A 56,620-nucleotide genomic window follows, 5' to 3' on the forward strand; every position below is an offset into this window, starting at 1 on the left:
CGCACCACAGTGACCTGCGCACCACAGCGGTAACGACGAGCCATCGTCATTGATGTTCGTGCGCCTGCGTTCCGCGTCGCGGGCTTGACGGCACTGGTGGTGGGGGTGCTGGTACTCCTCACCACCAGTGTCGCCCCGGTGCGGCCGACCTCGGCCGGTGGGCCTGGGCAGCTGATCGGCGGGCCGTATGCCGCACTTCTGGCCCACGCGGTCGATCTGGGGCCGTCGCATGACCGCTCCGCCCAACTCGTCGTCGAGCTGCGCGATGCCGTCGCCCCGGTCGGCCTGAACCGCTGGGCCGGCAGCCACGCGCTGTCCGTCCAGTGGCAGCCGGGCCAGCGCTGGGCTGTCGTCGAAGGCGGTGCCCAAGCCATGGGCCGCGCGTTCCGTGTGGACGTCCACGACTACCGCGAACAGCACGGCACGGTCTTCTACGCCTCGCGCCGTCAACCCGCCGTTCCCGACGCGGTGACCGGTGAGGTCGATTCCGTGGGCCGGCTCCTCGGCTACACGCCTTTCCGGGACAACCAACCGCGGCAGCTGCCGCTCGACGTGCCCGAGTTCGGGCTCACGCCAACGGCGTTGCGTTCCACCTACGAAGCCGACCGGCTCGTCGCCGACGGGTACACGGGCAAGGGTCAGACGGTCGCCATCTTCGCCTTCGGCGGCTTCCGTCAGTCCGACCTCGACGAGTTCACCACGCGCAACGGATTACCGGCGTTCACGCCGACCGTCATCGGCGGGACATTCGACGAACCGAGCGCCGAGACCACGATGGACCTGTCCGTCGTGCACGCGATCGCCCCCGATGCCCGCAAGGTCGTGATCAATGCGCGGCCCACCGTGGAGGGCGACGGCGCCTACGTGAAGATCGGGCAGATGATGGCCGACGTCGATCGGCAGTTCCCGGGCGCGGTGTGGAGCTTCTCTATCAGCTGGGGGGTGCGACAAGCTGCTCACCGCAACCGATCTCGCGCCCGCCCAGTCCGCGCTGCTCGCCGCGACCGGCCGCGGCACCACCGCATTCATGGCCAACGGCGATCTCGCCGGCCTGGAATGCAAGAGCGGCGACGACTGGTCGTCGGCGCCCGCGCAGGACAGCATCGGACTCAATTCTGTTGCGTCCCTTCCCGAAATGGTCAACGTCGGAGGCACCACGCTGTCCACCACGGCCAACGGTGCCTGGCTCGACGAGCAGTCCTGGTACGACGTACCGCTGGGGCTGGGCACCAGCGGTGGCGTCTCGGAATTGTTCGACCTGCCGGCGTGGCAGCGCGGTGCCGAAGGGGCCGTCCCCACGGACCGCGCCACCGGCAAGCGGCTGACTCCCGACGTGTCCGCGGTCGCCGATCCCTTCACCGGGGTGAGCTTCATCCTCGATGGGCAGCCGACGATCGGCGGCGGCACGTCGCAGGCGGCGCCCATCTGGGCGGGTCTGGCCGCGGTGATGAACGACTATCTGATCTCCACCGGCGGACGCCCGCTCGGGGACCTCAACCCGCTGCTCTACCGGATCGCCGCCGGGGCGCGGCTGCCGGCATTCCGCGATGTGACGTTGGGCGGCAACGCCGTCGACGACGCCGCGCCCGGCTACGACCTCGTCACCGGTCTGGGCACCCCGCGGGTGGGCAACCTCGTGCGCGACGTCGCCGATGTGCAACAGGAGAACTCATGAGCGACGACAGCCCCTTCCCGACCACCGAGTGCCGCATCTGCCGGGTGGACGTACCCGACGGCGAATTCTGCGGACTGTGCGGTTGCCATCTGACCGCCCGCAAGTGGGAGGGCCCGGACTGGTTGCGCATCAGGAACTTCGGTGCCGCACCGGGTGAGAGCGTGCTGTCCCCGTCGTTGCTGAGTTCGCTGTTCCCCCATCTGGCGCACCGCGGCGCGTTCCGGGGTGGCGTTGGGGGCCATGCTGGTCGCCCTGGTGGCTTTCGCGCTGCTCCGGATGCCCGCGGCTCTGATCGCGGTCGGCGTGCTGGGGCTGCCCGCACTGTTCATCGTCTACCTGCGCGAGGCCGACGGGCTGCGGGATCTGCCGACGCGCATCCTCGCCCTGACGGTCGGCCTCGGAGTGGTGCTCGGCGTCGGGTTCGTCCTCGTGGCCGGCGCGGCCTTCGACCGGACCTCCGGTGCTGCCGTGGGGGTGGGCATGAGCGGTTCGCAGATGGTCCAGCAGGGCGCCGCGCTGCCGCTCGCCGGCGCGATCCTGATGCTGGTGCCCGTCATCGTGATCCGGTTGATGGGGCCGCCGTCCCGGGAGTCGTTGGAAGGCTTCATGATCGGGGCGCTCGGCGCGCTGAGCTTCACCGCCGCGGCGATGATGACCCGGCTGGTTCCGCAGCTCGAGACCGGCCTGGTCAGTGATGCCCCGCTGACGTTCTACCTGGTCGAGGCGGGCATCCGGGGCGTCGCGGCGCCGCTGATCGCCGCGGCCACCGGCGGGCTGGTGGGCGTGGCGCTGTGGTTCACCCGCCCCGAGAGCAAGAAGGATCAGCGGCCGGGTGTGGTCCGCTTCGTGATGGTGGCCTTCGCTGTCGCCGTGCTCGCGCTGTCCATCGCGCTGGGGATGGTCGACATCTCCCGCTCACGGCAGTGGTTGATGCTGGCCCTGTACGCAGTGGTCGCGGCGGCGGCACTGTTCCTGCTGCGACTCAGTCTCCACTTGGCGCTGCTGCACGAGGCTCACGACGAGACGGTCGCGGACGAACCGGTGGTGTGCCAGCACTGTGGCCATGTGGTGCCCGACATGGCGTTCTGCCCGGTGTGTGGGGTCGCTGCCCGGGCATCGTCGAGGTCGTCGCGCGCCCAGCGCCGGTCCGAGCGTCCTCGGCGCGCCGACACCGACGGTGACCGGTCTTGACCACCACCACGTTCTTCCCCGGCTACACCGCCGGTGAGAGCCACGCCTCGTCGGTTCGCCGACCGTCTCACCGAATGGTGTTGCTGCTGTGGCTCATTCCGGTGGTCCTGGTGGCCGGGGTGCTCGCCGTGATCTCCTCCCGGGTGACGTCTGCGCCGGTGCGATTCGTCTGCCCGCCCGACTGTGGGCGGCCACCCACCGGCACACCGGTGGCGATCAACCCGCGGTTCACCGCGCCCAATGGCTCCTTCTCGGTGTCCTACCCGGCGGCCGGTTCGTCGTACCGGATCACCACCGGAGACGACGGTGTCGTCGCCGATTTCACCGGCGGAGAAGGCGGTACGTTGCGGCTGTTCAGTGAGCCCGCGACGGGCCGGCCGGCCCGTCAGATCGTCGCCGACTTGAAGGCGCAGCACGTCCCCGACGGACGCGTTGCCTACGAGATCCCGAATGCGATGGTCGGGTACCAACCCGGCTTCGGTGAAGCGATCGACTACTACCCCCAGGGCTCGACGAGCAGTTTCACCCGCATGCGGGTACTCGTGATGGCCGCGGTGAAGAACGACCTCGCGCTCATCGCCTCCGTCGTCGGTCCGTACCACCAATTCGGGCCGGACTTCGGGCCGGGCAAACCCTCGGGGGCCAATGTGCAGCTAGCCCTCGATATGGGCAAATACGTCAACAGTTTTGCGTGGCGTGGCGACCCACCACGTTGACGTCAATATCTGGTCAAGAGCGGTACCAGCGGTTACGTTCGTGGGGTGAACGCCCCGATCGAAGCGATGTGCGGCAAGTGCGGTCACGCGGCTCCGGTCATCTCGTCTCAGCCGACCTGGTCGGCCGGCTCCGATCGGGTCACCCGTTGGTTCCTCGACGTGGACTGCACCGACTGCGGGCGTCAGTACGGCTGGCTCTCCGACAAATGAGCCCCCGCGCGGCGCGGCGAGCAGCATAGGATGTGCTCGACGACAGGGGGTGGACGGTGAACCGATCGCGCGTGGTTCTGAGTGTGGCCGGCACGGTGGCAGCGCTGATGACACTTGCGGCACCCGCCACGGCGGATACCACCGGGTACCTCGAGGGTCTCGAGCCGATGTACACGTCGTTGACCCGCGAGCAGCTGCTCACCGCGGGCTCGATCGCGTGCAGCATTCTCGGCAGTGGGCAGCCGGCACCGGTCGCGGTGGACGCGCTCTACAAGCACATGGGTATCTCGCTGTCGGCCGGGAACGGCATCGTCACCGCGGCTGTCATCGACCTCGGTTGCTGACGGTCACCAGCCCATCGAGCCGGGCACACCTTTGAAGGGGCCGGCGATCCAGCTGTTGATCCAGCCGCCGTAGAACCCACCGGGCTGCGGGACGACCTCTTCACCGTTGACGATGCAGCGATCGACGGCCGCGGCCATCACGGCGACGGCGCCGGCGATCGCGGTGAACCCCGGGGTGGGCCGACGGTACGTCCACGCCGCGCGAGGCGCCACCGCCGTCGCGGTCACCAGGTCGAAATAGCTTGCCGGGCCCTTCCATTCGCACCACGACGCGCCGTCGGCCTCCCGCAGTACGCCGTCGGCGAAGCTGCTCGCCGGTAGGTAGTAGGTCGGGGGATGGCTGGTCTCGAGCACCCGCCACGCCCGCTCGGTGGAGGCGATCACCTGCCCGCCCAGTTCCACGATGATCGATCCGGAGAAGTCTTCGAGCCGGGGCGGGCGAGGGTAGTCCCACACTGATTCCTGGCCTGGCCGCGGGGTATCAGGTACCGGCATGCAGCCGAGTGTAAGGGTGGTCCCATGACAATCCGAGAAGACAAGGGTCCGCGCACGTTCTTCGGGCATCCGATCGGGCTGACCAACCTGTTCGGCGTCGAGCTGTGGGAACGATTCTCCTACTACGGGATGCTCACCATCCTGGCCTACTACCTGTACTACTCCGTCACCGACGGCGGGCTCGAGCTGCCCAAGAGCACGGCAACCGGGATCGTCGGCGCCTACGGCGGTCTGGTGTACCTGTCCACGGTGCTGGGTGGCTGGGTGGCCGACCGGCTGCTCGGCATGGAACGCACCGTGTTCTACGGGGGCGTGGTGGTGATGATCGGCCACATCGCGCTCGCGATCCTTCCGGGGCTGACCGGCGTGGGCGTGGGCCTGGTGTGCGTCGCCCTGGGGTCGGGTGCGCTGAAGGCCAACGCCTCGTCGCTGCTGGGCACGCTCTACGACAAGGGTGACGCCCGCGCCGACGGCGGCTTCACACTGTTCTATCTCGGCATCAATCTGGGCGCGTTCATCGGCCCGCTGATCACCGGGCTGCTGCAGACCCACGTCGGCTTCCACTACGGCTTCGGGGCGGCGGCGATCGGCATGGCACTGGGACTCGCGCAGTACGTCGCGTTTCGCCGCAACCTCGGCGAGCACGGGCGCGAGGTGCCGAACCCGTTGCCGCGCAGCGCTGTTGCCGAGACCGCTGTGGTGATCGTCGCCGGAATCGTGGTCGTCGGGGTGGCCATCGCGCTGCGCCTCGTCACGCTGGCCAACCTCTCGCAGGTGACCACCGGCGTCATCGTCGTCGCGTCGGTGGCGTACTTCGCGATCATGCTGCGCAGCCCCGCTGTGGATGCGCAGGAACGGGTCCGGGTGCGGGCGTTCATCCCGCTGTTCGTCGCGAACGCGGTGTTCTGGTCGCTGTTCCAGCAGATCTTCACCGTGCTCGCCGTATATTCCGACGAGCGGATGAACTGGTCGATCTTCGGGTGGACGGCACCGTCGAGCTGGATCGGTTCGATCGAGCCGGTGTGGATCATCTTGCTCTCGCCGCTGTTCGCGGTGCTCTGGACGCGGTTGGGCAACCGGGCGCCCACCACCCCGCGAAAGTTCGCCTACGGCGTGGTCGGGATGGGCCTGGCCTTCCTGTGCTTCGTCCCGCTGGCCGGAGGCACAGGTCGCAGCACCCCGGCGCTGCTGGTGATGGCGATCATGGCCGTGTTCGCCGTCTCTGAGCTGCTGCTGTCGCCGATCGGTCTCTCGGTCACCACCAAGCTGGCCCCGGAGGCGTTCCGGGCGCAGATGATGGCGCTGTACTTCTTCTCGGTCGGCCTGGGCACGGCGATGTCCGGTGTGCTCGCCGGCTACTACGACACGTCGAACGAGGCCGCGTACTTCGGCATCCTCGGTGCGGTGGCCGTGGTGGCGGGTGTCGTGGTGTTCGTGATCTCGCCGTGGATCAGCCGCCAGATGGAAGGGGTGCACTGAGTGCACTGAGCACGATGGTCGCGGCCTCGGCCAGGGTGCCGTCGTCGCGGGGCTGCTCGAACACCACGTCGGCCCCGCGGCCGACGGCGATCAGGGAGGCGATCGTGTTGCCGAACAGCGGCCCGCTGAGGTTGCGCCACGACACCGGCAGCTCCGGTGACCCGGCCCGGCGCGCCCAGCGGCGGGTCAGCCGGGCCGCGGGCGCCGACCAGCCCAGCTTGAACGCGGGTTTGACGTAGGCGGGCACGTAGTTGTGCACCGGCGAACAGACCAGTTGATGCACCCGCGCGCCGTCGGGCTCCCCGACGTCGGCGCGCGCGGCGTAGCTGTGGTGGACGTCGCCGGAGAGCACCGAGATCGTCGCTGGACTGTCGGCATTCGCGCGCGCCGCCAGGGCGATCAACTCGGACAGTCGCACGAACGACGCGAAGAACGCCGGCCAGTGCTCGAGATCGGCGCCCTGCCTGATCTTTTCACCCAGTTTCCCGCGCAGCCCCGAACGTCCGGCGGCGATCTCGTTGACGATCTGCAGATCGCCGAGAGCCGGCGGCAGCAACCACGGCAGTGACGATCCGATGATCAGGTGATCGACGCCGGACAGATCGCTGACCTGTTCCTCGAGCCAAGCGAATTCGCGGTCGCCCAACATCTTTCGCTCTCCGCCGTCGAGAATGCGGGCGTTGCGGGAGTCGACCATCACCAGCCGGCTGCGGCCCAGATCCCAGCGGAAGCTGAACCGCAGGCCCTTGTCTCCGTCGACCTCGCTGTCGGCACGGTCGGCGAGTTCGGCCAGCAGTGGCCAGGAGTCGCCGTCGGCGGCGAGCACCTTCTGGTAGTCGTCGTCGCTGTCCAGCTCGGTCGGGCTGAGGTTGCCCAGGTGCTGATACACCCAGTACGACGCCAGGCCGGCGCGGATGCGATCCCGCCACCACGGTTGGGCGTTGATCTCGGCGCGCCACGTCGCCGACGTGTTCCAGTCGTCCCGGATGTCGTGGTCGTCGAAGATCATCGCCGTCGGCAACGTCGAGAGAATCCAGCGGATCTCCGGATCGCCCCAGGTGTGCCGGTACAGGCCCTCGTACTCCGAGAACGACACCACCTCGTCGGGCGGCCGGCGGTTGGCCGACCGCCGACCCGACGAGCGGCGGCCGGACAGGTGTTGGCGCGCCTGGGGGGTCAGCTCGTCCGCGTAGACCTGATCGCCGAGCAGCAGCAGCGCGTCCGGCCATTCGGAGACGGGCAGGTCGGTGAGCCGGGTGGCGTAGCAGTCCAGGGCGTCGAGTCCGAGCTTGCGATCGAGCTTCTCCTCGCCGGTCTTGGGGTAGCGGCACGAACCGAAGATGACCCGCAGCCGGTCGGCGGTCTCCGGCCCGCGCGTCCTGATGACGCTGGGTGGGAACTCGGAGTCCGGCTCCGGCCAGCATTTTTCGCCGTCGATGCGCACCTCGTAGGCGGTGACGGTGTCGGGCGTCAGCCCGTTGACCTGAACGAGGGCGTAGTGGCAACCGTGCACCTCGAACGTGCGGGCCCGGCATCCGAGCACCTCCACGTCCGCCGACGCCTCGGTCTGCACCCACACCGTCGCGGTCGTCTCACCGACGTGGCGCAACACCGGGCCGAGCAGAAGACTCACCTTGTCAGCCTATAGGCGCATCCGGTTGTCGTCAGCGACGTCAGATTTGGCTGCGTCGCTGTCTGTCGGTGGTAAGTTCCGCCACGAACACCGTCGCCGAGGGGGTCACTGTGGACAGTAGTTGTCGACCGCCTACGGGGGTGTGGGCCGGTGTGGCGGTCCTCGGGGTCGGTGTCGGTCTGATGATGGCGCCGGGCGTCGCATCGGCCGCGCCCTCGGACACGTCGACCCAATCGTCAGCCTCGCAATCGTCGGCCTCGGAATCGTCGGGCCGCCCGTCGCCGCGGGAGCGGCGCGCGGCACGGATCGAGTCGCGCAGAGAAGCCATCCAGCAGCGCCGGTACACCTTCCGCAACCAACGGCCGACCGCGAAGCCGGACACGGCGGAGCCGGCCGCGGACGGCTCCGTGCGGGGGAGCCTCAACGCCGTGGACCGCGATGACGCCGCGCTCACCTACAGCGTCAGCTCGGGTGCGGCCTGGGGTTCGGTGACCATCGATGCCGACGGTGGCTTCGTCTACACGCCGTCCGCTGGAAAGGCCGGCCGCGCAGACAGTTTCACCGTTGCGGTCGACGACAGGCCGGGTAACCCGTTCCATCTCCACGGCCTGCTCGGTGGACGCAAGCCCACCGAGGTCACCATCGCAGTGCCGGCCGATACAGCCGCCGCCGTCGACGACGCGGTGCGCACCATCGACGGCAGGTTCGACGACCGCCTGGTGACCGGCGCCGCCGATGCGGCTGCGGTGATGAACGGTGTCGCGCAGAGGCTGGGCATCGACGAGGGATTCGCCGATCCGGGCGCGATCACGGTGTCGACCGCCGGCACCGGGGACGACGCCGAAACCTACTACCGCTTCGCCGAAACCGTCGCGGGTGTGCCCGTGCTGGGCAGCGACATCGTCCTGGTGACCGATGCGGCCGGCGCGGTAACCGGGCTCTTCAACCACTACCGCGGACTCTCTGAGACTTTCGATGTCACACCCGACGCCGCGACACCACGCCTGCGGCGCATGGCCGAACAGCAGCTGGTGGTCTATGCGCCCGACAACGGGTCGGTGCCGATCCTGGCGTGGCAGGTCGTCGGCGCCGTGCCGGGGATCCGGCTGTCCCGGCCGGGCACAGCTGTCCTGATCGGTGCCGACGGTGCAGCGGTCGGCACCGTCGTCGCATCACGTGCGACAGCGGAACCCGTGTCGGCCACCGACACCGCCAGGGACTGGCTCGGCCAGCGACGGACCTTCATCATCGACGTCCGCACCACACGGTGGTCCACTGTGTCCCGGTTGATCGACACCAGCCGCGACATCACGACGTACAAGACCTCCTTCCCCTATCTCGGCATGCTGGGTGGATTCCTGCCGGGCACGGTGGTCAAGCGGGGGTGGTTCGGGTGGAACAGCGGCGCCGTCTCCGCGCACGCCAACACCGCGGAGGTCTACGACTACTACCGAGACGTGCTGGGCAGGACGTCGTTCGACGGCAGCGGCGCGCCGGTTATAGTGAGCATTCTCTACAATCCGGGTAAGCCCAACGGCGGTTACCAGAATGCGTTCTGGGACCCCAGCATCGACCAGTTCGCCTTCGGCGACGGCGGCCACCTCGAGGCCGCGGTCGACGTCATCGGCCACGAATTCACCCACGCCGTTGTCACCTATGTCGTCGGCGGGCCGGCGGGTGGCTCCCTGGTGCTGGACTCCGGTGAATCGGGTGCGCTCAACGAGGCGTTGGCCGACATCATGGGTGTGCTCATCGAGAACGATCGCGGTTCCGATCGCTGGCTCGTCGGGGAGGATTCCGAGTTGGGCGCCATCCGCGACCTCGCTGATCCGACGTCGATCAGCACGTCGCTCGGACCCCACCGCGCCACCTACGCGACCCGCTATCAGGGGACCCTCGACGATGGGGGCGAGCACGTCAACAGCACGATCTTCAGCCACGCCGCGTACCTGATGATGACCGATCCGGCCACCGTCGGAGTCACGAACGACACCTGGGCGGAGGTGTTCTACCGGGCGATGTTCCGGTTGAGCGCCGGGTCGGTCTTCAGCGACGGGCGGGCCGCGGTGCAGAGTGCCGCGCAGTCGGTCGGCCTGACCGCCGCGCAGCAAGCCGCGATCAGCAAGGCGTTCGATGCTGTCGGAATCGTCAGTGCGGCAACGCTAACGGTGGTCTGACTGATCCACCAGCACCGCACCGTCGGGCCGGTCGCCGAGGGTCTGCAGTGCGATGGCGCCCTCGCTCATGGTCATCCGGATGATCCGCGCGAGCTCGGCCGGTGCGTCGCATTGCACGTAGTGGTCGGCGCCGGGCACCACCCAGAAACGGTTGCGGCCCGGCTTGGACCGTAGGTAGGTCTGCCACACGTGGGTGGCCACGCGCAGGGGTGCGACGCTGTCGTGCAGACCCCAGATCAGCGTGGTGTCGACGTCTATGCCCGAGAGCCGCTCGAGCCAGCTCTGTTCGTCAGCGGCGCGCTCGTGCAGATAGCGGATGGTGTCGGGAAGGACCGCGATACCGTCGTCGTGCGCGAAACACTGTGCCAGTGCGTGGATTTCAGGGTCCTGCAGATCTCGACGCGGCATGAACGTGGTGGCGCCGAGTCCCGCGGCGAGCATCTCCGGCGTGGTCGCTGCGGCGGTGGCACGGCCGGTCGTGTCGTCGAGGAGCGCTACCTGGAACGCGGTCAGATTGGCCAGCGGCAGGAAGATGTTGGCGTTGGTCAGGAACACCTCTCGCGGCATCGGGGCGGAGCTGTCGGCGAGCATCGCCAGCGCGATCATGCCGACGCTGCTGCCGCGGTCGTGGGTGATCATCTGGTAATCGGTGAGCCCCCACATCTCGGTGATCGCGTGCACCAGCAGTCGCGCGTCGTCGTAGAGGGAGTAGACGTAGGGCGCCGCCGGCTTGCTCGAAAGTCCGTAGCCGGGGAAGTCGAGGGTGAAGATCTCGACGTCTCCGACCAGATCGTCGGCGAGGGCAGAGAAGTCGATGCTCGCCGTCGGGAAGCCGTGCACGCAGACCAGCGCCGGCGCACCGGGTGTGCCGGACCGGCGTGCGAAGACCTCGACGTGTCTGCCGTCGTTGGCGGCCGTGGTCGACGCCCAGGTGAAAGCCGTTCCGCCCCGTCGCCATTCATCGAAGACATCCACGCGTGACAAGCTAGCGTCTTCGGGGCGGATCGGAGGAGGTGTTCGGCGATGCGGCGGGTGCTGGCACTGGTCGCGCCACTCGGTCTGGCGTTCATCCCGCTGGGCATGGCGCTGGGCTTCCTGGTGGTGCACGCCGGGCTCGCCTGGTGGTGGGCGCCGGTGTTCGCCGGGGTGATCTACGCGGGGTCGCTGGAGTTCCTGATGGTCGCGCTCGTGGCAGGCGGCGCTCCGGTCGCGACCGTCGCGCTCACCACGCTGGTGGTCAATTCCCGGCACATCTTCTACGCGCTGTCGTTCCCGTTGCATCGGGTGCGCGGTATCGGGGCGAAGCTGTACAGCACCTACACACTCTCCGACGAGGCGTACGCGGTCGCGGTCAGTCCGCAGGCGCAGGGATGGGCCACACGTCCGATCCTGTTCATGCAGTTGATGTTCCACGTGCTGTGGGTGACAGGGGCGGCGCTGGGCGGTCTGTTGGGGGAAGTGCTGCCGATCGATCGGCTGGTCGGGTTGGACTTCGCGCTGACCGCGCTGTTCATCGTGCTGGGCATCGAGGCGTACCGGCAGCGGCCCGATCCGGTCACGGCGGCGCTGGCGATGCTGTGCGCTGCCGGGGCGTGGTTGGTGGTGCCCGGACAGATGCTGGTGTGCGCGTTCGCGGCGTTCACCGTGATGTTGCTGCTGCGGCGGCGGACTCGGCATGCCTGACACCGGGTACATGGCGCTGCTCGTGGGCGTGAGCGCGGCGGTGACGTGGGCACTGCGTGCACTGCCGTTCGCGGTGTTGGCACCGATGCGCCACAGCGCCGTGGTGCGCTACCTCAGCGTGCACATGCCGGTGGGTGTGATGGCGATGCTGGCTCTGTATTCGGTGAAGACGGTCGTGGGGGAGACCGCGGTGCAGCTGCTGTGGCTTGCGGTGGCGGTCGCGGTGACGGCGGGGCTGCAGCTGTGGCGCGGGCGCGCGCTGCTGAGCATCCTCGTCGGGACCGTCTGCTACGTGACGCTGATGACGTGGGGCGGCTGATGTGGGCGGCCAGGCTTGTCGGCCTGTTGCCTCACGTCAAGATGCGCGCGTAGGCCGATTCGTTGCCTCACGTGAGCGTGCGCGCTTGGTGATCGGGGGTGTGGCGCCTGGTGTGATTTTGCTGGTGGCCAGTGTGAACAGCTCGGCGGTGAGGGCATGGAGCTGGCGTTGGGTAGCGGCGGGGTTGATCAAGGAGTAGGTGCGGGTCAGTGCCACGATGCGCTCCACGGTGAGGCCGGGGTGATCGACTGCCCGATGGAATGGGGTCGTGGCTTGGTCGTGCTTTTTGGAGATCTTGGCTCCGTGACGGGTCTTGGAGATCAGTTTCTGTTGGGGGTAGAAGTAGTTGGTTAGTCGGGATTGCAGCGTCCAGATCTCGTTGAGCAGCAACAGTTCTGCAGCAGAGTCGTAGCGGTGGTAGCCAACGGTGGTGCGGACCACTGACCAGTTTTTCTGCTCGACGTGGCAGCCGTCATTCTTGTTGCCCGGGCGTGCCCGTGTGAAGGTGATCTGGCGGCCTTGGCACCATCCCAACAGGTGCTCGTTGATGAACTCGGATCCGTTGTCGCTGTCGACCCCAAGGATGGGAAACGGCATCGTGCGCACGATCTCGTTGAGTGCTGCCAACACGCATTTGGCGGCTCTGTCGGGCACCGAACGGTTCTCGGTCCAGCCGGTCGCGATATCGGTCACCGTCAATGTGAACGCGTGCCCTGCGCCCCGAATGCCGCCGTCATGCCAGACCAGGTCGATCTCGACGAATCCAGGTGTGGCGTCGTCCCACTCAGCCCAGGTTCGCACCGGAATCTGGCTTTTGAGCAGTGATCCTGGTTTGGTCCCGATGCGTCCCCGAGGCTGATACTTGGCCCGTTCTGGTGCCAGGCGCCGATCGATGGTGGCCGCTGACATCGATACCAGCAGGTCGGCGGTGTCGGCGTCGATGGTGAGTTCCCGGAAGTGCCGCAGCACCGCTACCAGCTCACCCAGCATCGGCGCCAACCGTTTGCCGGCCGGCATCCCCAGCACCTGCCAGCACTGAATCAACGCCTCGATGACCTCGGGCCCGTAGGTCACGGGCCGCGGTCTGGGTGGGCCGACGATCTTCGGTGTCAGTGCCCCCGTCAGCGCCTTGCGGGCATGGTTGCGATGCCAGCCGGTGTTGGCGCACAACTCATCAAGGATCCGTGTCTTCTCACCCTTTCGGGCCAGCAGATAGCGGGCCGCGGCCGCCTCGGTGATTGCTCTGCGCTGCGCCAACGTCAACCCCATCCACTGGACGTACGCGCGCATTTCCAACGAGGCAACGACCCACCCCCTCGCGCGCAATTCTGATGAGTCAACGCGGTCGGACCCCGCGGGTAATATCGCACACATGTTCGAATCGGCGGAGGCCATAGATTGCGTCCTCGCAATGGGGTGCTCCACCCGCGCGGAGTCGCGCGCCATCGCCGAGCGTCTCGCCGCGGTGGCCCGACTCTATGCGCTCAGGGGTCGTGAACACCCGGGGGCCGAGCACTGGGTTGTCGACGTCACCGAGGCGGTGGCCGCGGAAGTGTCTGCGGCGCAGAACATTAGTCGCTGGCGCGCAGCAAGCCAGGTCCGCATGGCGGTGTCGCTGCACTCGCGCCTCCCCGACATCGCGGCCGTCTTCTCGCGTGGGGAGATCGATCTACGCATGGTGCGGATCGTGCTCAATCGCACCGACAACGTCGAAAGCGACGTCATCGCCGCACTCGACGCCGCCCTCGCGCCGAAGCTTGTCGGCTGGATGCGCTTGTCGGAGGACAAGCTGAAAGACCGCGTGGATCAGTGGGTCGCAGCATTCGACCCGGCCGGGGTTCGAGTCCCGCCGGACGTCCGCGACAACCTGTATTTCACTGTGGAATCACACCAACCCGGCACGGCCTTCGCGGGTGGGTTGCTCGACGCGCTCGATGCCGCGGCGCTCGATGAGCGCCTCGACGCGCTGGCCGCCACGGTGTGCGAGGCCGATCCTCGTACCCCGATGCAACGGCGGGCAGCCGCGTGCGGCGCTCTCGGCCGTGGTGAATCCACGTTGGCGTGCCGCTGTGCGTCGGCGGACTGCCCGGCAGCGGCGCTCGAGGCCTCGGCTGCCCGCGTCGTGGTGCACATTCTCGCCGAGCAGGCGACCGTCGACGGGCACAGCGACGCACCCGGCTACCTGGGCGGCTTCGGAATCCTGCCTGCCGAGTCGGTGCGGAATGCCGCTGCGGGGGCCGACGTGCGTCCGATCGGCAGGCCTGGCGACGATGCGGAGTGTGGATATCGGCCGTCGCGCCAGCTTGCGGATTTCGTGCACTGGCGGGACCTGACGTGTCGCTTCCCTGGCTGTGACGCTCCGGCGCAGCGATGCGATGTCGACCATACGACGCCGTGGCCCGCCGGTTCCACGCATCCGTCGAACACCAAGCTCTACTGTCGTGTCCATCATCTGATCAAGACCTTCTACACAGGCGACAACGGATGGCGTGACGAGCAGCGGCCCGATGGAACGGTCGTGCTGATCGCTCCCACTGGGCTGGTCTATCTGACTGATCCCCATGGTGGACAACTCTTTCCGAGTCTCGCGTGGTCGACGGGCGGGCTGCCGAGTTCCGCGGATGCCTCGGACGCCTCCGACAAGACCTCGATGATGCCTCGCCGGACGAGGACCCGCGAGCAGGACCGCCGCGATCGCGTGGCCCGCGAGCGCAGGCGGCGCGTGGAGCTCGACGCGCAACGCGACCGCGAGCACCAGGCGTGGCTGGCCGAAACCTATGAGCCGCCCCCGTTCTGAACGGCCAGGGTCAGCGCCTCCAGGCGCCGCACGAGCAGGCTCGGCAGCCAGCGAGCCCGCCCCACGGCGCGCACACCATCCGTGTGCGACAACAGGTACTCGAGCACGAGTCGAGTCTCGAGCCGCGCGAGTGCGGCCCCGACGCAGAAGTGTGCGCCGCGACCGAACGCGACGTGGCTCTTGCTGTCTCGGCGATCGATACGGAACTCGTCGGGCGATTCGACGTGGGCCGGGTCGCGGTTGGCCGCGCCCCACAGCAGAACCAATCGCGCGCCGGAACGCAGCTGATAGCCGTGGAGTTCGCAGTCGCGCAGCACGTGCCGATAGTGCCCGCGGAACGGCGGCTCGACGCGCAGCACTTCTTCGATGAACGGCGTGATGAGCGCTGGATCGTCGCGGAGCCGCCGCTGCAGGTCGGGGCGGGTGGCGATGATGTGGGTCGCCGAGCCGATCAGCGATGCGGTCGATTCACCGCCCGCGCTGAACAGCGTCACCATCATGACCTGTGCGGTGACGGCGTCGACATCGCCTGCCGCGCAGGCCGAAGCCAGATCCGCCAGCAGTGTGCCCTCTGGTGCTGGCCGGTCGAGCAGGCCCGCGATGTAGGCCGCCAGTTCTCCGACGGCTGCGCCGGCCGCAGCCAGGTCGGCGGGGCCGACCAGACCTTCCAGCAGCTGCGTGCTGGCGTACCCCCACGCCGTCAGTCGGTCGACGTCTGAGTCGGGGACCCCGATCAGCCGGCACACCACCATCATCGGTAACCGGTTGGCCATGGCCGACATCCACTCGACCCGGTCCACGTCGAGCGCCGTGTCCCACAACCGAGCGACCGTGGCGGTGACGAACGATTCCAGCTCGCGGATGTGCTTGGCCGCCAGGTGGGGGACGAGCAGCTTGCGGTGGGCGGCGTGCACGGGATCGTCGGCGATCGCGAGCACCTGGGTCGGACCGCCGAGTTCGTCCATGCCGAAGACACCGATGGTGCCGTCAGGTTGGTACAGCATCGTGCCCGTCAGATTCGACGAGAAATCCTCGTGACGGCCCACCGCCTCGGTGACCGCGTCCCAGGAACAGACCGCATGGAAGTCGGAGTTCCCGATGCGGTGCACCGGACCGGCGGCGTGCATGCGCGCGTACAGCGGGTAGGGGTCCTGGATCGCCTCCTCGCTGAAGAGCTCCGCGCCGAGATCGCCCGTCATGGTGTCAGGGTGGGAGGCGGTGCCCACGGCGGTCAAGGGTGGCCGACCAACTCGACGCGCCACTCTGGACCGCGACAGTCAAGACGTCTCACAACCGGCAGTTGAACTGCTGTGATGGGAGAAAGCGGCGTCTACATCGTCTCATCGTGAGAACATCCGCATCGGACATCTCACGAGGGCGGAGCGATGAGCAACGACTGGCTGGTCGGTGACCGGCGCGCTGCGGCTGCCGAACGCATCTATGCCGCGGCGGCCGACATCATCGCCGCCCGGGGCATCGACGCCTTCGACATGGCGGCCCTCGAAGCCCGGGTGCACTGCTCGCGAGCGACGATCTACCGCCACGCCGGTGGCAAGAACCAGATCCGGGACGCCGTGCTCGCCCGCAGCGCCGAGCAGATCGTCGCGCAGGTGCGCGCGGCGGTGGCCGATCTCGACGGCACGGAGCGCGCGGTCACCGCGGTCGCCGTCGCGCTGGACCGTATTCGCGCAGACTCCCTCGGCCGGGCGTTGATCGCATCGGCGAGAAGCGGTGGCCGCGTCGGGTGGATCGCGGACTCACCTCAGCTGGCGGGCATCGCCGCCAAACTGACCGGCTGTGCCGACGATGACGCGGCCGCTGCTCAGTGGATCGTTCGGGTCGTGCTGTCGTTCGTCGTCTGGCCTCTCGCGGACCCGGAACTCGAGCGAGAGATGCTGCGCCGCTTCCTGACTCAGCCCGCACCCTTGCCGTTGTCGACGCGATAGACCGCGCCGTGGATCGCAGCGGCGTCGTCGCTGGCCAAGAATGCGATCACCTTCGCGACGTCCTCGGTCGCCATGAATCCACGCGGCGACGCGATGCGCATGATGAGATCCCAGTCGGCGTTCTCGGGCGCCTCGAACTCGGTGGCCTGGGCGGTCGGCATCCCGCCCGGACACACCGCGTTCACGCGAAGCTTCTCCTTGGTGAATTCGATCGCCAGCGCCCGCGTCAGGCCGACCAGTCCGTGCTTGGCCGCGCAGTAACCGGCGGAGTACACCTCACCCTCGACGCCGGCGATCGACGACACGTTGACGATGTTGCCGCCCGATGCCAGCAGGTGCGGAAGCGCGGCCCGGCACAGCGCGAACGGCGCGGTCAGGTTCACCGCGAGGTCGACGTCCCAGTCCTCGTCGGTCATCGACGCGGTGTGCCGCATCTTATGAAAGCCCGCGATGTTGGCCAGCACGTCGAGGCGGCCGAACCGCTCGACGCAGTCCGCGACTGCCGCGGCGCACGCCTCACGCGAGGAAATGTCCACCGACGCGAACGCGCTGCCGGGCAGGTCGGCGAACACCTCGGCCATTCGCGTTGCGTCCCTGGCGATTCCGAATACCGTCGCACCCTGGTCTGCGAACAGCCGGGCGGTTGTGGCGCCCAAGCCCGCCGACGCCCCGGTGACCAACGCGACCTTGCCGCTGAGCTGACCCATGCCTGCACCCTCTCACGGGCGCTCACACCGCAGCGCGCGGGCGCACCGGCGGGACGGCTGCCAGCAGCGCCCGGGTGTATTCGTGCTCGGGTTTGGTGAACAGCTGCTCGGCGGGCCGGTTCTCCACGACCGCACCGCTCCGCATCACCGCGACGTCGTGGCTGAGCCTGCGGATGACCGCCAGGTCGTGGCCGATCAGCAGATACGCCAGGCCGAGCTCGGCCTGCAGGCGGGCCAGCAGATCGAGAACACGGGCCTGCACCGAGACGTCCAGGGCGGCCGTGGCCTCGTCGAGGATCAGCAGATCCGGTTCGGCGGCCAGCGCTCGGGCGATGCTCACCCTCTGCCGCTGCCCGCCGGACAGTTCGTGCGGGTACCGCTGCGCGAACTCGGACGGCAGGCCGACCAGGTCGAGCAGCTCGGCGACCCGCGACCGCCGCGCCGCGGCGCCGTCGACCAGGTGGTGCACCGTCAGCGGTTCGGCGATCGACGTGTCCACGCGGGCACGGGGATTGAGCGACGAGAACGGATCCTGGAACACCAGCCCGATCCGCCGGCGCAGCGCTTTGGCCTCGGAACGTTTCACACCCAGGATGTCCGTGCCCGCCAGCGTCGCCGTGCCGCCATCGGGTGTCACCAGACCGGTCAGCGCAGCGGCGACGGTCGATTTGCCCGATCCCGATTCGCCGACCAGTCCGAGCGTGGTGCCGCGCCGAATGCGCAGCGACACGTCGTCGACGGCATGAACGGTGGACTTGCCCACCGGGGTGGTGACGGTGAACGACACATCGAGGCCATCGACCTCGAGGAGCGCGTCGGCGTCCGGCTTCGCCTGCGGTGCAGAGACATCGAGCACGGGGCGGGCGGCCAGCAGGTCCCGCGTGTAATCGTTGCGAGGCCGATCGAAGATGTCGAGGATCGGCGCCTGCTCCACGACCGCACCGTCGCGCAGCACGGTCACGTCGTCGGCGACCTGACCGATGACGCCCAGGTCGTGGCTGATCCACACCACCGCGGTGCCGAAGTCCCGTTGCAACGCGCGCACCAGTTCCAGGATCTGCGCCTGCGTCGTGACGTCGAGTGCGGTGGTCGGCTCGTCGGCGATGAGCAGTTCAGGGTCGCACGCCAACGCGATCGCGATCATCACGCGCTGCTTCTGACCGCCGGAGAGCTGATGCGGGTAGGCGTGCAGACGCGTCGAGGGATCGGGCAGCCCCACCGCCTCGAGAAGCTCCAGGGCCCGCGACCGCGCCTCCCGGCGCGTCACCCGGCGGTGCGTCTCGAGCGACTCGGTGATCTGGCGTTCCAGCGTGAGCAGGGGATTGAGCGACGTGCCCGGATCCTGGAACACGAACCCGATCCGTGAACCGTGCACGCGGCGAAGGTCTTTGGGCCGGGCGCCGACCAGCTGCATCGAGGGATCACCCGCCAGCGTGCTCGACCCGGACACGCGCGCGCCCGGCGCGTCGAGCAGTCCGGTGGCCGCGAGCACCGTCATGGTCTTGCCCGAGCCGGACTCACCGACGATGCCCACCGTCTGCTCCCGGGCCACGGAGAACGAGACGCCGTCGACGATGGTGCGCGCGCCGATGCGCACTCCCAGGTCGTCCACGGCCAGCACGGTCATCGCGCCGCCCCCCGGGCTTCGGCGCTGGTGCGCTGCTTCGGGTCGAGCACGTCCCGCAACCCGTCGCCCAACAGGTTGAAGGCCAGCACGATCACCACGATCGCCGCGCCCGGGAACACGGCCATCCACCACGCCATCGTCACGAACCCCTGGGAGTCGAAGATCATCCGGCCCAGTGATGGCTCCGGCGGCTGGATGCCGAGGCCGAGGAACGACAGCGCCGCCTCGGACAGGATCGCGAACGCCAGCGACAACGAGGTCTGGACGATCAGCGGACCGGCGATGTTGGGCACGATGTGCCGGCGCAGGATCATGTGGTCGGGGGTCCCCATCGCATGCGACACCGCCACATAGGGTTCCGTGCGCACACCCAGAGTGCTGGCCCGCGCGACCCGGGCGAAGATCGGGGTGTAGACGATGCCGATCGCGAGGATCGTCGTCGTCAGCCCGGGCCCCAGAATCGCGACCACCGCCAGAGCGAGCAGCAGAACCGGGAACGCGAACATCACGTCGACGACGCGCATCAGCACGGTGTCCAGCCAGCCGCCGCGATAGCCGGCGAGAACCCCGACCGTCACGCCGACGACGACGGCGAACGCAACGCTGATGACCGCCACCCGCATCGACGCCTGGGTGGCCACCAGCACGCGCGAGAGCACGTCGCGGCCCAACTCGTCGGTGCCGAACCAGTGGGACCCGCTGGGCGGCTGCAGCGCGTCGGGCACGTCGACGTCGTTGATTCCGTACGACGCAACGGCATTCGCGAACACCGCGATGAGGGCGACGGCCAGCAGGACCAACGCGCTGATCGCGGTGACCGGGTTGCGCGCCAGAATGCGCCAGGACGAGACGCGGGTGGGCTCGGTGGTCGTCATGCCAGCCGGATCCTCGGGTCGACCACGGCGTAGAGCACGTCGACGATCAGGTTGATCGCCAGGAACAGCGCCGCGATCAACAGCACCGCGCCCTGGATGACGGGGTAGTCGCGGGCGGCGACGGCGTTGTAGACGAGCCGGCCCAGGCCCGGCCACGCGAAGACCACCTCGACGACGATGACGCCGCCCAACAGTGTGGCGAGCTGGATTCCGGTGATGGTGAGGATCGGCACCAGCGCATTGCGCACCGTGTGGCGGAACGTGACGACGCGCGGAGACAGACCCTTGGACCGTGCGGTCCGCACGTAGCCCATGGCGGCGACGTCGAGCACGGCGGCGCGCACGTAGCGCGTCATGATCGCCGCCGCGACCACGCCGACCGTGAGCCCGGGAAGGATGATGTGGCTCAACCAGCCCGCCGGATCGGAGAACAGCGGCCGGTAGCCCGAGGTGGGCAGCCAGCCCAGTGTGGTCGAGAACAGGCCGATCAGCAGGATGCCGAGCCAGAAGTCGGGAATCGACACACCGAACTGGCTGGTCACCCGGACGATGGCGTCGCTGACGCGGCCCTCGCGCAGCGCCGAGTACGTGCCGGCGGGCAGCGCGATCAGCGCGGCGATGACGATGCCGGCCAAGCCCAGCGACAGCGTGGCGGGAAGGCGCTCCATCAGCGTGACGGTCACCGGGTCGCCGTTTCGGAAACTCACGCCGAGATCACCGGTGAGCGCGGAACCGACGTAGCCGAAGAACTGCGACACGATGGGCCGGTCCAATCCGCTGGCGCTACGCAACGCCTCGTACGCCTCGGGGGTGTAGCGGGTTCCGAGTGCGATGCGAACGGGGTCGCCGGGCACCAGGTGCACGAGCGCGAACACCACCACGGTGACGCCCACCAGCACGATCAGTGAGTACAGCACCCGGCGCGCGATGAACCGGGTGATGGGATGGGTCACGATCCTCGTCATGACGAATCACCGCCCTTGTCCAGCGTCGCGTGGCGGAACCGCACGGCGCCGTCGCGGCGGGCTTCGTATCCCGTCAGCGCCGGATTCCACGCCTGGATCACCGACGAGTTGTACAGGTAGATGTAGCTGACCTCGTCGGCGATCACCGTTGCGGCGCGGTCGTAGTCGGCCTTGCGGGCGGCGGGGTCGGTTTCGACGCGGCCGGCGTCGAGGAGCCTGTCGACCTCCGGGTCGGAGAACTTCTGGGCGTTGCTCGAGCCGTCGGTGTGGTGCTGGGCGTAGTAGAAGTCGTCGGGGTCGATGTTGCCCAGCCAGCCGAGCATCAGCATGTCGAAGTTGCCCGAGTTCTGTTCGTCGAGCCAGGTCGCGAAGTCGACGGTGCGGATGTTCACCGTGAACCCGAGCGGCGCCAGGTTGTCGGCGATGATCTGCGCCGCGGTCACGGTCTCCGGATACTCGGTGGTGACCAGCATGTCGAGCTCGCCCGGCGTGACACCAGACTCGGTCAGCAGCTCACGCGCCTTGTCCAACCCGCCGGTGCGGTAGCGGTCGTACGGGGTGTACCAGGGATTGCCCTCGGGGATGGCGAGCTCGTTGACCTTCGCGGTGCCGTAGCTCGTCGCGGCGACGATCGCGTCGCGGTCGATCGCATAGGCGATCGCCTGGCGCACCCGGACGTCGTTCCACGGCGCCTTCGCCTCGTTGAGCGCCAGGTACCAGTAGTCGTTGCTCGGCGTCACCGCCAGGCGCACCGAGTCGTCGTCGGAGAGCTGCCGGACACGTTGCGGCGGAATCGAATCCGTCCAGTCGACCTCGCCCGCCTGTAGTGCCGACAGTGCCGTCGACGGCTCGGAGATGAAGCGGAACGTCACCCCGGGCACGCCCGGCGGACCGCCCCAGTAGTCGGGATTGGCCACCAGGGAGATGGAGTCACCGCTCTTCTGGCCGGCGAAGCGGAACGGGCCGGTGCCGATGGGTTTCGTGGCGATCTGCCCGCTCTCCACGTTGCGCCGCGACACGATCGCCATGCCTTTGAAGCCACCGATGTTGGTGAGCATGTTCGGCGTCGGCCGGCTCACGCGGATCACCACCGTCGCCGGATCGGGCGCCTCGACCGCAGTCACCCGCGCTGAACTTGTCGGCGTTGGCGAGCTTCTCGTCGATGATCCGGCGGTAGGAGAACACCACGTCGTCTGCGGTGAACGGACTGCCGTCGTGGAACCTCACGCCGGGGCGCAAGTGGAACGTCCACGCCAGCTGATCGGGGGAGACCTCCCACGACGTCGCCAGAGCGGGCCGCATCTGCAGGTTCTCGTCGGGTTCGACGAGAGTGTCGAACACGTTCTCCAACACCTCGAACGAGAAATACGCGGTGGTCTTGTGCGGGTCGAGTTGATCGGGCTCACCCGCGATCGCGGCGATCAGCGATCCGGCCGCGCCGTCGCCGAGATCGACCCGGCTACCTGTCGAGCATCCGGTGAGCGAGGCGGCGAGCAGACAGATGGCGAGGACAGCGGTTGACACCGCCGTCCTCGCCATATTCACCACCCCGGTACTCGAGCCAGTGGTTTTCAGGTACCCGACGGCGCGAACAGGCAAACCCGTGACTTTGTCTACTCCGGGCTGAAATACTCAGCGGCGTGACGATGATGCGCACCCTGGCCGCCTTCCTGCTCGGTGTCTGCGCAGCGGTGGGCGCCGCCGTCCCGGCCCACGCCGACCAGGTCATGGAGGGTGTCTTCACCATCACCCCCGAAGGCGGCAAGCCGGGCACCTGGACGATCTTCCCGTCCTGCGTACCGGTCGTCGGCGACCTCCGGGAGGCGCTGTACCTCCCCGTCGGCTGCCGCATGCACGTGCAGGCCAGCGGGGACCTCGTCGGCGGCGACGCAGTGCTCACCGGCGGCCAGTGGGCCTTCACCACCCCCAAGGACCGGGGCATGCAGTGCCCGGACGGGTCGTGGGAGCCGACGGTGGAGGTCGTCAAGTTCGACGACGTGACGATGTCGGGTGTGCGCCAGACCCAGCACAACGGCAACTGCGGTCTGCAGCCGGGCATCATCTACACGCCGTTCACGATGGCCTACAAAGGCCCGCTCTCGACACCGGTCGACCGATATCCGCTGATCTGTGAACCGGGTGGACTACGGCGCTGCTTCTAGGGGCATCACCGTGATACGTGCGGAACCGAAGCGAATCGTCATCTGGGGCACCGGGTTCGTCGGGCAGATGGTCATCGCCGAAGTCGTCGACCACCCCGGGTTCGACCTCGTCGGAGTCGGAGTCAGCAACCCCGACAAGGTCGTCCGCGATGTCGGCGAGATCTGCGGTCTGTCAGCGCCTCTGGGCATCACCGCCACCGACGACGTCGACGCGCTGATCGCACTGAAGCCCGACGCGCTGGTGCACTACGGGCCGACCGCCGCGCACGCCGACACCAACATCGAGGTGATCACCCGCTTCCTGCGGGCCGGTATCGACGTGTGCTCGACCGCGATGACGCCGTGGATCTGGCCGACGATGCACCTCAATCCGCCGAACTGGATCGAACCCGTCACGGTCGCTTGCGAACTGGGGGAGTCCTCGTGCTTCACCACCGGCATCGACCCCGGCTTCGCCAACGACCTGTTCCCGATGACGTTGATGGGCCTGTGTTCGCAGGTCCGCACGGTGCGCGCCTCGGAGCTGCTGGACTACACCAACTACACCGGCGACTACGACCGGGAGATGGGCATCGGCAGACCGCCGGAGTACAAGGCGATGTTGGAGAACTCCGACATCCTCGTGTTCGCCTGGGGCGCAACGGTTCCGATGATCGCCCACGCCGCGGGCATCATGCTCGACGAGATCACCACGACGTGGGAGAAGTGGGTGACCCCCGTCGACCGGTCAACCGCCAAGGGTGTCATCGAGGCGGGCAACGTTGCGGCCGTGCGGTTCACGATCAACGGTGTCTATCGCGGCGAGACACGCATCCAGCTCGAGCACGTCAACCGCATCGGCAACGACGCCGCACCGGACTGGCCGTCGGGCACCGAGAACGACGTGTATCGCGTCGACATCGAGGGCACGCCCAGCATCAGCCAGGAGACGGCGTTCCGGTTCACCGACGGGTCCGGCCGCGACGCTGCGGCGGCCGGGTGCCTGGCCACGGGACTGCGCGCGCTCAACGCGGTCCCGGCGGTCAACGCGCTCTCACCCGGCTGGGTCACCGCATTGGACCTACCGCTGATCCCCGGGGTGGGCACGATCCGCTGACCTCAGCGGCGCTTCTCCAGCACGACGTACGCGAGCGGGATCTGGGTGCGTTCCGGGGCGGCGGCCATCCGGTCGGCGATGCCCTTCTCCAGCCGCTCGTGCAGGTCGGCGCATCGAGGGTTCGCCAGGCCCCCGTCCAGCGCCGTCGTGAGCGCGGCGAATATGGACGCTCGCGCGAAGCCGGCCCAGCGTGCCCCGAACTCCACGGCGTCCTTGTCGGACTGGTAACGCTCCCAGAACCGATCCTGGGCGTCGACGATCTCCAGGTGAGCGATCTCGAGGCGCTCGAAGATGCCCGATGGCGCGAACGGCGCCGTGAAGTCGGCGGCGTGGCGGGCCACGGTCGGGATGCACATCTGCGCCGACTCCTCGGGGCTGATCACGCCGGCCGCAGTCACCTCGGCGAGCGCGTCGGCCATCGCCGCGAGCAGCGGCCGGAAGCCCGCCTCGCCGTCGTCCCCGATGCCCATCGTGGTCACGACAAGCCTTCCGCCCGGGCACAGCTCGCGGCCGCGGAACGCGACGAATTCGTGCCAGTCCCGCGCGGCCTGGTTGTCGTAGGCCGCCTGCAGCTCGCGGTCACCGCAGGTGGCCACCTGCAGGTGTGGGCCGAGCACCGGTCCGGGCACCTGGCTCAGCCACTGGATCGCCCACGCGCTCCAGCCCAGATTCACACTGTTCGACGGCAGGATCTGCGAGTAGAACGAGCGGCCGACCGCGGACGCGAAAGCGGCCCGGTCCTTGGCCAGATACGTGTCCGGGTCTTCCTCCAGCGTCCGGAACAGCGCGGTGAAATCGTTGTCCGGCCGATCGGTGTGCGCGACGAGCACCGAGTGCTCCGGTCGGGTTCTGTTGCGCAGCACCGAGATCGCCGCACCCATAGGTAACAGCGAGTTGTGTCCGGTCGCCGCGCCGTAGTCGGCCAGCACGATCGGCTGCGGTGGGGTGGGCAGCGGTACCGCGGCGGCGGCGTCGGCGAAGATCTCGGTCGCCCGCGACAGCCCGGCAGCCTGCAGCCGCGACCCAGCGGTGTAGGTGCCGCTGTCGACCGGTTCCGGTCGCACCACGATGCTCGACTCGGGCATCTTCGAGACGGTAGTCCTCGGGCGCGGTCTGCGCCGACGAACAGCGCGGCGTGCGACCCGGCATGCGACACTGCGCGAGTGAAGGGACGGGTCGGGCCCCGCATCGCGCTGATCAGTGCGGTGATGACACTGGTCGCCGGTGTGGTCGGGCTGGTCCTCACGTTGGTGCTCGGCGCTTTCGTGTTCGACGACTTCGACGCCTACGGCGAGATCCCGGTGCCCGGGTCGGGACAGGTGGAGCTGCCCGCGGGCGAGGTGACGATCACCTTCCACACCGTGGTGACAGGAGGGATCGACGGCGGCTTCCCGGTGCCACCACTCAAGCTGGGCATCGACGCCCCCGACGGTGTGCCCGATCCCGTGCTGACCGAAGTCATCAGCTCGACCACCTCGGTGAACAACGATGTGCGCGTGCGAATCTGGACCGCGCAGATCGCCCAGGGCGGTGAGTACGCCGTGCGCGCGGACGGGCAGGTGGGCGGCTACATCAACCCGCGGCTGGCGTTCGGGAAAGACGATTCGCCCGGCTGGGCACTGTGGGTCAGCGCCGGCGTGATCGCGCTCGGGCTCGTCGAGCTCGCGGTCGCGATCGTGTGGTGGACTCGGGCGGGCCGCCGGCCGCAACCGCTGCCCGGTCCGGTGGTCCTCGACGATGCGGTGTGGCCGGGCCCCGTCCCGCCTCCGGTGCAGAGCTAGCAGCCCACCGACGAGGCTGTGGCTCAGCTGCCGCGCGAGACCCACTCGTCATAGTGCACCAGCTCGTCGCCCACGGTGGTGGAGTCTCCGTGACCGGTGTAGACGACGGTGTCACCAGGCAGTGCGCCCAGCCGTCCCGAGATCGATTCCAGGATGGTGGGGAAGTCCGAGTACGACCGCCCGGTGGCGCCCGGGCCGCCCTGGAACAGGGTGTCGCCGCTGAACACCGCGCTCAGCTCCGGTGCATGCCAGCAGACCGACCCCGGGGAGTGTCCGGGGGTGTGCAGCGCGCGCAGCTCGATACCGGCCACCCGCAGGGTGTCGCCGTCGGTGACGGCGCGAAAGTCGCTGTCCGGATGCGTCATCCGCCACAGGACGTCGTCGGCGGGGTGCAGCAGGACCGGAGCGTTGAGGGCCTTGCCGAGCTCGGGGGCGACGGTGACGTGGTCGTTGTGGCCGTGGGTGCACACCACCGCGACGACATTCCTTCCGCCGACCGCCTCGATGATCGGGGCCGCGCTGTGGGCGGCATCGAACACCAAGACGTCGTTGTCATCGCCGACGAGCCAGATGTTGTTGTCGACATCCCAGCTGCCGCCGTCGAGCTCGAAGGTGCCGCTGGTGACCAGGCGCTGGATGGCGCTCACAGGACCACCACCGAGCGGAGCACCTCTCCGGCGTGCATCTTGTGGAAGGCGTCTTCGATCTGGTCGAGCCCGATGCGCTCGGAGACGAACTTGTCGAGCGGGAACCGGCCCTGCAGATACAGCGAGATCAACGTCGGGAAGTCACGTTCGGGCAGGCAGTCGCCGTACCAGGACGACTTCAACGACCCACCGCGGGAGAAGAAGTCGATGAGCGGCATCTCCAGCGTCATGTCAGGCGTCGGCACGCCGACCAGGACCACGGTGCCCGCGAGGTCACGCGCGTAGAACGCCTGCTTCCACGTCTCGGGCCGCCCGACCGCGTCGATCACGACGTCGGCGCCGAACCCGTCGGTGAGGTCCTGGATCGTCTCGACGGCGTCGAGTTCCTTGGCGTTGATCGTGTGCGTGGCGCCGAAATGCCGGGCCCACTCCAGTTTCCGGTTGTCCATGTCGACGGCGATGATGCGCTTGGCGCCCACCAGCGCCGCGCCGGCGATCGCGGCGTCACCGACGCCGCCGCAGCCGATGACGGCCACGGTGTCGTCGCGGTTGATCGCGCCGGTGTTGATGGCCGCACCCACACCGGCCATCACGCCGCAGCCCAGCAGCCCCGCGGCGGCGGGGTCGGCGGCCGGATCGACCTTGGTGCACTGGCCCTCGTGGACCAGGGTCTTGTCGGCGAACGCGCCGATGCCCAGCGCGGGGGTCAGCTCGGTGCCGTCGGTGAGCGTCATCTTCTGTGCGGCGTTGTGGGTGTCGAAGCACAGGTGGGGGCGCCCGCGCTTGCACGCGCGACACTGCCCGCACACCGCGCGCCAGTTCAGGATCACGAAGTCACCGGGGGCGACGTTGGTGACACCGTCGCCGACCGTCTCCACGATGCCCGCGGCCTCGTGGCCCAGCAGGAACGGGAACTCGTCGTTGATGCCACCCTCGCGGTAGTGCAGATCGGTGTGGCAGACCCCGCACGCCTGGATGTCGACGATGACCTCACCCGGCCCCGGGTCGGGGATCACGATGTCCACCACCTCGACAGGCTGGCCCTTCGAACGAGAGATCACTCCGCGCACCGTTTGAGTCATGCCTGAACCCTAATATGTGCCTCGCTACGCTCATGGTCGATGAGCGCACTCGACGCACTGGCCGACTGGCCCGTCCCCACCGCAGCCGCCGCCGTCGTCGGCCGGGACGGAACCCTGGCCGACCACGGCGACCAGACTCTGACCTTTCCCCTCGCCTCGGTCACCAAGTTGCTGGCCGCCCGCGCCGCGCAGATCGCGGTCGAGGAAGGGGTCTTCGACCTCGACACCCCCGCTGGACCGCCGGAATCCACCGTCCGCCACCTGCTGGCGCACACGGCGGGCTACGAGATGACGTCGGAGAAAGTGCTGGCTGCGCCCGGCACTCGGCGGATCTACTCCAATCACGGCTTCGCAGTGCTGGCCGAGACACTGGAGCGCGAGTCGGGCATCCCGTTCACGGAGTACCTGTCCGACTCGGTGTTCGTCCCTCTGGACATGTCGGAGACCACCCTGGACGGGGGTGCGGCGGCAGCCGGCTACGGCGCGACGTCGACCGTCGCGGACCTCAGCGCGTTCGCCGGCGAGCTGCTGACGCCCTCTCTGGTGTCGGAGCAGATGCACGATGCGGCGACCTCCGTGCAGTTCCCTGGCCTCGACGGGGTGCTGCCCGGCTACGGCCGGCAGAAGCCCAACGACTGGGGGCTGGGCTTCGAACTACGCGACGGCAAGACGCCGCACTGGACCGGAGCGAACAATTCCGCGCGGACGTTCGGGCACTTCGGCCAGTCGGGGACGTTCCTGTGGGTCGATCCTGACGCGGGACTCGCGCTGGTCGTGCTCACGGACCGGCCGTTCGGCGACTGGGCGCACGATGTGATGCCCGCCCTGTCTGATGAAGTTCTGAGAGATTACAGGGCGGACTAGCGCAACACACGTCTCACAAGGCACAATTGCCCCGGAAGAAACAATTTCATCTGCTGACTCACTCGGAAACCACCAGGTCGTTGGGGAAGACGTCCCTCGTGGAGCCGAAGGAGCAACAGATGCGTGCAGCGAATCAGTTCGCCGACACGACGACGGGTGTGGTGTACGTGCATGCCTCACCCGCGGCGGTGTGCCCGCATGTCGAGTGGGCGTTGTCGTCGACCCTCAATGCGAGGGCGAATTTGAAGTGGACGGCGCAACCGGCCATGCCCGGGCAGCTGCGTGCCGTGACGAACTGGGTCGGTCCCGTGGGGACCGGCGCTTCGCTGGCCAATGCCCTGCGGTCCTGGTCGGTGCTTCGGTTCGAGGTGACCGAGGACCCGAGCCACGGCGTCGACGGTCACCGCTGGTGTCACACCCCCCAGCTCGGCCTGTGGAGCGGCGCGATGAGCGCGAACGGCGACGTGATGGTCGGGGAGATGCGGCTGCGCACGCTGATGGCCTCGGGCGCCGACATGCTGGCGGCGGAACTGGACTCCGTGCTGGGCACAGCCTGGGACGAGGCCCTGGAGGCCTACCGCGACGGCGGCGTGGGTGCCGAGGTCAGCTGGCTCAGCCGCGGCGTCGGCTAGCTCGGGGCTTGTTGATCGGTCCTACTACCCGCAACGCGCCCGGCACCACGGTGAGCTCCACCGGCAGCGGGCACACGTACTCGCCGTCGGCGTAGGCATTGATCCCGGGTGACTCCACGGTGATGGTCCGCGCCCTGCGCGTCGTCACCTCCGGCAGGTTCACATGCGTGCCCTTGAACACGGTCGGGAACAACCGGATCAACCGCGTGCGCGACGCGGAGGCGACCATCGTGACGTCGAACAAACCGTCGGTCGGGTCGGCTCCCGGGCAGATCAGCATGCCGCCGCCGTAGCTGCGGGTGTTGCCGAACGCGGCGAGCGTGAGCTCGGTCGCCACCACGTCGCCATCGAAGCCGAGCCGGAACTGCAGCAACCGCAACTGCGAGATCTCGGCCAGCATCGCCAGGTTGTAGCGCATCCGCCCGTGCGGCCAGCGCATCCGGTTCGTGCGGTCGGTCACCAGGGAGTCGAAACCAGCCGCCATCACCGTCCCGAACCAGCGCCGGGTGCCGTCGGCGCCGGTGATCAACCCCAGGTCGTAGGTGCCGACCTCGCCGTCGACCACCGCGTCGGCGGCGGCCTCGGGCGCGGTGGGGATGCCGAACGCGCGGGCGTGGTCGTTGCCGGTGCCGGCGGGGATGATCCCCAGCGGGGTGGACGTCTCGGCGAGGATCTGCAGCGCCAGCGACACGATGCCGTCGCCGCCGACCACGACCAGCGCGTCCATGCCGCGTTCCAGTGCGCCTTCGACGAGTTCGCGTGCATGCGCGGGATCGCGGCCGACGAGTGCGACGACGTCGACGCCGCGGGCCTGGAAACGGCTGATAGCGCGCTCGGCGGCGTGGCGGGCGGTGCCGTGCCCGGAGGCCGGATTGGTCAGGACGACGATCCGGTTCACGGAATCAGCTTGCCCGGGTTCATGATTCCGGTCGGGTCGAGCGCCGACTTGACGGCGCGCAGCACGGCGACGCCGAGGTCGCCGACCTCGTCTCGCATCCAGGGACGGTGATCCGCGCCCACCGCGTGGTGGTGGGTGATCGTCGCGCCCACGCGCATCATGGCCTCCGAGGCGGCAGTTTTGGCGGCGCGCCACTGCTCGATCGCATCACCGCGCTGGGCGGCGACGACAGTGAAGTAGAGCGAGGCTCCGGTGGGGTAGACGTGCGAGATGTGGCACAGCACAAGGGCAGGCGTTCCCGAATCGGCCAGCGAGCGGGTCAGGGCGTCGGTGACAGCCGCCTTCAGCGTCGGGACGTTCGACCACGACGTCGCTGTCTCCAGCGTCTCGCAGAGCGCCCCCGCGGACAGCAGCCCGTCACGCAGGTACGGGGCATTGAAGCGACCGTGCTCCCATGCGCGGGCCGGCGCCTCGCCGAGTGAGGTTCCACCGTTGGCGCTCAACAGGTCTCGCGTCTCGGAGTGTCGGCTGGCGACATGGGCTTCGCTGCCTTCGAAAGCCGTGATGGCCAGGCAGCCGCCGGTGATCTGGGATTCGCCGATGCTGTCGGTGGTGGCCAGGTTGACCCCGGTCTCGGCCTCGTCGGAGAGTCGGATGACCGTCGGTCCGGTGCCGGTCTGCGCGACGGCCCGCAACGCGGCGGCGCCGGTGGCGAAATCGGGGAACGACCACGCCTCGTAGCGGGTGGTTTCCGGCACCGGATGGACGCGAACCCGCACCTTGGTGATGATGCCGAAGACTCCCTCGGAGCCGAGCAGGACCTGCCGCAGGTCAGGTCCGGCGGCCGAGGCGGGCGCACGGCCCACGTCGAACATCCCGGCCGGGGTCACGGCGCGAAGGCCGCGCACCATGTCGTCGAAGCGGCCGTAGCCGGCGGAATCCTGGCCCGACGAGCGGGTCGCGGCGAAACCGCCGATCGTCGCGAAACAGAAGCTCTGCGGAAAGTGGCCGAGTGAGAAGCCGCGCTCAGCCAGGAGTTTCTCGGCTTCGGGGCCGGTCAGGCCCGCGCCCAGCTCGGCTTCCCAGGAGACCTCGTCGAGCGAGTGGAGCTTGTCGAACCGGCGCAGATCCACCGACACCACGGCCTTGAAATCCCCACGCAGTGGGTCCAGCCCGCCGACCACGCTCGTGCCACCGCCGAATGGGACGACGGCCATGCTGTGGTCGGCGCAGAATCGCAACACGGCGGCCACCTCGTCGTCGTCGCCGGGCACCAGCACCGCGTCCGGGCCGTCCTGCACGCCGAAATCCCTGCGGCGCAACAGATCCAGCGTGGACTTGCCTCCCGCGCGCAGCAGTCGGTGCTGGTCGTCGACGAGAACGTGGTCGGCGCCGACGATCGCGGCCAGGCCGTCGCGGTCGCTCGGGGACAGCGCCGACGGGCGGACCCTGACCTGTTCGAGGGTGGGCTCAGCGGCGGGCTGTGCGTCGATGCCGAGGGCCTGGGTGAGCAGGGACCGGATGCCTGGGGACAGGGGAGTCGCCGCGGCGGGATCGCCCCAGGCGTTCCATGCCATGGGTGGTCGGGAAGGCTGGCCAGCGAGCGAAGACATGCGTTACAGTATTACAGATGATGTCAATCCGTAACTCCGACTCGGGTGTCGAGAAGCGCATTCTCGACGCGGCGGCGGCGTGCATCCTCGCCTACGGCGTCGAACGGACGACTATGACCGAGATCGCGCGGCGTGCCCGGGTCAGTCGCCCCACCATCTACCGCCGGTGGCCCGACATCCGCTGGGTGATCGCAGAGCTGCTGACCGTGCGTATCGCCGGGGTGCTCGAGCAGGTGCCCGACCGTGGTGCCGGCAGGGAGGCGACGGTCGAGCGCGTCGTGGCCGTGGCGGAACACCTGCGCAACGACGAGATCGTGCAGTCGGTGATCCGCAATGCTCCCAACCTGGCCATGGTCTACATCGCCGAACGGCTGGGCACCAGCCAGCAGATCCTCATCGACGCGCTCGCCGAGGCGGTTAAGGCCGGTCAGAAGGAGGGCAGCGTGCGTTCCGGCGACCCGCACGAGCTGGGTGCGATGTGTCTGCTGATCACGCAGTCGACGATCCAGTCCGCGCAGATGGTGGAAAAGCTGCTCGACGCACAGGCCATCAACGTCGAACTGGCCCGCGCTCTCAACGGGTACCTGGCCCCGTGAGCGGCCCCTCGAGCACGGCGCTGAACGCCGTCCGCCGCGCCGCAGAGTTGCAGGAACTCGGCGATGGTGCGCCGCTGGACGTGCTCGTCATCGGCGGCGGCATCACCGGCGCCGGGATCGCGCTGGACGCCGCGACGCGCGGGCTGTCGGTGGCCCTGGTCGAGAAACACGACCTGGCCTTCGGTACCAGCCGGTGGAGTTCGAAGCTGGTCCACGGCGGCCTGCGTTACCTCGCGAGTGGCAACGTCGGCATCGCCCGCCGCAGCGCCGTGGAACGCGGAATCCTGATGACGCGCAACGCCCCTCATCTGGTCCACGCCATGCCGCAACTGGTGCCGCTGCTCCCCGAGATGAACCGCGCCTCGAGAGCACTGGTCCGGTTCGGCTTCGCGGCCGGTGACGGGCTGCGCGCCCTCGCCGGCACCCCCGCATCGGTGCTGCCGCGGTCTCGCCGGATCGACGCGGCCGCGGCGGTCGCGTTGGCCCCGACCGTGCGCCGCGACGGCCTGGACGGCGCGCTGCTGGCCTACGACGGGCAGCTCGTCGACGACGCGCGCTTGGTCACCGCGGTGGCGCGCACGGCCGCCCAGCACGGCGCCCGCATCCTCACCCGCGTCGAGGCGAGCGCGGCATCTGGCACCTCGGTGACGTTGACCGACACGCAGTCGGGGGAAACGCTGCAGGTGTCAGCGCGCGCGGTGGTGAACGCCACCGGCGTCTGGGCCGGGCAGGTCGACAAATCGCTGCGGCTGCGGCCCAGCCGCGGCACCCACCTGGTGTTCGACGCCGCAGCGTTCGGCAATCCGACTGCGGCGCTGACGATTCCGATCCCCGGGGAGATCAACCGATTCGTCTTCGCGATGCCCGAACAGCTCGGCCGCGTCTATCTGGGACTGACCGACGAAGACGCCCCCGGCGCGATACCCGATGTGCCAGAGCCGACCTCGCAGGAAGTGCAGTTCCTCCTCGACACGGTCAACACCGCGCTCGCGACCTCACTCGGGCCTGCGGATGTCGTCGGCAGTTACGCCGGCCTGCGCCCGTTGATCGACACCGGAGCCGGCCGTACGGCAGACGTCTCGCGAGAGCACGCGGTCACCGAGTCGGCGAGCGGCATGCTGAGTGTGATCGGCGGCAAGCTAACCGAATACCGGTTCATGGCAGAGGATGTGGTGGACCGCGCGGTCGCGCTGCGCGGGCTGGCCGCGGGGCCGTGCCGCACCCGCAACCTCCCGCTCATCGGCGCACCGGGTCTGCCGACCGGACACGGACTGCCTGCGTCCCTGGTGGCCCGGTTCGGCGCAGAAGCGCCCGACGTGATCGCCCGGGCGACGTGCCCGCGGCCCACCGAACCCGTCGCCGACGGCATCGACGTCACGCGCGCGGAACTCGAGTACGCCGTCACCCACGAAGGAGCACTCAGCGTCGACGACATCCTCGACCGGCGTACCCGCATCGGCCTGGTGGCCGGGGACCGCGAACGCGCCCTGCCCGCGGCCGAGGAGATGGTCGCCCTCAGCCGCTGAGCGGGCGTCGCCTTTACAGCGGGATGTTCTTGTGGCGACCGCGGCGCATCGGTGCCTCGGCCAGTGCCTGGGTCAGCCTCGAGCGCGTGTGGGCCGGGTCGATCTTCTCGTCCACGACGCCGATCTCGATGGCCGAATCCACGCCGCCGGCGATCTTCTCGTGCTCGATGGCCAGCGCCTCGTGCAGCGACTCGCGCTCCTCGGGGGCGGCGGCAGCCAGCTTCTTCTTGTGCAGGATGCCGACGGCGGCCTTGGCGCCCATGACGGCGACCTCGGCCTCGGGCCACGCGAACACCTTGGTGGCGTTGAGCGACCGCGAATTCATCGCGATGTAGGCGCCGCCGTAGATCTTGCGGGTGACCAGCGTGACGCGCGGCACCGAGCTCTCACCGAACGCGTGCAGCAGCTTGGCGCCGCGGCGGACCACGCCGCCCCACTCCTGATCCACACCCGGCAGGTAGCCGGGCACGTCCACGATCACGACCAGCGGGATGCCGAACGCATCGCACAGGCGCACGAAGCGGGCCGACTTCTCGGCGCTCTCGGAGTTCAGGCAGCCGCCCAGACGCAGCGGGTTGTTGGCGATCACACCGACGGTGCGGCCGGCCAGCCGGCCCAGGCCGACGACGATCGACGGGGCCCAGCGGGACTGGAACTCCTCGAACGGCACACCCTCGTCGAGGAGGGCCTCGACCAGCGGGTGCACGTCGTAGGCGCGGCGAGCCGACTCGGGCAGCAGCGCCTTGAGGTCGGTGTCGCCGGCCTCGGCCTTGGTGCGGTCGAAGTGGCCCTGCTGGCAGAACAGCCCGACCAGGCGACGGCCGCGCTCGTAGGCGTCGAGCTCGTCGTCGGCGACGATGTGGCACACGCCGGACTTCTTGTGGTGCGCCTCGGGGCCGCCGAGAGAGACCATGTCGACGTCCTCGCCCGTGACGCTGCGGACCACGTCGGGTCCGGTGACGAACACCTTGCTGTCGGGCGCCATGATGATGACGTCGGTCAGGGCGGGCCCGTATGCGGCGCCACCGGCGGCGAAGCCGACGACCACGGAGATCTGCGGGATGTAGCCGGAGGCGCGGATCATGGCCTCGAAGACCAGGCCGACCGCGTGCAGCGCCTTGACGCCCTCGGCCAGACGGGCGCCGCCGGAGTGCCAGATGCCGACGATCGGGCTCTGCTCGTCGATCGCGACGTCGTAGGCATCGACGATGTGCTTGCAGCCGTCGACACCCATCGCGCCGCCCATCACGGTGCCGTCGGTGCAGAACGCGATCGTGCGGACACCGTTGACGGTGCCGGCTGCCGCCAGGACGCCGGACTTGTCGCGCTCGTGCAGCAGCTCGACGCTGCCGTCATCGAAGAACGTCGCCAACCGCAGCATCGGGTCGCGAGGATCGAGTGACTCGTTGACGTCTGCGGCGGGGCGATTCTCGATGGTGGTCATAGATGTCTCCTGCTTTCAGTATTTTCCGAAGGCGAGTGCGACGTTGTGCCCGCCGAAACCGAACGAATTGTTGATGGCGTACTCGTAGTTACCCGGCCGGGGGCCGCCCGCGACGACGTCGAGGTCGATATCGGGATCGAGGTTCTTCAAATTGAGTGTGGGGGGAATGACGCCGGTGCGCAGCGCCTGGACTGTGAGAATCGACTCGACCGCGCCGACCGCACCGACCGAGTGGCCGAGCGCGGACTTGGGTGCGTAGACCGCTGGCCGGTGCCCGCGCATCGCGTTGTTGATGGCCTGGCCCTCGGCGACGTCACCGACGCTGGTGCCCGTCGCATGGGCGTTGACGTGGTCGATGTCGCTCGGCGCGAGACCGGCCAGCTCGATGGCGCGGCTCATCGCGTAGCCGGCGCGCTCACCGTTGGGATCGGGCGCGACCATGTGGTAGCCGTCGGAGGTGATGCTGGCGCCCATCAGTCGCGCGAGGATGGTGGCGCCGCGCGCTTTGGCGTGCTCCTCGGTCTCGATGACCATCAGTGCAGCCGCCTCGCCGAACACGAAGCCGTCCCGATCCTTGTCGAACGGGCGGCACGCGCCGGCCGGGTCGTCGTTGTTGGTCGACATCACGATGCGCATCTGCGCGAAGCCCGCGATCGGCACGGCCTCGATGCGCTGTTCGACACCGCCGCAGATCGCGATGTCGGCCTCACCGAGCACGATGTTGCGCCACGCCTGGGCGATGCCCTCGGACCCTGACGCGCACGCCGAGACCGGGGTGACCACCCCGGCCTTGGCGCCACGGTCAAGACCCACCACGGCCGACGGACCGTTGGGCATGTACATCTGCACCGACAGCGGGGACACGGCCGTATTGCCGCTGTCCCGCATGCCGTCGTAGGCGAACACCAGCGCCTCGGCGCCGCCGAGGCCGGTCCCGATCGACACCATCAGGCGATTGGTGTCGACCTCGGGGGACCCGGCGTTGCGCCAGACACGACGCCCGAGCACGGTGGCCATCTTCTGCGGGTAGGACATCCGACGGTTCTCGACCTCGGTCAGTTCCCCGTCGAACTCCTCGAGCAGATGGCCCCCGATGCGCACCGGCAGGTCGAACTCCTCGACGAAGGAGTCTTCGAGACGGCGGATGCCGCTCTTGCCCTCCAGCAGCGCCGTCCACGTGCCTTCGGCATCGGTGGCGACGCTCGTCGTCATGGCCATACCGGTCACGACGACGTCGGGGAGTCCGTTCCCTGTTGTCGGTGCAGCCATACTCAGGCGCGTGTCCTCTCGGTTCTCGTGAACTCGGCTGGCCTAGTAACGACCGAAGGCCAGAGCCACATTGTGGCCGCCGAAACCGAACGAGTTGTTGATGGCGTACTGATAGTCGCCATACCGTGGCTCGCCCGCGACGACGTCGAGATCGATCTCCGGGTCCGGCGTCTCGTAGTTGAGCGTCGGAGGGATGACCCCGTCCCGCAGGCTGAGCACCGTGAGAATCGATTCCAGAGCACCCACCGCGCCGATCGAGTGACCCAGCGCCGACTTCGGTGCGTACACCGCGGCGTGGTCCACACCGGCAACCCGGATGGCATTGGCCTCGGCGGTATCGCCGATGGACGTCGACGTGGCGTGGGCGTTGACGTGGTTGATGTCCTCGGGGGACAAGCCCGCCGTCTCCATCGCCCGCTTCATCGCCTGGCCGGCCCGCAGACCATCCGACGCCGGAGCCACCATGTGGAAGGCGTCGGACGTGATGCCGGCGCCCATGACCCGGGCCAGCGGCTTGGCGCCGCGTGCCTTGGCATGCTCCTCGGTCTCGAGGATCATCAAAGCGCCGGCCTCACCGAAGACGAAGCCGTCACGGTTCTTGTCGAACGGGCGCGACGCGGCTTCCGGATCGTCGTTGCGGGTCGACATCGCGCGCATCATCGAGAACGCTGCGATGGGCAGTGCCTCGATCCCGCCTTCGACGCCGCCGCAGACCGCGAAGTCTGCGTCGCCCATGACGATCTGACGCCATGCGTGGGCGATGGCCTCCGAACCCGAAGAACAGGCTGAGACCGGGGTGATGACCCCGGCACGCGCCCCGAGCTCCAGGCCGACGACCGCGGCCGCTCCGTTGGGCATGATCATCTGCACTGCGAGCGGGGACACCTTGCGAATGCCGCCCTCGTTCATCAGGTCATAGGTTTCGACGATCTTCTCGCCGCCACCGATGCCGGTGCCGATCACCACCGAGAACCGGTCTGGGTCGACTTCGGGCTTGCCCGCGTTCTCCCAGAGCCGGTTGCTCAGCAGCTTGCCCATCCGCTGGACGTACGACATGCGCCGCAGGTCGAGTCGGGTCATGTGCTCGTCGACGGGATCGACCAGGTGGCCGCCGATGCGAACCGGCAGGTCCCACTTGGTGACGAAGTCGTCCGTGAGCTCGTGAATACCGCTCTGACCGGCGAGCAGTCCCTTCCACGTGCCCTCGGCGTCGGCCGCAATCGAGGTCGTAGCTTCTACAGCGGTAACCACGACATTGGGGAAACCGCCGTTAGCAGTGGAAGGCCGGGTCATTCGCCCGCGAACTTCTCGCGCAGGGCGGCAGCAGCCTCGGGGTTCTCTTCCTCGAGCTTCTGGATGTAGGCGACGACGTCACCGACGGTGCGCAGACCGGCGAGGTCCTCGTCGGGGATCTTCACGCCGTACTTGTCCTCGGTCTGCACGGCGATCTCGACCATCGACAGCGAGTCGATGTCCAGGTCGTCGACGAAGCTCTTCTCCGGGGTGACCTCAGACGGCTCGATGCCGGTCACTTCTTCGATGATCTCGGCGAGACCGGAGATGATTTCTTCCTGAGAGGCGGGCACTGTGGCTCCTTCTATTTATCGGGTGTTACCTGGGGTGAAACGATTCGGGGTGGAACAGCCGTCGATCAGACGGCGCGGAGGGCCTCGGCGAGGCCGTCCAGGTCGGCGGGGGTCTTGATGGGATGGTTCGGGGTGCCCTTGAGCTCCCGCTTGGCGATTCCGGACAACGTGCCCGCGGGGGGGAACTCCACGAGGGCCGTCACACCGAGCTCCCGCATGGTGTCGGTGCACAGATCCCAGCGCACGGGGCGCGTCATCTGGGCGACCAGCTTGGTCATCGCGTCATGCGCGGAGGCGACGGGCCGGCCGTCAGCGTTGGACAGCAGCGTGACCGACGGCTCCGACGGAGTGATCCGGTCGGCCACCGTGGTGTACTCGGCCAGCGCGGGCTCCATGTAGCGCGTGTGGAACGCACCGGCGGTGGCCAGCGGGCGAACCCGGGCGCGGGCCGGCGGGTCTTCGGCGAGCTTCTCCAGCGCGGCGACGGCACCGGCGGCGACGATCTGGCCGGCAGCGTTGCGGTTGGCCGGCACCAAGTCGAGCGCTTCGAGCCGCGCGAGCACCTCCGCTTCGTCGCCGCCCAGCAGGGCGGACATCCCGGTAGGTTCCACGGCGCAGGCCTTGGCCATCTCGCGGCCGCGGGTCGCGGCCAGGGACACGGCCTCGTCGGCGGTGATCACTCCTGCGATCGCGTAGGCGGCGATCTCACCGACGGAGTGTCCGGCTGCGACGATGTCCTCGTCCCCGGTCAGCACGCCGCGGCGCGTCAGTTCCTCGTAGGCCAGCAGCGTGGCCGCGACGACGAGAGGCTGCGTGACTGCGGTGTCGGTGATCTCCTGTGCGTCGGCGGTGGTGCCGAGGCGGGCCAGATCCAGGCCGCTGATCTCCGACCATGCCGCGATGCGCTCCGGCGCACCGGGCAGCTCCAGCCACTCGGCGAGCATGCCGGGAGTCTGGGAGCCCTGTCCGGGCGCGAGGAATGCAAGCACAGTCTTGTCGGGCACGTCTTTAAGAAAACATTGTGAAGACGGTTTTGCGCCGTGTAAGAGACTATGAACTCTTTCTTAGGTTTTTGTTGACTCCCCACAAAACCGCACGTGATGGGACGTCGTCGAGATCCAAGCGCAACATGTCACCTCGCAGGATGCCCCGCCGGTGTGACCGAGGCAACAGCGCCAACCTGCCCGGATCCCGGCGATGACGAAGGCCCGGACTGGCCCTGACGCCGCAGACGGCCCACCGTGGAGGCGACGCGCAGCACATACGCGTCCCGCGGAACGGTGGCGTCACGACCCGTGAAGTCGGCGACACGTTTGAGCCGGTACCTGACCGTATTTGGATGAACGAACAATTTGCGGGCGCACGCTTCGATCGCGCCCCCGGAATCCAGATAGGCGTCCAGCGTCTCCATCAGCGTGGGGCCTGCATCGGCGAGCGGCCGCATCACCTCCGCCTCGAGGGCGGCCGCGGCCGAGGCGTCGCCCAGTAGCGCGCGCTCGGGCAGCAGTTCGCGCGCTGCCACCGGCCGCGGCGCACCGGCCCAGCCGGCGACGGCGTTCATCCCGGCGATGGCCTCGGTGGCACTCAGATGCGCGGCACCCAGGGTCGGCGCCATCGGCCCGACCACCACGGGTCCGTCGGCGAAAACCGTCAGGAGTTCCGACAGGAACCGGTCGGTGTGGGACAGCCCGCCGGACACGACCGTCACCAGCCACGTCCCGTGCACGTCCGACAACGCGGCGCGGCCGTTGCGGGCCGCGACGTCGTGCACGTCCTCCGAGGTGAGGTCCAACCGGTCGGGCCGCGGCAGGCCCACGATCACGGTCGCCGCCGCGGTCGCGTCCCAGTTCAGGGCCGCAGCCTGCGACTGCAGATCAGGGCCGATGTCGCCGCGCACCACGGCGTCGATCAGGTTCGCCTCCATGCGGGTGTCCCACGCCCCGCGGGCCTCTGCCTGATCCGCGTAGGCCATGGCCGCCGCGAAGGCCAGGTCGCGGCTGTAGCGCAGGATGCCTGCGGTCAGCGCGGTCAGCTGTTCCTCGTTGCGGGCCAGCAGCGGAACGACCTCTTCGAAGAACTCCATCGTCACGCGCACCATCTCGACCGACTGGCGCAGCGCGATGCGCCGGCGCAGATCCTGCGGTACCACCTCGAAGGCCTGGGCGGTGTAGCTGACATCGCTGTCGGGGTGGCGCATCCACTCGACGAAGTTCACCACCGCGGTCTGCACGACCAGCTGCACGCTGGCGCGCTGCGACGCCTCCAGCTCGGCGAAGAAGGGCAACCGTTCGCCCATCGCCTGTACCGCCTCGGTGGCCAGCCGGCCCGAGTACTGACTGAGCCGGCGTAGCACCGAGTCGGGAACGTTCTCCAGCACCTCGACCGTCGACCGGGGCGGGACGAACCGATTGTTGTCGGCCATCCCTAAAATCTACGCTTCGGTTTGGAGAAGTCCTCCAAATTGTCAGGCGACCCCCGGGTCACTGGTCTGCTCAGGCGCCGCCATCACGTCGTCGATCTCGTACTTGCGCGCCGCCTCGACGGCGACCGCCATGTCGATGTTGCCGTCGCGAGCCAGGCCCTCCAGCACCGCGACCGTGATCGACTCGGCGTCGGTGTTGTAGTAGCGGCGCGCCGCCGGCCGGGTGTCGGAGAAGCCGAACCCGTCGGTGCCCAACGTGATGTAGGTGCCGGGCACCCACGGCCGGATCTGCTCGGGCACGGCACGCATCCAGTCCGACACGGCCACCACAGGGCCTTCGGCGTCGGCGAGCGCTTGGGTCACGTACGGCGTGCCGGCCGGCCGGTCCGGATGGCGCAGCGCCTCCTTCTCGATGGCCACGCCGTCGCGGTTGAGCTCACCCCAGCTGGTCACCGACCAGACGTCGGCGGCCACATCCCACTCGTTGGCGAGCATCTCGGCCGCCTTGAGCGCCGAGGGCATGCCGACCCCGGAGACCAGGATCTGGGCGCTGTGACTGCGGCTCTCCGCCTGGTGGTAGCGGTAGATGCCGCGCAGCAGCCCCTCGACGTCCAGGTTGTCCGGCTCGGCCGGCTGGACGTAGGGCTCGTTGTAGATCGTCATGTAGAAGTAGATGTTCTCCGGGTTCTCGCCGTACATGCGGTGCAGGCCGCTCTCGATGATGTAGGCGATCTCGTAGGCGAACGCGGGGTCGTAGGCGACGACGGCGGGGTTGGTGGCCGCCAGCAGCAGCGAATGCCCGTCGGCGTGCTGCAGACCTTCGCCCACCAGCGTGGTGCGCCCGGCCGTCGCGCCGAGTACGAAGCCGCGCGCCATCTGATCGGCCGCCGCCCACAGGCCGTCTCCGGTGCGCTGGAACCCGAACATCGAATAGAAGATGTAGATCGGGATCATCGGCTCGTTGTGGGTGGCATACGACGTGCCGACGGCGGTGAACGAGGCCGTCGAGCCCGCCTCGTTGATACCCTCGTGCAGGATCTGGCCGACTTCGCTCTCCTTGTAGGCGAGCATCAGCTCCGCATCGACCGAGGTGTAGAGCTGGCCGTTGCGGTTGTAGATCTTCAGGCTCGGGAACCACGAGTCCATGCCGAACGTGCGCGCCTCGTCGGGGATGATCGGCACGATCCGCTTGCCGATCTCCTTGTCCCGCAACAGTTCCTTGAGCGTACGGACCGTCGCCATCGTGGTGGCGACCTCCTGCTTGCCCGACCCCTTCTTCAGCGCCTTGTAGGCGTCGCGGCCGGGCAGCGTGAGCGCCTTGGTCTTGGTGCGACGTTCGGGCAGGGAGCCGCCGAGTGCGCGGCGCCGGTCGAGCATGTAGCGGATCTCGGGTGCTTCCGGGCCGGGGTGGTAGTACGGCGGCAGGTAGGGATCGTTCTCGAGCTGCTCGTCGGAGATCGGGATGCGCTGCGCATCGCGGAAGTCCTTGAGGTCTTGCAGCGCAAGCTTTTTCATCTGGTGCGTGGCGTTGCGGCCTTCGAAGTGCTTGCCCAGCGTGTAGCCCTTGATGGTTTTCGCCAGGATCACCGTCGGCTGACCCTTGTGCTCCATCGCGGCGTGGTAGGCGGCGTACACCTTGCGGTAGTCGTGGCCGCCGCGCTTGAGGTTCCAGATCTCGCGATCGGTCATCGGGTCGACGAGGGCCTTGGTCCGTGGGTCGCGACCGAAGAAGTGGTCGCGCACGTAGCCGCCGTCGTTGGCCTTGTAGGTCTGGTAATCACCATCGGGGGTGGTGTTCATCAGATTCACCAGCGCGCCGTCGCGGTCGGCGTGCAGCAGCGCATCCCACTCCCGGCCCCACACCACCTTGATGACGTTCCAGCCCGCGCCGCGGAAGAAGGACTCCAGCTCCTGGATGATCTTGCCGTTGCCGCGCACCGGGCCGTCGAGGCGCTGCAGGTTGCAGTTGACGACGAACGTCAGGTTGTCCAGCGCCTCGTTGGCGGCGACCTGAATCAGGCCGCGGCTCTCGGGTTCGTCCATCTCCCCGTCGCCGAGGAACGCCCAGACATGCTGGTTCGAGGTGTCCTTGATGCCGCGGTCGTGCAGGTAGTGGTTGAAGCGCGCCTGGTAGATCGCGTTCATCGGGCCGATGCCCATCGACACCGTGGGGAACTCCCAGAAGTCCGGCATGAGCCGGGGGTGCGGGTAGGACGGCAGGCCGCCGCCGGCGTGGCTGTGCTCCTGGCGGAAACCGTCGAGCTGGTCGGAGCTGAGCCGGCCCTCGAGGAAAGCGCGGGCGTAGATGCCGGGGGAGGCGTGGCCCTGGATGAAGACCTGATCGCCACCGCCCGGGTGGGCCTTGCCGCGGAAGAAGTGGTTGAAGCCGACCTCGTAGAGCGCCGCCGACGACGCGTAGGTCGAGATGTGGCCGCCGACGCCGACGCCGGGCCGCTGCGCGCGGTGCACCATGATCGCGGCGTTCCAGCGGATCCAAGCGCGGTAGCGGCGCTCGACGTCCTCGTCGCCGGGGAACCATGGCTCGAGTTCGGTCGGGATGGTGTTGACGTAGTCGGTCGACGTCAGCGACGGGATGGCCACCCGCTGCTCCCCGGCACGTTCGAGCAGACGCAACATCAGGTACCGCGCCCGCGCGGGACCCGACCTCTCAACCAACTGGTCGAACGACTCGAGCCACTCGGCGGTCTCGTCGGAATCGATGTCGGGCAGATAGGACGCGACGCCTTCCCGAATGACACGAACACGATCGTGTTCGCCTGTGCTGCTGGAGTTTTGGGCCAGATCCTGGCGCACGAACTCGGTGGTCAACTTCCGCTCCTTGTCAGGCGGGTGAAGCACACGCGGTCCGTCGAGTGGGTCTGCTCGCTTCGCGCCGTGCACGGTGGGTTACATCCTCGTACCATCCTGCCGCAAGTGCAGTGCCGCACGCGAACGGTTGCATTTAGTGCACCCGGTGCCGGGGTCGGCCGGTAACGTCTGCAGACCGTGCGTATCGGTGGGCGACGAGCTGCGCCGTTGCGGCTGTCCGCCTTCGCGACCGGCTCCGCCGCGGCGTTGGCCATGATCGTCGTCGGCTGCACCAACGTCACCACCGGCGAGGCATCGGCACCGCCGGGGGAGGCGCCGCAGTATCGCGCGTCGGTGTCGGCGTCGCTGCAGGAGTCCGCGGCGAGCTCGTCGGCACGCGAGTCGGAACGCCAGACGTCGATGACGGTGGAGGCGGTGCACACGTCGTGCGAGGCGATGAGCACCAGCAGCGCCGACGCGATCGCCGCGGTCAACACCTACGTCGATGCGTTCAACACCGACCCGGTGGGTGCAGAAGGCGGAGCCCAGGCGGCGGTCGATGCGCTCAACCAGAGCGCCGACCTGGTGTCGGGCAGCATGACCGACACGCTGCCCGCGGAGCTGCGGGATGCGCTCAATGGCTGGGTCGACGCTGCTCGCGGGGTTGCGACGGCGATTGCGGGGAACTATCCGGCCGAGGATTTCAACTCTGCGATCGGGGCGTTGAACGACTCCAAGACCACCGCGCTGGACCGTTGCGATGCGGCTTATCGGTGACGGCTCGAGGGCGGATGTCGCGGGGTGGGTTGCTGTGACGCCCAGGCGTGCGACGATAGTGGTCGAACGTGGCACAGCGCACAGCGTGCCTACTAGGCGCAAGGAGGACTGACCGTGGTGTCGGCGGGTGACCCCCCGAACTACGCCCGCATGCTGGGCATCCAAAAAGATCAGGTTGTGCAGGAACTGGGCTGGGACTCCGACGTCGACGACGACATCCGCGCCGACATCGAAGACGAGTGCGGTGGTGAGCTCCTCGACGAAGACGCCGACGAAGTGGTCGACGTGGTGCTGCTGTGGTGGCGCGACGACGACGGCGATCTGGTGGACGCGCTGATGGACGCGATCACGCCACTGGCAGAGGACGGCGTCATCTGGGTCGTCACTCCCAAGACGGGCAAGCCCGGCCACGTTCAGCCCGCCGAGATCGCCGAATCCGCGCCGACGGCCGGGCTGATGCAGACCTCGTCGGCGAATCTGGGGGACTGGATCGCGAGCCGGCTGGTGCAACCGAAGGCCAAAGCGATCACCAAGCAGCGATGAGCGCGGTCGGTGCTCCGGCGCCGGACTTCACGCTTGCCGATCAGAACAACCAGCGCGTGACGCTGAGCGCGTTCCGCGGTGCCAAGAACGTGCTGCTGGTGTTCTTCCCGCTCGCGTTCACCGGGATCTGCCAGAAGGAACTCGACGAGATCAGCGACCACCTCGACGACTTCGTCAACGAGACGACGGCGACGCTCGCGATCTCGGTGGGCCCGTCGCCGACGCACAAGGTGTGGGCTGCCCAGCGCGGCTTCACGTTTCCCGTGCTCTCGGACTTCTGGCCGCACGGCGCGGTGAGTCAGGCGTACGGGGTCTTCAACGACGCGTCCGGTTTCTCGAACCGGGGCACCTTCGCCGTCGACCGCGCCGGGGTGGTGCGCTTCGCGGACTGCAAGGAGCCGGGCGAGGCGCGCGATCAGGCGGTGTGGAGCGCGGCGCTGGCCGCTGTTCGCGACTGAGAGCGGATTTCGAGTTCGTCGCGCGCGCCGATATGCTGCCCGGGATCGGGCGCGTAGCTCAGTGGTAGAGCTCTGGTTTTACACACCAGCGGTCGGCGGTTCGATACCGTCCGCGCCCACCACGATTCATGGCTCGAGTTGTGCTGCCACCGCCCCCACTTCGCGCACCACGTCCGTCGTGACGTCGGTGAAGGAGCGCTCTTCGCCCTCGCTAATCCACTGCGCGAATGCGATACCGAACGCCATCACCGCGAGGTGGGCTGCAACGTCGGCAGCCAGAGGTTCGATCCCGCGGGCGCGGAGCTCGTCGGCCAGGGTGCGTCCGAGGTAGGCAAGCTTGAGCGCTTCGCGTTCCTGCAGCGCGGGATTGTCGTCGATGACCGACTGGCGCAGCCGGGAATGTGAGCGGCGATCGTCGTCGAAAAACGCTGCGGACGAGCGCAACGCGCGCATCGCCAGGTCGGTCGCCGACGCGTCGTCGGGTGCGTCGGCGAGCCCTGCGAGGAAGGCGTCGGTGAATGCCTGCTGGCCGCCGAACAGCACTTCGCGTTTGTCGGTGAAGTGGCGGAAGAACGTGCGCTCGGTGAGGCCGACGGCCTCGGCGATGTCGCCTGCGGTGGTCTGCTCGTAACCGCGGGCAGCGAACAGGCCCAGCGCGGCGTCCTGTAGCCGCTCCGCCGTGCCGGGCTCCCACCTCGCCATGCGCCGCAGTCTAGTGATGACAGTGACTGACTTCGAGTGTACGGTCGAAGTCAGTCACTGACATCACGAGGGAGCAGCATGCACGTTTTCGTCACCGGAGCATCCGGATGGATCGGCAGCGCCGTCGTCGACGAGCTACTCGCCACCGGCCACACCGTCAGCGGCCTGGCCCGCTCCGATGCCTCCGCCGCCGCGCTCGACGCCAAAGGGGTGGCCGTCGCGCGCGGCGATCTCGACGACCTCGACCTCATCGGCGCCAGCGCCCGGTCCGCCGACGCCGTCGTCCATCTCGCCAACAAGCACGACTGGGCGAACATGGCCGCCACGAACGCCGCCGAACGGGCCGCGACGCAGACCATCGGCGACGCACTCGCCGGCACCGGTAAGGCCTTCCTGCTCGCATCCGGGCTGATGGGCCTCACCGACGGCTGGCCCGCAACCGAGGACGATCCCTCGCCGTTCCACGGCCCCCAGGCGCCGCGCGGCGGGAGTGAGAACCTGCTGCTCGACTTCGCCGAGCGCGGAGTCCGCTCCGTCGCGCTGCGGTTCTCGCCCACCACGCACGGCACCGGCGACCACGGCTTCATCAACCGGTTGTGTGAGATCGCGCGCGAACGCGGGGTGTCGGGCTATCCGGCTGATGGACGCAATCGGTGGGCGGCAGTGCACGTGTCCGACGCGGCCCGGATGGTTGTGCTCGGTCTCGAGAAAGCGCCGACCGGTACGCGCCTGCATGCCGTGGCCGAAGAGGGCGTGCCGACCACGGTGATCGCCGAGGCGATCGGAGCGGCCTTCGGCCTTCCCGTCGCCGCCATCCCGCCGGACCACATCGCCGAGCACTACGGCTGGATCGGTGGATTCTTCAGCGCCGACATGACGGGGACGAGCGTTGCGACGCAACGTCTTCTGGGCTGGACGCCGACCGGTCCGACATTGGTCGAAGACATCGCCGGCGGCGCCTACGCGCCGACCGCGTAGCGGGATTCAGTCGGGTGTGCCGTCGAGTTGGCGGATGCCCGAGACGCCGTCGATGTCGGCCAGCACGATGGGCGCGCGCAGGATTCCCGAGCCGGCCAGGGTCAGTTGCACGCCGACATGACCGCTCGGTGCACCGAGCGGTTCCCCAGCCGGGTCGGCCGACAGTTCGGTGAGCTGCCAGTTCCTTCGGCTGCAGGCTTCGAGCACCTGCCTCAAGACACCACGGCCGTCCTCGTAGGTGATGTGCAGCGTGATCGCGCCGCCCAGCCGATTGGCCAGCCGCCGCACGACCGGCAGGAACCCCAAGATGATGAGGAAGTGCATCGCCGTGACGGTGCACGCGAGGAGCAGCAGACCGGCACCGGCGGCCATGCCGATCGCCGCGGACTCCCAGACAGCGGCAGCCGTCGTGAGGCCGTGGACCGAACCGCGCCGGAAGATGATGATGCCCGCGCCCAGGAAACCGATACCGGTGACGATCTGCGCCGCGACGCGCGACGGGTCGACGACGACGAGGCCGGGGACGAGGACGTCGCCGAACCCGTACTTGCTCACCAGCAGGATCAGCGCCGCGGCGGTCCCCACGAGCGTCTGTGTGCGCAAACCCGCACTCTTGCCCTGCAATTCACGTTCCAGGCCGATCAGCGCCGTCAGCCCGAACGCCACGAACAGCTCAACGATCTGGCGGGTCCCCTGGCCCGGCCCGCCGAAGAACGGCGGATCGGCGAGCAGCGTCAGCATGGTGACAAGCTAGCGCGCCTCACTGCTGACTGGGTGCACCGGGCGGGCCGGGTCGCGACAACCGGTGCACCAGCTCGCCGCGGGAGTGGACGCCGAGCTTGCGGTAGATGCTGCGCAGGTGCGAGTCGACCGTCTTGGGGCTGACGAAGAGCGCATCGGCGATGGCGCGCTGGGTGATCCCGGTGGCGGCCAGCTCGGCCACGCGGTGCTCGGCGCCGGTGAGGTTGCCGTGGGTCGACAGGGCCGGCCCGGCCGTCAGCTCGGCGCGGGCGCGGGAGGCCCACAGCGGCGACCCCACCGTCTCGAAGATCCGCACGGCCTCGCCGAAGTCGTGCTGCGCCAGTGCCCGTCGTCGGCGCCGGCGATGAATCTGACCGCGGGCGAACAGAGTTCGGGCCCGCTCGAATGGCATCGGCAACCGGTCGTGCTGGACCATCGCGTCCGCCAGCGCGACCTCGGCGCCGTGGAGGTCACCGGCCGCCGCGAGCACCAGCGCCCGGCCGCGCAGCGCGACGACGAGCATCCACGCGCGGTCGAGCCGGCGGCCGTTGCGCTCCATCATGTCGACCAACTCGGTTGCCTCGGCCGTGCGGCCCAGCCCCACCATGGCCTCGATGGCGTCGGGGACGCCGCAGGCGACCACGATCTCGGTGAATTCCGGCGCGTTGTGCAGGTGCTCGACCGAGGGAGCGAGCGTCCGCAGTGCCGCTGCGTAGTCGCCGAGGGCGACTTCCACGAATCCCAGGCTGTCCAGGGCCAATTGGCTCATCCGGATCGCACCCACGCGGCGGCCGATGGCGTAGGCCTTAGTGGCGATCGCCCTACACGTGTCCACATCTCCGGTGTGTGCCGCGTGATACGCACCGACGACCAGGCTGTTGAAGGCGATGTACCCGTCGTCGAGGTGCTGCGCTCCCGCGGCCAACTCGGCACAGATGTCGGCGGTCGCCTCGTGGTTACCTCGCCACGTCTCGAGCAGCGCGAGGTGGAAGTCGATGTAGCACACCTCTCCTTCCTCGCCGAGATCACGGCAGCGCTGCCGGATGCGCTGGAATCGCGCGAATGCCTCGTCGAGGTTCCCCGTCCAGGACTCGGCGACCGCCAGAAGTGCGGAGGGCCGGAATGCCAGCGGGATCGACCGGCCGTCGACACTCTCCGTGGTCGCCACCTCGCGCAGTACGGCGAGGTCGACGCCCAGGCCGCAGACGAAGTCGATCATCATCTGCATGCCCAGGGCCTCGGCGAGCAGCCCGGGGCTCTCGAGCAACTGTGCCTCGTCGGCGGCGGCCCGCGCGCAGTCCTGCGCGTCCCGCATACGGCCTGTGTTGTACAGGCAGTAAGCCAGCAGCACCCGCATCCGGACGGACAGTTCCGGGTTGTCGGCGGCTTCGGGTTCGAAGCGGACCAGTACGTCGCGGGCGTCGCTGAAGCCGTTGCCGTAGATACGGATTCGCGCCAGCACCATAGCGGCGCCCGCGCGCTCCGGACCGGACTTCGCCGTGTCGAGTACCCCCTGCAACACCGATTCGGCGCGGGCGGCATCACCGGCGTCGAAATGCGCTGTGGCCGATCGGATTCGCAAGGCCGGGTCGTCGTCGCCCAGCGACTCCGCCAGATCGAGCAGTTCGGCCGCCGCGGCGGGCGCCCCGCGGCTCAACGCGATGTCGGCGGCGTCGCTGAGGGCGCGGGTGGTGGCGGCGTCGCCAACGATCGAACCCAGCGCGAGATGCCGTGCCCGGGACTCGGATTCGGGCACCGACTCGGCAAGCCGCCGGTGGATCGTTCGACGGTCTGCGGGGGCGGCGCCGGTGTACACCGCGTGCGCGAGCAGTGGGTGGACGAACCGTACGCGGTGGCCGGACAGCGTGACGATGTCCTGCGATTCTGCCTCTTCCAGCAGTGCCGCAGCGTGGGACGTCGGCACGTCGACAGCCTCGGCCACCAACTCGACCGTGGCCCCCGTCGTCGCCGCGACGACGAGGAGCGCCCGACGCACCTCGTCGTCGAGGATTGCGACCCGCGTCCCGACGAGGTCGACCAGTGACGCCGGGACCCGGAGCTCACCGTCGTCGGTCAGGGTCCGGGAGAATTCGAGCGCGTAGAACGGGTTGCCCCCGGACAATTCGTGAATGCGGTTGAGGGTGCGGCGCGGTACCCGCCGGTGCAGTGCGCTGCCGATGAGGACGTCGACGTCGTCGACCGTGAAGTGCGGCAACGACATGTTCGTCGACCATGCGGGAGCAGCGTCGCACAACCACGCCGTCGCCGGAGTGTTTCGGTGTCCGGAACGCACTGTCGCGAGCGCGCCGATGCTCAGGTCGAGACGCCGTAGCACGAAGCCGAGCACGAACCTGGTCGAGGAGTCGAGCCATTGGGCGTCGTCGACGGCCAGCAGCACCGGCGCCTGTCGGGTCAGTGCGGCGAGCAATGCCAGGGTGGCCGACGCCACGGCGCGGGCCGACACCGGCTCGGCGTCGGCGCCGCCGCGCAGCAGGACGTGGTCGAGCGCGGCCCGCTGCGGCGGGGCCAGGATGTCCAGCAATTGTGCGTCGACGCCGTCGAGCAGGTCGCCCAGGCCGGCATACGCCACCCCCGTTTCGGCTGCCGACGGCCGAGTCCGCAGCACGCGGAAGCCGGAACGCTGAGCGCGGTCGATGATCTCGCGCCATGCGGTGGTCTTGCCGATACCCGGTTCGCCTTCGATCACCAGCATGGCCGGTCGGTCAGCGGCGGCCGCCAGGAAGTCCGCGGTGATGCGTTCTACGGCAGGCCGCTCGACCAATCCCCACACGGCTGCAGAATGACAGCCCTGATGGCAAATCGCCAGCCGAACGGCAGAAAAGCCTCATCTCGGACTTGAGTGTCATATTTGATCGTTGGCAAAAGGGAACGACAACAGCCGACACGGCCCGCGCGAGGGTCGGGCCGTGTCGGATGCTGCGTCATCAAGAGCCGAGCGAGACGTCCTGTTCGTCGTGCCCGAACTCGACCGTCTTGCCCGCGTAAGTGCCCGTGCACGAGGTCACTACGTGGTAGGAGGTCAGCAGCAGCGGCGCCGGGACGGTGAAGTCGGCGGTGCCTTTTGCGGCGATAGCGAAATTCCTTGATGCGCCCGGCGTTCCGTTGTCGCTGATGGCGTTGTATGTGCACTGACCGCTGATATCCGCGGAGTTCGCAACATTGACTTTCCAGATGCCGAGGCCCTTGCTGAACGACACACGTACGGCGTTGGTCGGTGCCGGGCACTCCGCTCCTGCCGGGACGGTCTTGCCGTCGGGGCACGCGACGTCGGGCTTGGGTGCCGCGGTGCACTGCTGGCCCGCGGGAACCGTGGGGCTGGTCGAGCCCGGAGGGCACTGGACCGGCGGGGCGGGTGCGGGTGCGGCTGGTGCCGCGGGTGCGGCCGGCGGAGCGCCGATCGCCACCGCAACGGCGTCGTCCTCTTTGTCCTCATCACGGATGAAGCCGACACCGAATTCGGTGTTGGAGCAGTCGCGCAGCGCAGCGTTGACCTCCTTGCCCATCAACGCTCCGATGGCTGCAGCCTGGGGATCACCATACGCCGTGACCAGGGTGACCTTGCCGTTGTACTGGCCCGCGGGCGGGACACCCGGCGCCCTGTTGCCGACTGCCGCCTGCGCTTCACCCTCGAGGGCGATGTTGTATTTCAGCGGCCCGCACGGCGAACCCTGTCGCGCGTTGTTGACCGCGGCCCTGATCGGGTCGAGCGGATCGGCGTGGGCCGCCGGCGTACCGACGAGCACCTGCCCCGTCAGCAGGACGGCAGCGCACGCGAGAAGGGCTGCGAGCCAGCGTTGTCGTGTCACGATGATCTCCCCAGAAACGACGACACGATCAGCTGGACCGCGTCGATTGACTGCCCGCTCTAGACGGCGGACACACAGAAAGGTGACACGTCACGCCGATGGTGGCATCGGGTGAACACCTGAAATCCTCGTCAGCCGGCGAAGTCGGGGCACAGGTTGGTGGTGGCGGCGCTGACGAACAGCGTCCCCTCTCCGGGCGGCAGCATGTAGTCACGTTCCGCCGCGTCCATCGCGTCGAGAACCGTTGTGCCGCTTCGTAACAGATCGCAGGTGTGATACCCGGCGCCGACGGTGTCGGCGACGGTGGCGCCCGGCAGCACGATGTTCAGGGTCGCCAGCTCGTCGAGGAAGACGTCACGCGGCTCGGCCGAGGCCACGGGAGCCGCCGCGGTGGCCAGAGCGATGGCGGCTGCCGCCGCAGCGCAGGAGACGGTGATCGACCACATGGGTGGTCCTTTCGGTGAGCCGGGCAGATCACGCGAACGTTAGCGCCGGCGGTCACCGCCGGATATCGGGTGATGACCTGACTTTCTCGGCGGGAGCATTGTCAGCAGCACCCGGTGGCCTTGCGTTCCGCCAGGTGTGCGTGCTCGGCGTTGTCACCGGCGCGCACGGCACCGAGGAACTCGTCGAGGTCGACGCGACGGCCGCCCAACCAGGTCCCGGCCACCTGCACGGTGTCGATCAGCGTGGTCGGCTCGACCTCCCACGGATCTGCGGTCAACTCGACGAAATCGGCGAGCTTGCCGGGGCTGATCGACCCCACGAGGTGCTCGCGGCCCAATGTGCGGGCCGCATCGATCGTCTGCGCACGCCACGCCTGATCCAGCGAGATCGACTGCTCCGGGCAGTGCACCGTGCCGTTGCGGGTACGTCGGGTCACCGTCGTGGCGATGTTGACGATCGGCGTCGGCGGCGACACCGACCCGTCGTTGTGCAGCGAGACACACGCCCCGGAGTCCACGGCGTCGGCGAACGCCGCCCACCGCGCGCCGTAGCGGGGATCGAACATCGCGCCGTCGAGCAACTCGCCCCAGTAGTAGTACTGGAACGGCGCCATCGACACGTGCACCCCCAGCCGGGCCGCGCGATCGAAATGCTCCCGGGTTCCGGCCCCGCAGTGCTCCAACCGCCAGCGGTGGTCGGTGCCCAGCAGGTTGTGGCGCTGCAGTGCGTCCTCGTAGGCGTCCAACGCCAGATCCAGTGCCAGGTCGCCGTTGGCGTGGAACGCCATCTGCCAGCCCGCCGGTGCCGCCTTGTCGAGGATGGCATCGAGCTGCTCGCGGCTGTAGTTCATCGAGCGCGCCCCGCCTGCCACTGCGGGATCGATGCCTGCGGTGCGGGTGGCCTCGGTGTCGAGGTAGGGGAACGAGATCGCGATGTTGCCCACCCACGGGGACCCGTCGGTCCACAGCTTGACTCCCGACTTGGTCAACCACTCCTCACCGGTCGTGAATGTCGTTGGCTCCCAATACGTGTCGGTGACCGACATCTCCCACATGCTCACCCGCAGCGGGCACGAGGGAGCTGCCGCCAGCGCCTCGTATCCGGCGGCGAACTTCGGGTCGTAGGTCATGTCCGAGGTCGAGGTGTAGCCACCGCGCGCCATCAGCGCGTAGTAGCTGGCCGCCGACGCCAGCGGGTCGCCCATCTGGGTCAGCAGCGGCATCGTCACCGCGGTCACGACGGGCAGCTCGAAACCCTGCCCGTTCAGCGTCCCGTCGGCGTTGCGGCCGAAGTGACTCGCGACCGGATCGGCCGGCGGGGCGGTGTCCCAGCCGCGGGAGCGGATCAGCGCCGAGTTGAAATACACGCCGTGTCCGGAGTTGTCGGTGACCACCGTGACGCGATCGCCGAAGATCTCGTCGAGCTCGTCGGCTTTGGGTGACGGATGTCCGTGTAGCAGTGCGTCGTAGCCGGCGAACCACAGCGGAGTGTCGGGATCGGTGTGGGCCAGCGCGTCGGCGAAGATCTGCTGCACCTCGGCCCACGACGTCGCAACCCACGGCGCGATCGAGCGGGCAGGGGCCTCGGTGGCGATTCCGCTGATCAACGGATGACTGTGCGGCTCAACGAATCCCGGCGCCAAGGCGGCGGCTCCGCTGTCTATCTCCTCGGCGCCGGGCAGCGCGGCGCGGCACTCGTCGAGACTGCCCACTGCGACGATGCGTCCGCCGGACACTGCGACGGCGTGCGCGCGCGGCACGGCCTCGTCCATCGTGATGACTGTTCCTGCGGTCACGATCACGTCGGCCATGGGCACAGTCTGACACCGATGTGACAAGCTGCCGTGGTGTTCGCAGCAGTTTGCCGGAGCCGTGCCGCCGGGATCGCGCTCGGCGTGCTCGCCGACGCGGCGTTCGGGGATCCGCGGCGAGGTCATCCGGTGGCGTTCTTCGGTAGCGGTGCGGCAGCGTTCGAGCGCCGCTGCTATGCGGACAGTCGGGGAGCGGGCGTGGTGTACGCGGGCTCGTTGCTCAGCGCCGTGACGCTGACGGCCGCCGGAGTGAGCCGCCGCACCACTGGTGCCGCCAGAATGGCTTGGGTCGCGGCCGCAACGTTCACCGCGCTGGGCGGAACCTCACTCGCCCGCACCGGTGATCAGATGGCCGACCTGGACGGTCGGGGTGACCTGGCCGCGGCGCGCGAGCTGCTGCCGTCCCTGTGCGGACGCGACCCGTCGGTGCTCGACGCGGCGGGACTCACCCGCGCAGCGCTCGAGTCGATCGCGGAGAACACCTCCGACGCGCAGGTGGGGCCACTGCTGTGGGCTGCCGTCGGCGGCGCTCCCGGTGTGCTGCTGTACCGCGCGGCCAACACGCTGGACGCGATGGTGGGCAACAAGTCTGCTCGCTACCGCCGATTCGGCTGGGCAGCAGCCCGATTCGACGATCTGCTGAACCTCGCGGCGGCCCGGCTGACGGGCCTGCTCGTCGTGATCTGCGCCCCGCTGGTGGGCGGCTCATCGCTGGGCGCGATTCGGGCGTGGCGCAGCGATGCCGCCCGCCATCCCAGCCCCAACGCCGGTGTCGCCGAGGCGTCCTTCGCCGGGGCGCTCGGAATCCAGCTGGGCGGGCCCACCCAGTACGCCCACGAACTGGAGATCCGCCCCAGCCTGGGCACCGGAGGGGCGCCCGATGCTGATGACCTGCGGCGGGCCGTGCGGCTGTCGCGGGCCGTTCAGATCGCGGCTGCGGCGCTCGCCGTCAGCGTCGCCTGCCGTACCGGTCGGCCAGCTTGTCCTCGGGGGTGACCGGCTCGGCCGGCGCGGCTTTTTCGCGACGCCGGGCCTGCACCTCGGCATAGACGAAATAGCCCACCCCGATCGGGGCGATGATGCCGAACGCGATCCACTGGATGCCGTAGGACAGGAACGGTCCGGCCTCCAGGCGCGGTAGCGGGACGACGCCGAGTCCGCCCGGCTGGTCCTCGACCAGCTGCAGGTAGGACCCGGCCAGCGGGACCCCGACGAGCGCGGAGATCTGTCCGGGATTGATCGAATACACCTGTTGCACACCGGCGTCGCGGAACGGCTCCTTGCCGACGGCGACGGGTTCGGGGTCGCGCAGCCGGGCCGTGATCGTGACCGGCTCGGTGGGCGCGGGGCTGATCTCGGGCACCGCGGAGCCGGTCACCGGCTTCACATAGCCGCGATCGACGAGCACCGTCGGCCCGCCGTCGACGGCGAAGGGCACCAGCACCTCGAACGCGGGATCGCTGTCGATCACGCGCAGCCGGGCCACCACCTGGGCGCCGGACAAGTACCGCCCCGTGGCCGTCACGCGCTTCCACTGCTGTTCCGGCGCTGACGAATCCTGCTGCGGCAGAAGTGACGTCAACGGAACCGGATCGGCATTCAGCGACGCCGAGATCTGGGCGTTCTCCCGCGACGTCTTCGTGTTCTTGTGGAGCTGCCACGGCGCGAGCACGGTGAAGCACAGGTAGGCGAAGGCGATCACCACGACGTAGAGCGCCAGCCACTGCGGGCGCAGGAGGAAGGCGAGTCGGCGCATTCCTCAGCCCGCCTGCCGCCGCTCGGCCAGCTGCTCGTCGACCCAGGCGTGCAGGCCGGGCAGAGCGGCGTCGATGACCGCGAGCACGGCCTCGAAGTCGTCCTGGGTGCCGTAGTACGGGTCGTCGACGTCGGGAACGTGCTTGCCTGAACGCGGGTCGAACGATCGCAGCATCCGCAGCCGGTCGGTCGGTACACCGCGTTCGGAGAGCATGCGCAGATGGTTACGGCCCAGCGCCACCACCAGATCGGCGTCGAGGTGGTCCTCGGTCATCTGGGTGGCGCGGTGCGCACTCGGATAGCCGTGCTCACGCAGCGTGACGCCGGCCCGGCGATCGGCCGGCTCACCCTCGTGCCAGTGGCCGGTGCCCGCGCTGGTGACGCGGACGGCGTCGGCCAGGCCGCGCTCACGGAGCTGGTGGGCGAACATCTTCTCGGCCATCGGGCTGCGGCAGATGTTGCCCGAGCAGTTGAAGGTCACGTGCAGCTGATCAGACACCCAGCACCTCGCGCAGCGCCGCGACGTCGGCGACGTGGGCCAGGGCGGGGCTGGCCGGCCCCGTGAAGTCTGCCCGGCCGTAACCCCAGTCGACGACGATCGTGCCGATACCGTGGGCGGCGGCACCCTCGACGTCATGGCTGCGGTCGCCGACCATCACGACGCGCTCCGGCAGCGGCGCCAGCTGGGCCAGCGCGTGCGCCACGACGTCGGCCTTGCGGGCCCGGCTGCCGTCCACGCTGGCCCCGGCGATGACCTCGAAGAAGCCGTCGAGTCCGAAGTGCTCCAGGATGCGCTGCGCCGTGGGTTCGGCCTTCGAGGTGGCCACTGCAAGCCGCACGCCCGCCTGAGTCAGGTCGGTGAGCAGGTCCGGGATGCCGGTGAACGGGCGGTTCATCGACCAGCCGCGGGTCGTGTAGTCGGCACGGTAGGCGGCCATCGCCTCGCCCGCCTGCTCGCCCAGGCCCATCGACTCCAGGGTGTGGCGCATCGGCGGACCGACAATGCGGCTCACCAGGTCGCCCTCGGGCACCGGTGCGCCGATGGCGGCCAGCGCGTGGTGGAAGCTGGCGACGATGCCCTCGGCGGAGTCGGTCAGCGTGCCGTCCAGATCGAAGATCACCAGATCGCCTCGGCGCACCTGGGTCACCCCGGTTGCGCTGTCCACCATGTCCGTCACGCGATCCATTGTCCCTGATGCCGGGACTGGCTGGACCCGCGCACTACTGTCGTGATGTGGCAAGTCCCGAGGTGATGCGATGACGGTGCGTCTCGCCGACGTCATCGAGGTACTCGATGCGGCCTACCCGCCACGGCTG

53 protein-coding genes, 1 tRNA gene and 2 pseudogenes (1 of these 56 cut by a window edge) are annotated in these 56,620 nt (G+C 68.7%); 25 read left to right on the forward strand and 31 right to left on the reverse strand.

Features of this window, described 5'->3' with window-relative positions; translation table 11 throughout:
• Positions 1-93 precede the first annotated feature (93 nt).
• The 5 genes and pseudogenes from PGN37_RS21505 to PGN37_RS21525 all read left to right on the forward strand — a co-directional run bounded on the left by PGN37_RS21505 (position 94) and on the right by PGN37_RS21525 (position 4,136).
• Positions 94-1,675 (forward strand): annotated as a pseudogene (locus PGN37_RS21505) (S53 family peptidase).
• Between the two features lie 240 nt (positions 1,676-1,915).
• The gene (locus PGN37_RS21510; protein WP_335333030.1) at positions 1,916-2,866 is read left to right on the forward strand and encodes a zinc ribbon domain-containing protein; all 951 of its coding nucleotides are present in this window, start codon (positions 1,916-1,918) and stop codon (positions 2,864-2,866) included.
• Entirely contained in the window at positions 2,863-3,582 is a 720-nt protein-coding gene (locus PGN37_RS21515) for a hypothetical protein (RefSeq protein ID WP_335333031.1), read from the forward strand. The genes PGN37_RS21510 and PGN37_RS21515 overlap by 4 nt, the downstream gene beginning before the upstream one ends.
• Before the next feature lie 45 nt (positions 3,583-3,627).
• Positions 3,628-3,792, forward strand: a complete 165-nt coding sequence (locus PGN37_RS21520; RefSeq protein WP_335333032.1) for a DUF7160 family protein — start codon at positions 3,628-3,630, stop codon at positions 3,790-3,792.
• A 56-nt stretch (positions 3,793-3,848) separates the two neighbouring features.
• Positions 3,849-4,136 (forward strand): hypothetical protein, encoded by a 288-nt coding sequence (locus PGN37_RS21525; protein WP_335333033.1) that lies wholly within the window; start codon positions 3,849-3,851, stop codon positions 4,134-4,136.
• 3 nt (positions 4,137-4,139) lie between these two features.
• Here the strand turns inward: PGN37_RS21525 and PGN37_RS21530 are convergent, their stop codons facing one another.
• Positions 4,140-4,631 carry a DUF427 domain-containing protein gene (locus tag PGN37_RS21530; protein ID WP_335333034.1) on the reverse strand — a complete coding sequence of 164 codons (492 nt, stop codon included), beginning with the start codon at positions 4,629-4,631 and terminating at the stop codon, positions 4,140-4,142.
• Positions 4,632-4,655: 24 nt separating this feature from the next.
• On the opposite strand from PGN37_RS21530, the gene PGN37_RS21535 reads away from it, so the two are divergent.
• Entirely contained in the window at positions 4,656-6,110 is a 1,455-nt protein-coding gene (locus tag PGN37_RS21535) for a peptide MFS transporter (protein ID WP_335333035.1), read from the forward strand.
• Here PGN37_RS21535 and PGN37_RS21540 read toward each other — a convergent pair.
• On the reverse strand, positions 6,082-7,743 hold the full coding sequence (locus tag PGN37_RS21540) for an alkaline phosphatase D family protein (protein WP_335333036.1): 1,662 nt from the start codon (positions 7,741-7,743) through the stop codon (positions 6,082-6,084). The genes PGN37_RS21535 and PGN37_RS21540 overlap by 29 nt on opposite strands.
• 152 nt (positions 7,744-7,895) lie before the next feature.
• Between PGN37_RS21540 and PGN37_RS21545 the strand changes: the two genes are divergently transcribed.
• Positions 7,896-9,920, forward strand: a complete 2,025-nt coding sequence (locus PGN37_RS21545; protein WP_335333037.1) for a M4 family metallopeptidase — start codon at positions 7,896-7,898, stop codon at positions 9,918-9,920.
• Here the strand turns inward: PGN37_RS21545 and PGN37_RS21550 are convergent.
• A complete protein-coding gene (locus PGN37_RS21550; protein WP_335333038.1) occupies positions 9,906-10,895 on the reverse strand; it encodes an alpha/beta fold hydrolase in 990 nt (329 codons plus the stop codon). The genes PGN37_RS21545 and PGN37_RS21550 overlap by 15 nt on opposite strands.
• Positions 10,896-10,943: 48 nt before the next feature.
• Here PGN37_RS21550 and PGN37_RS21555 point away from each other — a divergent pair, with 48 nt between their 5' ends.
• Positions 10,944-11,603 (forward strand): AzlC family ABC transporter permease, encoded by a 660-nt coding sequence (locus PGN37_RS21555; RefSeq protein ID WP_335333039.1) that lies wholly within the window; start codon positions 10,944-10,946, stop codon positions 11,601-11,603.
• On the forward strand, positions 11,596-11,922 hold the full coding sequence (locus PGN37_RS21560; protein WP_335333040.1) for a branched-chain amino acid transporter permease: 327 nt from the start codon (positions 11,596-11,598) through the stop codon (positions 11,920-11,922). Before PGN37_RS21555 ends, PGN37_RS21560 begins: the two co-directional genes overlap by 8 nt.
• A 36-nt stretch (positions 11,923-11,958) precedes the next feature.
• On the opposite strand, the gene PGN37_RS21565 is transcribed toward PGN37_RS21560, so the two are convergent.
• Positions 11,959-13,212: a DDE-type integrase/transposase/recombinase gene (locus PGN37_RS21565; protein WP_335333041.1), complete on the reverse strand. Its 1,254-nt coding sequence runs from the start codon at positions 13,210-13,212 to the stop codon at positions 11,959-11,961.
• Between the two features lie 82 nt (positions 13,213-13,294).
• Between PGN37_RS21565 and PGN37_RS21570 the strand changes: the two genes are divergently transcribed.
• Entirely contained in the window at positions 13,295-14,719 is a 1,425-nt protein-coding gene (locus tag PGN37_RS21570) for an HNH endonuclease signature motif containing protein (protein WP_335333042.1), read from the forward strand.
• Here PGN37_RS21570 and PGN37_RS21575 read toward each other — a convergent pair.
• Positions 14,698-15,918, reverse strand: a complete 1,221-nt coding sequence (locus PGN37_RS21575) for a cytochrome P450 (RefSeq protein ID WP_335333043.1) — start codon at positions 15,916-15,918, stop codon at positions 14,698-14,700. The genes PGN37_RS21570 and PGN37_RS21575 overlap by 22 nt on opposite strands.
• Positions 15,919-16,104: 186 nt before the next feature.
• Between PGN37_RS21575 and PGN37_RS21580 the strand changes: the two genes are divergently transcribed.
• Complete coding sequence (locus PGN37_RS21580; protein WP_335333044.1) at positions 16,105-16,665, forward strand: TetR/AcrR family transcriptional regulator; 561 nt, start codon at positions 16,105-16,107, stop codon at positions 16,663-16,665.
• Here the strand turns inward: PGN37_RS21580 and PGN37_RS21585 are convergent.
• The 5 genes and pseudogenes from PGN37_RS21585 to PGN37_RS21605 all read right to left on the reverse strand — a co-directional run bounded on the left by PGN37_RS21585 (position 16,632) and on the right by PGN37_RS21605 (position 22,378).
• Complete coding sequence (locus PGN37_RS21585) at positions 16,632-17,372, reverse strand: SDR family NAD(P)-dependent oxidoreductase (protein WP_335333045.1); 741 nt, start codon at positions 17,370-17,372, stop codon at positions 16,632-16,634. The genes PGN37_RS21580 and PGN37_RS21585 overlap by 34 nt on opposite strands.
• A gap of 22 nt (positions 17,373-17,394) precedes the next feature.
• Positions 17,395-18,999, reverse strand: coding sequence for an ABC transporter ATP-binding protein (locus tag PGN37_RS21590; RefSeq protein WP_335333046.1), 1,605 nt, complete (start codon positions 18,997-18,999; stop codon positions 17,395-17,397).
• Positions 18,996-19,874 (reverse strand): ABC transporter permease, encoded by an 879-nt coding sequence (locus PGN37_RS21595; protein ID WP_335333047.1) that lies wholly within the window; start codon positions 19,872-19,874, stop codon positions 18,996-18,998. The genes PGN37_RS21590 and PGN37_RS21595 overlap by 4 nt, the downstream gene beginning before the upstream one ends.
• Positions 19,871-20,839: an ABC transporter permease gene (locus tag PGN37_RS21600; RefSeq protein ID WP_335333048.1), complete on the reverse strand. Its 969-nt coding sequence runs from the start codon at positions 20,837-20,839 to the stop codon at positions 19,871-19,873. Before PGN37_RS21600 ends, PGN37_RS21595 begins: the two co-directional genes overlap by 4 nt.
• A pseudogene (locus PGN37_RS21605) lies at positions 20,836-22,378 on the reverse strand (ABC transporter substrate-binding protein). Before PGN37_RS21605 ends, PGN37_RS21600 begins: the two are co-directional and overlap by 4 nt.
• A 101-nt stretch (positions 22,379-22,479) precedes the next feature.
• On the opposite strand from PGN37_RS21605, the gene PGN37_RS21610 reads away from it, so the two are divergent.
• On the forward strand, positions 22,480-23,001 hold the full coding sequence (locus PGN37_RS21610; RefSeq protein ID WP_335333049.1) for a hypothetical protein: 522 nt from the start codon (positions 22,480-22,482) through the stop codon (positions 22,999-23,001).
• A 67-nt stretch (positions 23,002-23,068) separates the two neighbouring features.
• The gene (locus tag PGN37_RS21615) at positions 23,069-24,097 is read left to right on the forward strand and encodes an NAD(P)H-dependent amine dehydrogenase family protein (RefSeq protein ID WP_335333086.1); all 1,029 of its coding nucleotides are present in this window, start codon (positions 23,069-23,071) and stop codon (positions 24,095-24,097) included.
• A 2-nt stretch (positions 24,098-24,099) separates the two neighbouring features.
• Here the strand turns inward: PGN37_RS21615 and PGN37_RS21620 are convergent, their stop codons facing one another.
• Positions 24,100-25,182, reverse strand: coding sequence for an SAM-dependent methyltransferase (locus tag PGN37_RS21620; protein ID WP_335333050.1), 1,083 nt, complete (start codon positions 25,180-25,182; stop codon positions 24,100-24,102).
• Between the two features lie 78 nt (positions 25,183-25,260).
• Between PGN37_RS21620 and PGN37_RS21625 the strand changes: the two genes are divergently transcribed.
• On the forward strand, positions 25,261-25,878 hold the full coding sequence (locus PGN37_RS21625; RefSeq protein WP_335333051.1) for an SHOCT domain-containing protein: 618 nt from the start codon (positions 25,261-25,263) through the stop codon (positions 25,876-25,878).
• 23 nt (positions 25,879-25,901) lie between these two features.
• Here PGN37_RS21625 and PGN37_RS21630 read toward each other — a convergent pair whose 3' ends face one another.
• Positions 25,902-26,525, reverse strand: coding sequence for an MBL fold metallo-hydrolase (locus tag PGN37_RS21630; protein WP_335333052.1), 624 nt, complete (start codon positions 26,523-26,525; stop codon positions 25,902-25,904).
• Positions 26,522-27,607 (reverse strand): S-(hydroxymethyl)mycothiol dehydrogenase, encoded by a 1,086-nt coding sequence (locus PGN37_RS21635; protein ID WP_335333053.1) that lies wholly within the window; start codon positions 27,605-27,607, stop codon positions 26,522-26,524. Before PGN37_RS21635 ends, PGN37_RS21630 begins: the two co-directional genes overlap by 4 nt.
• A gap of 39 nt (positions 27,608-27,646) precedes the next feature.
• On the opposite strand from PGN37_RS21635, the gene PGN37_RS21640 reads away from it, so the two are divergent.
• Together PGN37_RS21640 and PGN37_RS21645 are read left to right on the forward strand one after the other, a co-directional pair.
• Complete coding sequence (locus PGN37_RS21640) at positions 27,647-28,471, forward strand: serine hydrolase domain-containing protein (protein ID WP_335333054.1); 825 nt, start codon at positions 27,647-27,649, stop codon at positions 28,469-28,471.
• 119 nt (positions 28,472-28,590) lie between these two features.
• Positions 28,591-29,103, forward strand: a complete 513-nt coding sequence (locus PGN37_RS21645; RefSeq protein WP_335333055.1) for a DUF3145 domain-containing protein — start codon at positions 28,591-28,593, stop codon at positions 29,101-29,103.
• Here the strand turns inward: PGN37_RS21645 and PGN37_RS21650 are convergent.
• Both PGN37_RS21650 and PGN37_RS21655 read right to left on the reverse strand, forming a co-directional pair.
• On the reverse strand, positions 29,084-30,001 hold the full coding sequence (locus PGN37_RS21650) for a diacylglycerol kinase (protein ID WP_335333056.1): 918 nt from the start codon (positions 29,999-30,001) through the stop codon (positions 29,084-29,086). The genes PGN37_RS21645 and PGN37_RS21650 overlap by 20 nt on opposite strands.
• A complete protein-coding gene (locus PGN37_RS21655) occupies positions 29,998-31,578 on the reverse strand; it encodes an FAD-binding oxidoreductase (protein ID WP_335333087.1) in 1,581 nt (526 codons plus the stop codon). Before PGN37_RS21655 ends, PGN37_RS21650 begins: the two co-directional genes overlap by 4 nt.
• A 53-nt stretch (positions 31,579-31,631) precedes the next feature.
• Here PGN37_RS21655 and PGN37_RS21660 point away from each other — a divergent pair, with 53 nt between their 5' ends.
• Both PGN37_RS21660 and PGN37_RS21665 read left to right on the forward strand, forming a co-directional pair.
• On the forward strand, positions 31,632-32,210 hold the full coding sequence (locus PGN37_RS21660; protein ID WP_335333057.1) for a TetR/AcrR family transcriptional regulator: 579 nt from the start codon (positions 31,632-31,634) through the stop codon (positions 32,208-32,210).
• On the forward strand, positions 32,207-33,736 hold the full coding sequence (locus PGN37_RS21665; protein ID WP_335333058.1) for a glycerol-3-phosphate dehydrogenase/oxidase: 1,530 nt from the start codon (positions 32,207-32,209) through the stop codon (positions 33,734-33,736). The genes PGN37_RS21660 and PGN37_RS21665 overlap by 4 nt, the downstream gene beginning before the upstream one ends.
• Before the next feature lie 13 nt (positions 33,737-33,749).
• Here PGN37_RS21665 and PGN37_RS21670 read toward each other — a convergent pair whose 3' ends face one another.
• From PGN37_RS21670 to aceE, 7 genes are all read right to left on the reverse strand, one after another.
• Entirely contained in the window at positions 33,750-35,180 is a 1,431-nt protein-coding gene (locus tag PGN37_RS21670; protein ID WP_335333059.1) for an acyl-CoA carboxylase subunit beta, read from the reverse strand.
• Between the two features lie 15 nt (positions 35,181-35,195).
• Positions 35,196-36,449 carry a 3-oxoacyl-ACP synthase KasB gene (gene kasB / locus PGN37_RS21675; RefSeq protein WP_335333060.1) on the reverse strand — a complete coding sequence of 418 codons (1,254 nt, stop codon included), beginning with the start codon at positions 36,447-36,449 and terminating at the stop codon, positions 35,196-35,198.
• 42 nt (positions 36,450-36,491) lie between these two features.
• Positions 36,492-37,742, reverse strand: a complete 1,251-nt coding sequence (kasA, locus tag PGN37_RS21680) for a 3-oxoacyl-ACP synthase KasA (protein WP_335333061.1) — start codon at positions 37,740-37,742, stop codon at positions 36,492-36,494.
• Entirely contained in the window at positions 37,739-38,035 is a 297-nt protein-coding gene (acpM, locus tag PGN37_RS21685) for a meromycolate extension acyl carrier protein AcpM (protein ID WP_111510628.1), read from the reverse strand. Before acpM ends, kasA begins: the two co-directional genes overlap by 4 nt.
• A 65-nt stretch (positions 38,036-38,100) precedes the next feature.
• Positions 38,101-39,024 carry an ACP S-malonyltransferase gene (locus PGN37_RS21690; protein ID WP_335333088.1) on the reverse strand — a complete coding sequence of 308 codons (924 nt, stop codon included), beginning with the start codon at positions 39,022-39,024 and terminating at the stop codon, positions 38,101-38,103.
• 143 nt (positions 39,025-39,167) lie between these two features.
• Entirely contained in the window at positions 39,168-40,457 is a 1,290-nt protein-coding gene (locus PGN37_RS21695) for a PucR family transcriptional regulator (RefSeq protein WP_335333062.1), read from the reverse strand.
• A gap of 42 nt (positions 40,458-40,499) precedes the next feature.
• Entirely contained in the window at positions 40,500-43,286 is a 2,787-nt protein-coding gene (aceE, locus tag PGN37_RS21700; protein WP_335333063.1) for a pyruvate dehydrogenase (acetyl-transferring), homodimeric type, read from the reverse strand.
• 207 nt (positions 43,287-43,493) lie between these two features.
• Between aceE and PGN37_RS21705 the strand changes: the two genes are divergently transcribed.
• From PGN37_RS21705 to PGN37_RS21720, 4 genes are all read left to right on the forward strand, one after another.
• Positions 43,494-44,042: a hypothetical protein gene (locus PGN37_RS21705; RefSeq protein WP_442932988.1), complete on the forward strand. Its 549-nt coding sequence runs from the start codon at positions 43,494-43,496 to the stop codon at positions 44,040-44,042.
• A 114-nt stretch (positions 44,043-44,156) separates the two neighbouring features.
• On the forward strand, positions 44,157-44,585 hold the full coding sequence (locus PGN37_RS21710) for a DUF3052 domain-containing protein (RefSeq protein ID WP_335333064.1): 429 nt from the start codon (positions 44,157-44,159) through the stop codon (positions 44,583-44,585).
• Entirely contained in the window at positions 44,582-45,043 is a 462-nt protein-coding gene (locus PGN37_RS21715) for a peroxiredoxin (protein WP_335333065.1), read from the forward strand. The genes PGN37_RS21710 and PGN37_RS21715 overlap by 4 nt, the downstream gene beginning before the upstream one ends.
• A gap of 47 nt (positions 45,044-45,090) precedes the next feature.
• A tRNA-Val gene (locus PGN37_RS21720) sits at positions 45,091-45,165 on the forward strand.
• A gap of 4 nt (positions 45,166-45,169) precedes the next feature.
• On the opposite strand, the gene PGN37_RS21725 is transcribed toward PGN37_RS21720, so the two are convergent.
• Positions 45,170-45,745, reverse strand: a complete 576-nt coding sequence (locus tag PGN37_RS21725; RefSeq protein WP_335333066.1) for a TetR/AcrR family transcriptional regulator — start codon at positions 45,743-45,745, stop codon at positions 45,170-45,172.
• A gap of 78 nt (positions 45,746-45,823) precedes the next feature.
• Between PGN37_RS21725 and PGN37_RS21730 the strand changes: the two genes are divergently transcribed.
• Positions 45,824-46,723: an SDR family oxidoreductase gene (locus tag PGN37_RS21730; protein ID WP_335333067.1), complete on the forward strand. Its 900-nt coding sequence runs from the start codon at positions 45,824-45,826 to the stop codon at positions 46,721-46,723.
• A gap of 6 nt (positions 46,724-46,729) precedes the next feature.
• On the opposite strand, the gene PGN37_RS21735 is transcribed toward PGN37_RS21730, so the two are convergent.
• From PGN37_RS21735 to PGN37_RS21755, 5 genes are all read right to left on the reverse strand, one after another.
• A complete protein-coding gene (locus PGN37_RS21735) occupies positions 46,730-47,464 on the reverse strand; it encodes an MgtC/SapB family protein (protein WP_335333068.1) in 735 nt (244 codons plus the stop codon).
• 19 nt (positions 47,465-47,483) lie between these two features.
• Entirely contained in the window at positions 47,484-50,255 is a 2,772-nt protein-coding gene (locus tag PGN37_RS21740) for an AAA family ATPase (protein ID WP_335333069.1), read from the reverse strand.
• A 154-nt stretch (positions 50,256-50,409) separates the two neighbouring features.
• Positions 50,410-51,291, reverse strand: coding sequence for a hypothetical protein (locus PGN37_RS21745; RefSeq protein WP_335333070.1), 882 nt, complete (start codon positions 51,289-51,291; stop codon positions 50,410-50,412).
• A gap of 131 nt (positions 51,292-51,422) precedes the next feature.
• Entirely contained in the window at positions 51,423-51,737 is a 315-nt protein-coding gene (locus tag PGN37_RS21750; RefSeq protein ID WP_335333071.1) for a DUF732 domain-containing protein, read from the reverse strand.
• 101 nt (positions 51,738-51,838) lie between these two features.
• Positions 51,839-53,548, reverse strand: coding sequence for an amidohydrolase (locus tag PGN37_RS21755; protein WP_335333072.1), 1,710 nt, complete (start codon positions 53,546-53,548; stop codon positions 51,839-51,841).
• 36 nt (positions 53,549-53,584) lie between these two features.
• On the opposite strand from PGN37_RS21755, the gene PGN37_RS21760 reads away from it, so the two are divergent.
• Complete coding sequence (locus PGN37_RS21760) at positions 53,585-54,544, forward strand: cobalamin biosynthesis protein (RefSeq protein ID WP_335333073.1); 960 nt, start codon at positions 53,585-53,587, stop codon at positions 54,542-54,544.
• On the opposite strand, the gene PGN37_RS21765 is transcribed toward PGN37_RS21760, so the two are convergent.
• From PGN37_RS21765 to PGN37_RS21775, 3 genes are read right to left on the reverse strand one after another with little or no spacing between them, the layout of a single operon-like run.
• Positions 54,498-55,304 (reverse strand): SURF1 family cytochrome oxidase biogenesis protein, encoded by an 807-nt coding sequence (locus PGN37_RS21765; RefSeq protein WP_335333074.1) that lies wholly within the window; start codon positions 55,302-55,304, stop codon positions 54,498-54,500. The two genes, PGN37_RS21760 and PGN37_RS21765, sit on opposite strands and share 47 nt — an antisense overlap.
• A gap of 3 nt (positions 55,305-55,307) precedes the next feature.
• Positions 55,308-55,802 (reverse strand): low molecular weight protein-tyrosine-phosphatase, encoded by a 495-nt coding sequence (locus PGN37_RS21770; RefSeq protein WP_335333075.1) that lies wholly within the window; start codon positions 55,800-55,802, stop codon positions 55,308-55,310.
• A complete protein-coding gene (locus tag PGN37_RS21775; protein WP_335333090.1) occupies positions 55,795-56,472 on the reverse strand; it encodes an HAD-IA family hydrolase in 678 nt (225 codons plus the stop codon). Before PGN37_RS21775 ends, PGN37_RS21770 begins: the two co-directional genes overlap by 8 nt.
• 88 nt (positions 56,473-56,560) lie before the next feature.
• On the opposite strand from PGN37_RS21775, the gene PGN37_RS21780 reads away from it, so the two are divergent.
• Positions 56,561-56,620: the beginning of a Nif3-like dinuclear metal center hexameric protein gene (locus tag PGN37_RS21780; protein ID WP_335333076.1), read on the forward strand. Its footprint extends 1,071 nt past the window's final position; 60 of the gene's 1,131 nt are visible here — the first part of the coding sequence; the start codon lies at positions 56,561-56,563; its stop codon lies off the right edge, out of view.

Source organism: Mycobacterium kyogaense, assembly GCF_036946525.1.
Classification (GTDB): Bacteria; Actinomycetota; Actinomycetes; order Mycobacteriales; family Mycobacteriaceae; genus Mycobacterium; species Mycobacterium kyogaense_A.

Excerpts from the sequence above, each read along its gene's own strand:
- PGN37_RS21510 (WP_335333030.1), top strand. The coding sequence starts at position 1,916 with ATGCTGGTCGCCCTGGTGGCTTTCGCGCTGCTCCGGATGCCCGCGGCT.
- PGN37_RS21530 (WP_335333034.1), bottom strand. The coding sequence starts at position 4,631 with ATGCCGGTACCTGATACCCCGCGGCCAGGCCAGGAATCAGTGTGGGAC.
- PGN37_RS21535 (WP_335333035.1), top strand. The coding sequence starts at position 4,656 with ATGACAATCCGAGAAGACAAGGGTCCGCGCACGTTCTTCGGGCATCCG.
- PGN37_RS21555 (WP_335333039.1), top strand. The coding sequence starts at position 10,944 with ATGCGGCGGGTGCTGGCACTGGTCGCGCCACTCGGTCTGGCGTTCATC.
- PGN37_RS21560 (WP_335333040.1), top strand. The coding sequence starts at position 11,596 with ATGCCTGACACCGGGTACATGGCGCTGCTCGTGGGCGTGAGCGCGGCG.
- PGN37_RS21565 (WP_335333041.1), bottom strand. The coding sequence starts at position 13,212 with ATGCGCGCGTACGTCCAGTGGATGGGGTTGACGTTGGCGCAGCGCAGA.
- PGN37_RS21570 (WP_335333042.1), top strand. The coding sequence starts at position 13,295 with ATGTTCGAATCGGCGGAGGCCATAGATTGCGTCCTCGCAATGGGGTGC.
- PGN37_RS21575 (WP_335333043.1), bottom strand. The coding sequence starts at position 15,918 with ATGACGGGCGATCTCGGCGCGGAGCTCTTCAGCGAGGAGGCGATCCAG.
- PGN37_RS21580 (WP_335333044.1), top strand. The coding sequence starts at position 16,105 with ATGAGCAACGACTGGCTGGTCGGTGACCGGCGCGCTGCGGCTGCCGAA.
- PGN37_RS21585 (WP_335333045.1), bottom strand. The coding sequence starts at position 17,372 with ATGGGTCAGCTCAGCGGCAAGGTCGCGTTGGTCACCGGGGCGTCGGCG.
- PGN37_RS21590 (WP_335333046.1), bottom strand. The coding sequence starts at position 18,999 with ATGACCGTGCTGGCCGTGGACGACCTGGGAGTGCGCATCGGCGCGCGC.
- PGN37_RS21595 (WP_335333047.1), bottom strand. The coding sequence starts at position 19,874 with ATGACGACCACCGAGCCCACCCGCGTCTCGTCCTGGCGCATTCTGGCG.
- PGN37_RS21600 (WP_335333048.1), bottom strand. The coding sequence starts at position 20,839 with ATGACGAGGATCGTGACCCATCCCATCACCCGGTTCATCGCGCGCCGG.
- PGN37_RS21615 (WP_335333086.1), top strand. The coding sequence starts at position 23,069 with ATGGTCATCGCCGAAGTCGTCGACCACCCCGGGTTCGACCTCGTCGGA.
- PGN37_RS21620 (WP_335333050.1), bottom strand. The coding sequence starts at position 25,182 with ATGCCCGAGTCGAGCATCGTGGTGCGACCGGAACCGGTCGACAGCGGC.
- PGN37_RS21635 (WP_335333053.1), bottom strand. The coding sequence starts at position 27,607 with ATGACTCAAACGGTGCGCGGAGTGATCTCTCGTTCGAAGGGCCAGCCT.
- PGN37_RS21640 (WP_335333054.1), top strand. The coding sequence starts at position 27,647 with ATGAGCGCACTCGACGCACTGGCCGACTGGCCCGTCCCCACCGCAGCC.
- PGN37_RS21645 (WP_335333055.1), top strand. The coding sequence starts at position 28,591 with ATGCGTGCAGCGAATCAGTTCGCCGACACGACGACGGGTGTGGTGTAC.
- PGN37_RS21655 (WP_335333087.1), bottom strand. The coding sequence starts at position 31,578 with ATGGCATGGAACGCCTGGGGCGATCCCGCCGCGGCGACTCCCCTGTCC.
- PGN37_RS21660 (WP_335333057.1), top strand. The coding sequence starts at position 31,632 with ATGATGTCAATCCGTAACTCCGACTCGGGTGTCGAGAAGCGCATTCTC.
- PGN37_RS21670 (WP_335333059.1), bottom strand. The coding sequence starts at position 35,180 with ATGACCACCATCGAGAATCGCCCCGCCGCAGACGTCAACGAGTCACTC.
- kasB (WP_335333060.1), bottom strand. The coding sequence starts at position 36,449 with ATGGCTGCACCGACAACAGGGAACGGACTCCCCGACGTCGTCGTGACC.
- kasA (WP_335333061.1), bottom strand. The coding sequence starts at position 37,742 with ATGACCCGGCCTTCCACTGCTAACGGCGGTTTCCCCAATGTCGTGGTT.
- PGN37_RS21695 (WP_335333062.1), bottom strand. The coding sequence starts at position 40,457 with ATGGCCGACAACAATCGGTTCGTCCCGCCCCGGTCGACGGTCGAGGTG.
- PGN37_RS21715 (WP_335333065.1), top strand. The coding sequence starts at position 44,582 with ATGAGCGCGGTCGGTGCTCCGGCGCCGGACTTCACGCTTGCCGATCAG.
- PGN37_RS21725 (WP_335333066.1), bottom strand. The coding sequence starts at position 45,745 with ATGGCGAGGTGGGAGCCCGGCACGGCGGAGCGGCTACAGGACGCCGCG.
- PGN37_RS21730 (WP_335333067.1), top strand. The coding sequence starts at position 45,824 with ATGCACGTTTTCGTCACCGGAGCATCCGGATGGATCGGCAGCGCCGTC.
- PGN37_RS21735 (WP_335333068.1), bottom strand. The coding sequence starts at position 47,464 with ATGCTGACGCTGCTCGCCGATCCGCCGTTCTTCGGCGGGCCGGGCCAG.
- PGN37_RS21750 (WP_335333071.1), bottom strand. The coding sequence starts at position 51,737 with ATGTGGTCGATCACCGTCTCCTGCGCTGCGGCGGCAGCCGCCATCGCT.
- PGN37_RS21755 (WP_335333072.1), bottom strand. The coding sequence starts at position 53,548 with ATGGCCGACGTGATCGTGACCGCAGGAACAGTCATCACGATGGACGAG.
- PGN37_RS21765 (WP_335333074.1), bottom strand. The coding sequence starts at position 55,304 with ATGCGCCGACTCGCCTTCCTCCTGCGCCCGCAGTGGCTGGCGCTCTAC.
- PGN37_RS21775 (WP_335333090.1), bottom strand. The coding sequence starts at position 56,472 with ATGGTGGACAGCGCAACCGGGGTGACCCAGGTGCGCCGAGGCGATCTG.